This is a genomic window from Alkaliphilus sp. B6464 (assembly GCF_018141165.1).
GTDB lineage: Bacteria > Bacillota > Clostridia > Peptostreptococcales > Natronincolaceae > Alkaliphilus_B.
The window spans coordinates 115343-173013 of record NZ_CP058557.1; the positions used below are offsets into that span (position 1 = coordinate 115343).

A 57671-nucleotide genomic window follows, 5' to 3' on the forward strand; every position below is an offset into this window, starting at 1 on the left:
TCATGTTTTTTTGATACACTAATGGTGCTGATATTACCTTTTTCCAGATATTATTAAAGGATAGTTTTCCACAGGAAAACTATCCTTATTTTATTTATACATAATATTTGTATCTAACATAAATCTAATCCAAGGTTCTTTTTTCTCTGGCAAACTAGTAAATGTCATCTTTTCCTTTGAAGTAGGATGCTGGCAAGTAATTTGATGTGACCAAAGCGCAATTTGCTGCCCTACATTGTTTACTTTAGGTCCATATCGCTGATCTCCATATAAAGGATGTCCAATTGTAGAAAACTGAACACGAATTTGGTGCGGTCTTCCTGTATGTAAATTAATTTTCACTAAACTAAAGCCCTCTATAGTGTCTACTACCTCATAATCAAGTATCGCTTCCTTTGCGCCTTCAATACCATTTTTAACTGAGGATACTGTATTTGTTTTACTATCCTTTAATAGATAATGGATTAACGTATCCTTCTCTTTTGAAGGTTTTCCATGAATAACTGCCATATAGCTTTTTTCAAATTCTCTTTTTCTTATTTGATCCGAAAGCCTAGAGGCGGACTTTGAGGTTTTAGCAAAAACCATTACGCCACCTACAGGTCTATCTAAACGATGAACCAGCCCTAGATAAACATTGCCAGGTTTATTATATCTTTCCTTAATATCTTCCTTTAATAGGGTTAACATATCTGCATCTCTCGTTTGATCCCCTTGAGATAAAACATTCGGTGGCTTTTCTACCACCAATAAATGATTATCTTCAAAAAGAATAGGTATTTTTTTATTCAATTAAATACACTCTCCTATTCTTCCCATCGTCCATATATTCCACATGGAAGTACAATTTCCTTTCCAGATACAGGAATACCTACTTCACCACAGGAAATTTTACCATCATATTTTCTTCCTACTGTAGACTGTAATATATTACTTAGTACATATGGTGAAAATCCAGCAGTATATGAATTGATTAAGAAAAATAACGGGTTTGGAGAAAGTATATCAAGACACTCTTCTACAAAACCATATAGAGAATCCTCTATTTTCCAAACTTCTTTATTAGGTCCTCTACCGTAGGAAGGTGGGTCCATAATTATGGCATCGTAAGTTTTACCTCTTCTTTTTTCTCTTTGTACAAACTTCATTACATCATCTACAATAAATCTAACAGGCTTATCAGCGAGGCCTGATAGTGCGACATTTTCCTTTGCCCAAGTAACCATTCCTTTAGATGCATCTACATGGCATACTTCAGCACCAGCATAGGCAGAGGCAACTGTAGCTCCTCCAGTATAGGCGAACAAATTTAATACTTTAATTGGTCTGTTAGCAGCTTGTATTTTTTCCATCATCCATTTCCAATTTACTGCCTGCTCTGGAAAAAGTCCTGTATGTTTAAATCCTGTAGGTTCTATGTAAAATGAAAGTGGGCCAAAGGATACTGTCCATCTCTCTGGTAGCTTCTTTTTATATTCCCACTCTCCACCACCTTTACTACTTCTATGGTAATGAGCATCTACATTTTTCCATTCTTTACTAGATTTCTGAGCTGACCAAATAACCTGTGGGTCTGGTCTTCTTAAAGTATATTGTCCCCATCTCTCTAGTTTTTCACCATCTGCTGTATCTATAAGCTCATAATCTTTCCATTCATTAGCTAATAACATGTATGTCACTCCTTATTTTTTAAACCTTTAGTATAATCATATCATTATACCAAAAACTCCGAAATAATTTCCAGAGTTTTTGTAGTCTTTTAATTTTCTCCTATCGTTTAAGCTTAGATATAGTTGTGTCAGTTGTAAAATTGGATAGATTATATAAAACAAGTATTGTATCTATATTATTTTCAGTTATATATTCATTAATACTTAAATTATAATATCTTGGATCAATTACATGAATAGTTTTATAATGATTAGTTAAAAAAGGAAGCATAGCATGAGCGAAGGAATCTTTGATAACAAGTAGTTCCTTATCATTATCTACATCGGTAGTAATTGTTAATAAAGCATGATTTCCGTCTAAAAACACAGTATATTTGTCCTTTTCTTTCAACCGATTTAGTTCATATAGAGAATCTGTTTTTCTTCCTTCAGCTTTGTAATCTACTACAATATTAAAGTGATTCTTTGGCCTGAAGATTTCTATTCTATCCCCTATTTTTCTATTTTGTCTTGCTTTTGAATAATATGTTCCATAAAAACTATCACTTACAGTTTCTATATTAAAATCATCTATAGAAATAGGCTTTGTCCCTTTCATCTCTAAAAATTTCTTATACCCATAATAAGCCCCCCTGGCGGTCCAATGATGATCTGTTTGGAAAAATATATATTCTGATTTATTTTCCAATAAGCTGTTGTAAACATTAACAAAGTTCAAATTATCCTTAGTTTTATCTTCAATATAATCTAATACATTTTGCTGTGGATAGGTAATTGCATAGTCTGGTAGCTTATCATTATATATTGCTACAGAGTTTGGAACAAGCATCAAAAATACATTTTCAGGACCACTTTTAGCTAATTGAATAATACTATTAATATTATTATTTATAATTTCCTCAGATGGTTTTTCAAATTTTTCTAATAAAAAGCCATCCTTACCAAAGTATATTTGGTTATTCTCTTTTTTACCAATCCATATTTCAATATTCGACTTTAAACCTATCCAAAAATCCCTAGCTATAAACTGATCTGCCACATAATTTTCTGTTTCATTACGTAGTTGCCCGGACACAAGAGCCTTCCATGTTATACTAGGCATTTGCTGAAGCATCCTATTCTCAAAGGGAGAAAAGCTACGACTTGGTAAAACTAAATTAAAAATTAAACCTATATATACAATGCTACAAAATAGTATAATAGTTAGTTTGTTTCTATTAATATTCATTATAACATTCCTCCCTCTCAATTTTCTAAAATCTAAAATATAGGAAAGGGTTGTAGGTACTATCAACTAAATAGGCGATAGAAAAAATCATAATCAATAATAAACTTAATTGAAGTACGACACCCTCCAACCTTTTAGATTTTTTCTTTAATAAATCTAACACCATTTTTAAAATAGGTGTAGAGCAAAGGATCAATAAGATTAAAACTATGCTATAGCTTGTAAAGTAATATAGGAATCGTTGATCGTAAATAGGTAATCTTTCAAAGCCTAGCATAATTTTTAAATATTCTAGTCCTGTAAATATATTTTCAAAGCTAAAAAGCACCCAACCAATTAAAATGAGGAATAAAGCATATATATGTCTAATAATAGGATGAACCTTACTTAATACCTTTAATAAAAAACTTTTTTCAAACACTAAAATAACACCAAAATATATTCCCCATAGTATAAAATTCCAGCTGGCTCCATGCCAAAATCCAGTTAAAAACCAAACTATAGCAATATTTCTAAAAAGCTTTAACAATCCTACCCTATTACCTCCTAGTGGAATATATACGTAGTCTCTAAACCATGAGCCTAAGGATATATGCCATCTCCTCCAAAACTCTGTTATACTTTGGGAAATATACGGATAGTTAAAATTCTCAAGAAAATCAAAGCCAAATATCTTACCAAGCCCTATTGCCATATCTGAATAACCACTAAAATCAAAATAGATTTGGAAGCTAAACGCAATAATTCCCAGCCAGGCAGTAAACACTGTTATCTCATTAATTGGTAATCCCTGAATCTCATCCCACAGCATTCCAATATTATTAGCTAAAAGCACTTTTTTACCTAGACCGACAACAAATTTGTCTATGCCTTGGCTAAACTGTGAAATATTTTCCTTTCTGTTGTTCAACTGATGAGCAATTGTATTATATTGAACAATTGGTCCTGCTATTAGCTGAGGAAACAATGCCACATAGGTTCCAAAGGATATAATATTTTTTTGAACCGGTGACTTATCTAAATATATATCTATTGTATAGGACATAGTTTGAAAAGTATAAAATGAAATGCCTATTGGCAAAGGTAATCCTAGATAAGAAAAATTAGTATTTAATAGCATATTAATATTTTGAATAAAGAAGTCTGTATATTTAAAGAAACACAATAGACCTAAATTAATAACTATAGACGATAATAGTATAAGTTTTGCTCTTTGTCTATTGTATCTATATTTCTCAATGAGAATACCATGGCTATAATCTACAATAGTAGAAAAAATCATAATTGTAATATAAATTGGTTCTCCCCAACCATAAAAAATAAGGCTAGCGATAAATAACACGGTATTCTTAAGTTTTCTAGGTACTATATAATAAATTAAAAGTGTAATTGGTAGAAAATAAAATAAAAAAAATATACTACTGAACACCATGTCTATCATTCCTTTTTGTTTCTATATTTTACATTCATTTATTAAAAAAAGCAGCTATGCTGCTTTTTTTAATAATCCTATAATTCTTTATTTGTTACAAGTTCTAAACTAATTATTAAGTGTTTACTAAAAATATTTATTTAAAAAAGCTATTGAATGCTTCTTCTACTTTAGTAATATCTTCATGTACGGCAAATATAATATATTTCCCTTCTACTCTAAGTAAATAATTTTTAGCATTTTCATATTGATCTGGTAAATAGGTTTCAAAAGTCCCTTTTATACTTTCTGCTCTTTTCTCTATGTTTTCCTTAACTTCTTCAACTTTTTCAGCATCCTTAACCTTTATCACAGCAATTTCATTGGATTTAACAATCATCATAGGTATTTTAACATCATATTCTTCCAAGTCACTAGCATCAATACCATAAAAGTCCTTTAGTCCTTGTTCATCTAAATCCATCATAGAAGGCCATTCCACATCACTTTGAATTTTTTCAGCAATCTCACTCACAGAAACATTAACTTCTTTTTCTCCTCCATCATCAGATTTATTAGATGTACACCCTATAGCTGCTACCAATACTAAAACCAGCACTCCTAAAACTATTAATCTCTTTTTCACTCTAAATTTCCTCCTCAATTTAAGTCTATGTACATATTTTGACGTAGGTTTTTTTAAAAAAGTTCCATTTACATAAAAAAACAAAAGGCCTAATTAACTAAGCCTTTGTTCCTCATTAATTATTTATTCATTTTAAACATTTATTGCATGGTGGGAGTTTTTGCTTTTTCTTTATATATTTCATTTTCTAGCTTATCCATAAGACCTAGAGGATTATTAATAATAGATTTTGCTCTAAAGAATATGCTACCTTTAACCTCTGGAATTCCTCTGTTATATTCTATTTGGTTTGAAATTTCTAAAGGATTTCCCCAAGGCGTATCTCCTTCCTCCACCTTATAAGCAGCATGACCAATATATAGATTGGTTTTTTTATCCTTAACTAAATCTGCCCACCAATTAACAAGATGTCCATATTCAGCCCTGTCATAACCAAAATGCCAATATATTTGAGGAGCAATATAATCTAGCCATTCATTTTCTATCCAATATTTAGTATCCGCATATAAACTATCATAGCTTGTAACTCCTCCCCTAGTATCTGAGCCTTTAGGATCATCAACTTTATTACGCCATATACCAAAGGGACTTACTCCAAATTCTACATCTGTCTTTTCATTTTTAATAGATTGATATAGATTTTTTATAAAGTCATTAATATTATTCCTTCTCCACTCTTCCTTTGTCTCATTAGCTGATCTTTTGTAGGTTTTATATAGATAATCATCTGGAAAATCTATCCCCTTTTCTGGATACGGATAAAAATAATCATCTAAATGAACACCATCTATGTTATAGTTTTTTACAACCTCTAATATACTATCTATTACAAACTGTCTAGCCTCTGGAATTCCAGGATTATAATATAATTTTCCTCCATAGGATACTACCCAGTTCGGATTTTTTCTTGCCGGATGATCCTCAGTAAGGGCTTCTATATCCCCTTTTACACTAACACGATAAGGGTTAAACCAAGCATGAAATTCCATGTTTCGTTTATGAGTTTCTTCTATCATAAAAGCAAGTGGATTATAGCCTGGATCCTGTCCTTGAATCCCTGTTAAATACTCAGACCAAGGTCCATATGTAGAAGGATAAAAACTGTCGGCACTGGGCTTTATCTGTACTATTACAGAATTTAAACCTGCTTTTTGCAATCCGTCTAATAAGGATATAAATTCTTGTTTTTGATCTTCAATAGATAATCCTTTTTTTGATGGCCAGTCCAAATTATATACTGTAGATATCCAAGTAGATCTAAACTCTTGGTTTGCAATTTCTACATTACTATTAGTTTCTATCTGCTTTTCATCTTCTGTAGATGAAGTCACATTGGGTATACTCTCATTTCCAGCATTAACATTATGCTTATCCTTATTAATATTTAAAACATTGGACGCCGCCTGAACCTCTATAGGTTTATTTTTTAATAAACTGTAGTCAGAATAATTATTTTGTAAAAGAAGTGTAGTAGCAATACCTATAACACATACTCTACCCAAAACATTTTTATTTATCATCAATATGTCTCCCCCTTCTTAAAAACACTCAATAATTAAAATTTTTGTACTTCAATTAGACAATTTAAAACTATAGTTCTTATTATATCAGTAATTTTAGACATATTTCTATAATATTTTGCAATAAATTTTAAAAATATAAATGTTTTGGGTTTTCTAACTAAAATTGGGTATAGAGGGTAGAATATATCTACCCTTTTATTTTATAGCATTAAATAACCCAACCTTTAGCCTGCTCCTGTTCTTTATACATATTAAAGTAACGCTTTTTATTTTTAAGTAGCTTCTCATGATTTCCTATTTCTTCAATCTCCCCATCATTAAGAACTATTATCTGATCCGAATTTACTATTGTATTTAGTTTATGTGCTATAACTATTACGGTTTTTCCTTCTGTCAACTTTTGGAGGGATTTTTGTATTTCTATTTCATTGTCTGCATCGAGAGATGCTGTAGCTTCGTCTAAAAGTATAATAGATGCGTCCTTTAGGATTGCTCTCGCTATAGATATCCTTTGTTTTTCTCCTCCAGATAATGTAGATCCTCCTTCTCCCACCATGGTATAGTACTTATCTTTAAGATCGTCTATAAATTCATGACAATTAGCAAGTTTAGCTGCTCTTACTACTTCTTCATATTTGACATCGGGCTTACCTAGTTTTATATTGTTGAATATAGTGTCGTTTAAGAGGTATACATCTTGAAATACTACACTCATATGTTTAAGTAAATAGTCTGGATTTATTTCAGTTATATTATTGCCTCCTATTTTTATCTCTCCACTATTGTTATCCCAAAACCTAGCTATAAGACTGGTTATAGTAGTTTTGCCAGATCCAGAAGGTCCTACTAGTGCTGTAGTCGTTCCATCTTTAACCTCAAAATTTATATTTTTAAGTATTTCTTTATCCTTTTCATATGCAAATGAAACATTTTTAAATTCTATATCAAAGTTTTTAAATTGTACATTATCTTTAGTATATTCTAATGGTTCTCTAGCATAAGTATCTTTTATTTTTCCTGCCGCAAGTTTTAACGCCTTATATTCTGGATACTGTGCTGATATTGCTTTTAATATATTCGTTAGAGAAAGACTTATGATTAAAAATGTTATAAGAGTTTTTTCATCTATACTTCCACCTAAAAGTGCATATGTTCCTGTTAATAGTACTACAGGTAGTATAAAATCAGATAGTATTTGAAATGCTAGTACAAATGGCGCTACAGAAAGTTCAATCATTATACTTTCTTTTTTAAACCTTCTAAAAGAGTCTTCTAATCTTTTAAATTTATCTCCTGTTTGGTTATATGCTTTAAATACTTTCACCCCATTTATATATTCAATTATTCTAGATATTACATCGCTTAATACAGCTCTTTTTCTTAGTCCAAATTTTTGAGCCATCTTGCCACTTGCTATTAGAATCGGTATCCCTATGATTATAGTTATAAGTTGTGCTAAAGCAATTCTAGTATCTATAAAAAATGACATTATAGTGATATATGGTATTAATACAACTGCCTTTATAATGTCTCCTAAACTATGAGTTAGAATCCTCTCAAAGTCAGTTACATCGGCTGTTAGTATGTTCATCAAATCTCCTATACTATTTTTATTAAAATAGCCTAAATTTAAATTTCTTATATGATCTCCTAAATTCACTCTCATATCCTTTATAATATCTGAGCCACGAAGATGATTTAACTTATACCCTATGCTTATCATTATGCATCTAAATATGAAAGCTGTTATAAGAATAATAGTATATGTCTTAAGTTTATCTATGCTAAAAGACTCACTATTGATATCCATAAGTACATTGTAGAGAACACCTATAAAAACCATGAATCCTACACTATCTAAAAACATAAGAAAAACTGGTAATCGTAATTTTTTAGTGTCTTCTCCTATCACACTTTTTATCATACTTATCATTTTAAGCACCTCCCTCTATTGCTAGTTTTTCACTTTCTATATAAGTTTTCCACATATCCTTATACAATCCATTTTTACTTACTAATTCATTATGACTACCTTCTTCTTTTATTTCACCTTTATCAAATACAACTATCTTATCTACATTTTTTATAGTATGAAGTCTATGAGCTATCATTATAGTTGTTTTACCCTTTAGCATATTTTCGAGGGCTATTTGTATTTTTCTTTCATTTTCTATGTCTGCATAAGATGTAGCTTCGTCAAATATAATTATAGGCGCATCTTTTAGTATTGCCCTTGCTATAGATACTCTTTGTTTTTCTCCGCCACTAAGTTTTATCCCACTTTCACCCATTCTAGTTTCATATCCGCTGGGTAAAGTCATTATAAAATCGTGTATTTGAGCCTTTTTAGCTGCTTCTATTACTTCTTCATAAGTTACATTTTCATTTCCCATTCTAATATTTTCATATATAGTATCATTTAACATAAATATATCTTGGAATACAAAGGCTACAGAATCCATTAAATTTTCCATAGATATGTCTTTTATGTTTTTATTATTTATTAATATTTCTCCCTCATTTACATCCCAAAATCTTCCTATAAGCTGAGCTAATGTAGTTTTTCCTGCTCCTGATGCACCTACAAATGCATTTATAGTACCTTTTTTAAGACTAGTGTTTACATTATTTAATACATTTTTATCTTCATATTTAAATGAAACATTTTTTATCTCTATGTCATAACTCCCACTTTTAGATAGTGAGTATTTACCTGATTCTTGCCTAGGCATATCTAAAATATTTTTAATTCTATTTACACCTTCAAATATCATAGAAAAATTTGAGCCTAGCTCTAGTAATGTTTTAAATGAATTGAAAAATCCCATGCTTATAATTATAAATAAGAGATACGTTCCTAAACCTATACCACCATTAATATAGAAATATCCACCTAGAGGTATTGTAAATAATAATCCTGAATCCATAATGGCTAAAAAGATTGAATGGGATTGTGAATTTGTTCCAGTTATCTTTTTCCAATAATCCGCATATTCTTCTATAGATTTTCTATACTTTTCAAATGATAAAGATGATACATTAAATGCTTTCATTACAGATATCCCTTGAATAAACTGAACTATAGTTGAGTTCATGTTTTCAAGTAAAGTAAAATAATGTTCCATTCTCTTTTCAAAGTTTTTAAACATTATGCTTTGGATCACTCCACCTATAACTACTGGGCTTAGTAGAACTAATGCCATTTTATAATTTAAATATAAAAGATATATAAACATAATAAAGGGTGCAACTGCTGCTGAAGATATATCTGGTATGTGATGGGCTAAGAAATTCTCCATCTTCTCTATATCTTCATTTATAACTTTTTTTAGCTCACCTGAAGTTTTATTTGTAAAGAAACCTAGATTTAAATTACCCATGTGCTTTATTATTTTCATTCTTATATCATATAAAATATTAAAAGCTGCCACATGAGAAAATGCACCTGATGCTATAAAGAATATTATCCTTACTATGATAATAACCGCTGCTAATACTGCCAAATTTAAAACCTCTTTATAAACTACATTACCTTCAAATAAGATCATTATCATTTTATAGATAATGAGAAAAGGTGCAAAAGCCAATATAGAGCTTATTACACTTAGAATAACTGCTAAAAATAATTTCTTTTTTTCACCTCCAGCTAAATATAGTAAATAGCTTAAATTTGACTGTTTTTTCATCTTGTCAACTCCTTTCTATAGCTGATCTTATATTTATTGAAAATGATTATCAACTCCAAGGAGTATTATTTTTACTCCTAAAAGAAAGAAGCTATCTGATAATGATTTAAAAAGTCATTGAAAAAAACAGCTCCTCTTTTATGTGAATATAAAAAATATCCTGCATTTTTTAGAGATTCTCTTTAAAATACAAGATATTTTTATTTTTTCTATATTCGAAAGTGTGTATAGGTATCCTTTGATCTTAATATATTAAATTCTTTTTTTATCATAATAATAGTACACAACACAATAACTGAATCAATTGCAAATGTTCCATAATAAACACCAGAAACTCCAATCATTTTAGGCAAAACCAGCATTACTGGTATATATAAAATTAACTGTCTTACAATTCCAATTACAGCTGCTGGTCTACCTTTATCTATTGCAGGGAAAAATGTCATTGCCATAAAAGTTGTTGATAATAATGGTAATATAGCCATATAAATTCGGAAATATGTTAACTGTGTTCCTACAAATGTTTGATTTGGTAATATTAATTCTAAAATAAAATTAGGAGATATCATAGAAACAATCCAAAAAGGTAATGTCAATATAGTAGAGGTAACTATAAATATTTTAAAGGAACTAATAACACGTTCATATTGTTTTGCACCATAATTAATACCTGCTACTGGTTGCAATGCACGCATTAATCCAAAAATTGGTGTAAGTAAGAATGTAAATACACGATATACTGAACCATAAAAGGCTACATCTGCTACTGTACCATATTTAGAAAGTGCATTAAAAACAACAACTGCTTGCACTAAGTTCATAAAACTCATAATGAAGGAAGAAATACCTAAATTTATAATTGATTTTATAATATCTTTATCTCGATAAAGTGAAAAAACTTTTGGTTTAAATGAAGCATATCCTTTTCCAAAGTAAACCCAACCTATAAGTGTATATACAAGCATTCCAATATTTGTACCCCATGCAGCTCCTGCTACGCCTAAGTCAAATAATACAATTAAAATATAGTTAGCAAAAATATTAACAATTAAACCTATTCCCATCATTATTGCTGCTGACTTCATTTTTCCTTCAGCTCGTACAATCATATTTCCAGCTAATCCGTATATCCAGAAAAAAGAACCTAAAATTGTAATTCTAAAATAACTATCTCCTAAAGCTAAAGCTTCTCCTTCTCCGCCCATAACTTTTACTAATTGAGTTGAAAAGATTAATCCTAATACTATATAAACAACGGTTATAATGAGAGACAGATAGTTAACATTGCCAAGTAGCCGCTCTTGTGTTCTTTTATCTTTACTACCTAAAGCAATGCTTAATGCCGAACCAGCTCCAACTCCTATTAAAGAGCCTAAACCTACACTGATTTGAGAAAGGGGATAGGCTACCGAAACCCCTGCCAGAGCAGTTTCACCTATAAATCTACCAACAAATATAGCATCAATTACAGAATTTAAACCATATAAAACCATGGCAATAACCGCTGGCCACGATAGTTCAAACATAACCTTCCACATATTATTAGATAAAATAAATTGTTTTTGCCTTTCTTTTTGATTTGTCATAGCTTCGCTCAAATTAATTCCTCCTCATTTTTATCTTGTAGCTTACCCTTCAAATACTCTTACTTTTATAGGTAGAGAGTATTAATTGTATAGCTTATGGATAAGTTCAACTAAAACTCAGTTTTTTAAACTTTACCTGAATTAAGCTTAACTGTATGTAAATTTTATATCTAATGAGAATAATTATCAACTCCGCCAAGTATTATTTATACTCCCAAAAGAAAAAATCATAAATAATATTTGCTATTATTTATGACTTTAAATATTCTTATTAACTTTTCTGCATTCACTAGGAGTTATATTAAACTTAAGCTTAAAGGCTTCTGAAAATTTGCTAGGATTAGTATATCCTACGTAACTTGCAATTTCTGATATATTTTTATCTGTATTTTCAATTAAATACTTTCCTTTATACATCCTAACTTCTCTTAGATAACCATATGGAGTGTTGTTAAACAATTCTTTAAACCCCTTCTTTAATTTATACGAATTTGTATTACACATTTCTGATAGCTCTTCTATACTAGGCGGATACTCTATATTTTTAATCAATATATCTTTAGCTTTATATATATATTCTTTGTCTGATTGTGTTAAGTTTATCTCTTTTCTTTTACTAATTCCATAACTTACACTCTTAGATATAATTTCCATAAGCTTACTTTGGCACAAAAGTAAACTTGTAACATCTTTAAAGTTATAGTTATACTTAAGTAAATCTTTCATATCCCACTCTATACTAGGAGGAGCTTTTACTTTAAAATAAGTATTTCCCTTAAGTATAGATTCTATAGACTTATCCCACTCTTTTAACATATTTTCTTCACACTCTGTAAAGAAAGTTTTTTTAAGCTCATCACCATCTAGCCCTATTACAATCCCAGAGTAGTTATCCAATTCCATATTAAAGCATTCGGTTTGTGGTAAATTATGATTTCTATAAAACATCAGATCTCCTTTTTTTAGATTAATCCAATCTTTTTCAATTTCTAGCCCTATAGTTGCTTCCCCATCTATACAATAATTAATTTCTAAAAATCGTTTCTCGTTTAATTCTGAATTTAAAAGTTCTCTACTAAAAGTATTGTTTTTACATAAACAAAATTCTAATCCTTTATTTAATATAACCCTGTTTAGCATACCACTACCTAAATAATCATTTACTTTATACTCAATAAATGTAGGATTCGTTATAGTTCTAGTTAAAAATCTTTTTTCCATTATATTAAAATATATTTCATTTATATTTTTGTTTCCATCCATTTTTTTACCCCTATTCTCTTTATACATCTATGTAAATAATATTGATTATCATTATTATATACCATAAATTAACTATATTAAAGATAGAGTTTTTAATTCAAATAAAATCTATCTTTAATAGCACTATACTTTTATTTCTTAAAAACCTTCATAAGATAAAAAGTCATAATTAATATTTTAAAATATTAATTATGACTTTAAGCTATCTACTAAATATCTTTTTTATTCTACTCGAATCCAAAGTATTCTTCTAATGTAATTCCTTCATTATGTATCTTTTCTGCCCCATCTTTTCCTACATATCTTATATGCCAAGGCTCGTAGCTATATCCTGTAATATCAGTTTTGTCCTTTAAGTACCTTATTATAAATCCAAACTTATGTGCATTACCCTTTAACCATTTACCTTCTTCTGTATCTCCAAATCCCTCTATTAGGTCAAACTTAGCACTTTGACTAGTTACGTCCATGGCAAGACCTGTTTGATGCTCACTTTCACCAGGTCTAGCACTTAATTTATTAGCTTCTTCTTCTCCAACTCTGTCAGCCCTATTTTTAAAAAGGCGCTCTTGGGTACTATAGGATCTATATCCAGAAACCGCATATAAGTATATGCCTTCTTCCTTTGCTTGATTAAAAAGTTCTTCTAAGGCACTAGCCGCTTCCTGCCTCATATATTTTTTTTCATGCTCTCCATCAAATGAAAACTTTACATTTGGCACTACCAAATCATTAGGCTTATAATTTGAATCTAAGTATCTTTTCTTATTTACTACAATTAAAATATCATCAACATCCTCAATAAGTTGTTTTTCATTACTCTTAGTCACATCTCCACCATCTTTTCCACCTTGTGGATCTTTATTTGTATTCTCATTCCTAGGGTTTTCTATAGACCCTTTTTCTCCATCATTATCTACGTTTGAAAGTTCATTATCTTTATCAGTAGGAGTATTATCATTAATAACGCTGGTACCTTCTTCTTCTATACCTCCAGCAACTACCTTATTAAAAAAGAAAGGCAGCTTACCCCTAACTAAAGAAGTAGCAGATAAAATTATGAATAATAACATTATAATTGTTATAAATGGTCTTTTAGTCTTTTTTCTTCTTCTCTTTTTTCTATTGTTTCTATTATTTGTCTCCACAGTATATCCCTCTTATCATTTATTCTTTAGTAGTTCAATCGACATAATTCATCTAATGCTAATGAAATTATACCATATTTGTCGAAAAATAAATGAAAAGATAGAAAAATTTAATACTTTCTTAACTAATACGAAATTATTATAGTTAGTTCTAACGGTGTAAAAATTAAAATACATATAATCAATATTACATACGCCATATAATTATTTTACTTCTTTAAAAGCCATTTTAGGCTGATTACATGTAGGACATTTCCAAGCCTCAGGTAAGTCCTCAAATTTTGTATTAGCCTTTATATCATGGGTCCAATCTCCTCTTTCAGGCTTGTAGGTATACCCACATACAGTACACTTATAATGATTCATTCACTCACCTCACTTAAAATATTTTCAACCTTCTACTTATTTAAAGATCTCTCAATCATTAAGAAAATATACTTTCTTATACAATAAAAAACAATATTATATTGACTAACTTGAGACAAATTAACTCTTAACCTGAGTCTTACTTTTATTTATCGCCACATAATCTGAAAGCTTCCTCTGGCATGTTGCTTTGGGATCAAAACTTTTCCATCTAAAAATCTTATCTAGTACATATCCTCCACTTAATGTGGCTATAACAGTTCCTAATCCAACTGTCCCTCCAAGTAAAAATCCAACTAATAGCACAACTGATTCTAGACCAGTTCTCACATATTTAACACTTAGGCCTGTTATTTGTACGAGCCCAACCATAAGTCCATCCCTAGGACCTGCACCTAATTCAAATCTTAAGTAGCGATACAGCCCATAGTTTAATACGATAAGTGCATAAAATAGTACCAATATCTTTAAAAAATAGTTTTCTGGCGATAGCACAATATTAAACTTAGAAATTAAATCTACAAATAATCCAACAAATGTCATATTAAGTATAGTTCCAATTCCGGGATAAATTTTAATAGTTATAGAAAAAAGAATAATAATAAATCCCATAATCTGAGTAACTTTTCCAAACTCTAAACCTGTTTTACTAGCAATACCCAAAACAAGTGTATCCCATGGAGCCATCCCAAAATTTAATACTTTAATTTGAGCTATTCCATAGGCACAAATTAAAAAACCTAAAAACAAACCAGGTATTTTTTTTACGTCTTCAATGAGCATTTCTTTGTTTATAGTCATATAGCACCTCTTTAATGTTGTGTGATATGCAAAGGTTTATATTATGTATTTATATAAACTATTGTACTCTTTTGAACTAATAACCTTTTAATATTAATAATAATTATATATATATTCTAATTATAATTCTACATATATTCTAACTTTTCTTTACAATTATTTTAAATTTAATAAAGAACATCTACTTTATAAGCAAACGTTCTTTATTATCTACCTTTATCGAAGCTTCCGATTAGTTTAATTATATTAGAGTCTAAATTCTCTCTCTTTCTTCATAATGTGTATGGAGTAACTTATGTGCCAATTCTCCAAATGGTTTTCCAAGATACTCCTCATAAAGCTGTATTATCTCAGGATTTTCATGGGACTTTCTTAATTTTTTATTTCTATCTTCCTGATATATTGCTTCTTGGCGTTTTTTAACAATTTGATAGTTTCCATGATGATATGGTTGCCCTCCACCAGCAATACATCCCCCAGGACAAGCCATAATCTCAATTGCATCGTATTTATCCTTACCCTCTCTTATCTCCTCCAAAAGCTCTCTAGCATTTCCCAAACCACTTGCAATACCTATTTTTAATTCTTTATCTCCTATTTTCACAGTTGCTTTTCTAAGTCCATCCATGCCTCTTAATTGTTCAAATTCAACATTTTCCAATTCTTCTCCAGTTATCCACTCATAGGCCGTACGAATAGCAGCTTCAATTACACCACCAGTTGTGCCAAATATTACAGAAGCACCAGTACTTTCTCCCATAACCCTATCATATTCGCTCTCTGGAAGTGTTTCAAATTCTATTCCCGCCTCCTTAATCATTGCCCCTAGCTCCCGTGTGGTAACTACAATATCCACATTATTATGTGCATCCTTTGTAAGCTCAGGCCTTTTAGCTTCTGCCTTTTTTGCTATACAGGGCATAATTGATACTACAACAATATTATCAGGGTCCAAACCATTTTTTTCTGCATAATAAGTCTTGGCTATAGTACCAAACATAATATGGGGAGATTTACAAGTTGAAGGTATCTCCAAAAGCTCTGGAAATTGATGTTCAATGAATTTAACCCAGGCAGGACAACAACTAGTAAGAATTGGTAATGTTTTATTGTTTTCTATACGATAGATTAATTCGGAAGCTTCCTCCATAATAGTAAGATCTGCACCAAAGTCCGTATCAAATACGCCATCAAATCCCATACGTTTCAAAGCAGTTACCATTTTACCAGTCACAATAGTTCCTGGCTCCATGTCAAATAGTTCTCCTAATGCAACACGAATAGCAGGTGCTGTTTGAACTATAACGTATTTATCGGGATCATTTAGGGCCTCCCAAACCTTATCCCTATGGTTTACTTCGGTTAGAGCAGCTGTAGGGCAAACTTGAACACATTGCCCGCAATAAGTACAGGATGATTCAACCATGGGTATGTTAAATGCAGGACCTACAAAAGCATCAAATCCACGACCAATTCCAGATAATATACCGCAGGTTTGAACCTCATTACACATTGTTTCACATCGCCTACAGTAAATGCATTTATTAGAATCTTTAACGATGGCATCACTTGAAATATCCTTAGGATAGTCCATTCTCTCTCCTTCCCATCGTATCTCTCTAATTCCTAACTCTGCTGCCAAGGATTGTAGTTCACATTCTCTATTTTTAGGACATGTAAAGCATTCATTTGGATGATTTGATAGAAGTAGTTCTACAGCTGACCTCCTTGCCGTAATTGAACGAAGAGTATCAGTGCGTATTTCCATACCTTCATGGGCAATTGTAACGCAAGATGGTACAAGTTTATTGCGATTATATCGTGAATCTACTAATTCTACCATACAGACTCTACAAGATGCCGTTTGATTAACCATCTTTATATCATGTAGATCAAGATGACATAGTGTCGGTATTTTAACTCCAACCTCATGGGCTGCCTCCAATATAGATATCCCCTCTGGAACAGCTATATTTTGATCGTTTATTTTAATATTAATAATTTTTTTATCCATATGTTTTTTTTCATTTTCAGCCATAATATCACCTCGCTCTTTTTTTAAGATTCAATTCCTATTTTATTCTTAGTAGTATACTTTCCTTCACCTTGAGGATTGTCCTCATCCTTTACAAAATCTAAATATTCTTTCCAAAAATATTTCATAGTACTAAGTACAGGATTCGGAGCTGTTTGTCCAAGTCCACATAACGAACCATCCTTAATCGTATAGGATAATTGTTTTAGTGCATCAATATCAGCCATTGTTCCTTCTCCACTAGTAATCTTATTAAGTATTTCATATAAACGCTTATTACCAATACGACAAGGAGTGCATCTACCACAGGATTCATCCATTGTAAACTCAATATAGAATTTTGCTATATTCACCATATTATCTCTTTCGTCCATTACAATCATACCACCAGAACCCATCATGGAACCTATCTCCAAAAGGCTATCATAGTCTATGGGGGTATCTAATCCCTCTTCAGTTATGACACCTCCCGACGGCCCACCGGTTTGTACTGCCTTAAACTTATGTCCTCCTAGTATACCTCCACCTATATCATAAATTATTTCACGTAATGTAGTACCCATAGGAACTTCTACGAGTCCCACATTGTTAATCTTGCCTGCAAGAGCAAATACCTTTGTTCCTTTACTTGTTTCAGTTCCTATTGAAGAAAACCAGCCTGCACCCTTTGTAATAATAGATGGGATATTAGCAAATGTTTCAACATTATTTACACAAGTAGGATGACCCCAATATCCTTCCTCTGCAGGATAAGGCGGTTTATAGTTTGGTTCTCCTCGTTTTCCTTCACAGGAATTGATTAGAGCTGTTTCTTCGCCACATACAAATGCTCCTGCTCCATACTTTATATCTATATCGAAACTAAAATCTGTATCTAAGATATTTTTTCCAAGTAGTCCAAGTTCTCTAGCCTGTTTTATAGCTGTATTAAGTCTAGATATTGCTAAGGGATACTCAGCTCGAATATATATAATCCCCTTATTTGCGCCAATCGCATAACCTCCAATAGCCATTGCCTCTAATATACTATTAGGGTCTCCTTCTAAAATACTTCTGTCCATAAAAGCACCTGGGTCTCCTTCATCAGCATTACAAATAATGAATTTTACATCACTCTTTTGCTTTTTAGTAATTTCCCATTTAAGTCCAGTAAGGAAACCTCCACCACCGCGACCACGTAGTCCAGATTTTTTTATTACATCAATTACTTCATCTCTAGTCATTTCTGTTAATACTTTTCCTAGAGCCTTATATCCTCCTAAAGCTATATATTCATATATATCCTCAGGATTTATTAAACCACAATTTTTCAAAGCTATACGGATTTGCTTTTGATAAAATGGAATTTCTAATTGTCTTCCTATTCTTTTATTTGTTATTGGTTCCTCGTATAAAAGTCGTTCTACTTGTTTTCCTTGTACAATATGCTCATCAACAATATCCTTTACATCCTTAGGTCCAACCCTTACGTAAAATATATTGTCTGGCTCTACCTTTACAATTGGCCCCTGCTCACAAAATCCAAAGCAACCCGTTTCAATAACTTGAACCTTATCTTCGTATTTTCTAGCCTTTATTATTAGTTCAAAGTTCTTTTTTACTTTTTTACTTTCACTTGATAAACAGCCTGTACCACCGCAAATCATAACATTATATTTTATTTCTTTACTTTCTGCTTCCACTGATTCTGAAATTTCTTTATCCTGTTCTTTTTCAACATGCTCACGTAAACTTACCTTATTAAAATAACTATCACTTATTTTTTTCAGTTCATCCATTGATTTTATCTGCATTGACACACCACCTAACTTCTATATGTTTTTAGTATTTCATCTATATCTTCTTCTTTAACTCGTCCATATACCTTGTCATCTACCATTATAACGGGTGCAAGTCCACAGGCTCCTATACAACGAATATCTTTAAGTGTAAATACACCATCTTCTGTTATTTCATTTGATTCTACTCCAAGTTTTTCCTTTAGTCTTTCCGCAATTTTATCAGCACCTCGAACAAAGCAAGCGGTACCTAAACAAACACTTAATGTATGCTTCCCCCTAGGCTTCGTAGTAAAATATGAGTAAAAGCTGACAACGCCGAAAACTTCTGCACCTGGAATACCTAATTTCCTTGCTACAAAAAGCTGTACATCCCTAGGTAGATAGTCAAATATGTCTTGAGCTTTATGGAGTATTTCAATTAAAGCTCCCTTAGTGGTCTCCATATTATCAATAAATTTTTCTAATTCATCAAACTTTTCTTTTGATAAATCTTCTTCCATAGGTTCCATTACACTAATATCTTGTGGTTTTGTCATTTAACTCACCATCCCTTCAGAACATTTAACCATCAGCTTCATACAATAATATTTTCTTTTTATTAAATACTCAGTACATTTTTTACTTATTCTAATAGCTTCTATTAGTGTGTTCCTATTATAAAAATTGATACATAAAATAAAGTGTTAGGGTGCGTACTTTTTACGCAACCTAACACTTTATTTAAAATATATCTTGTCTAATTCATTTATTAAATCTTGCCTTAATTTTGGCACAAATGCCCTTACGCTTTCTATATTTTTATTCTAATAATTAGCACTAGATGTGTCGGACTTGTTAATTTTAAGTCTAGATTTTTGCATAAAATATATAGAAGCTAATACAACTATACCAAAAGTATCACTTAGTAGCCCTGGCTTTAATAGTGAAAGGGCAGCTGCAAATAATAACACCCTTTCATATAGTTTACATGTATCTGTTAAATATCCTTCAACTGCACTAGCTAAGCATACTATACCAATAATAGCTGACAATATCACTGGTATTGCACTAATAAATGGCATAAATGTTACAGTCCCGTCAACTACCTCTTTTACAAGAATTAACGAAGAATCATAGGCAAATATATATGGGACTATAAAGGCGGCCAGTGCTATTTTAACGGCCTGAAATCCTGTTTTCATAGCATTGGCCCCTGCTATACCAGCGCCAGCATATGATGCAAGAGCTACTGGTGGGGTAATATCTGCGACTACTCCAAAGTATAGAATAAATAAATGGGCAGACATTAAGTTAACATCTAGTTTTATTAATGCTGGTACAGCCATTGTTGCAAGTACGATATACTTAGCTGTTGTTGGCAGTCCCATTCCAAGTATTATAGACGCTATCATTGTGAAGAATAATGTTAACAATAGTTTTCCTTGAGCCAAAGTAACAATAAGTTCCGCTATTCTTAATCCAAGACCAGTTAACGTTACTATACCAACAATTATACCTGCACAAGCACATGCACATGCTACTCCTACAGATCCCTTTGCCCCTTGCTCAAGGGCTCCTAAAAATTCATTAACTCCGAAAGATTTATCACCTTTAATCAGAGTTGCTGCAATAGCTATAATAATACTAATACCTATTGCATAAAAAGCAGATAATAAAGGTGTGTATCCCATTACTAGGAAAACTACAATAATAAATAGTGGAATTAACAAATATCCTTGGGATAACATTAGTTTGGATATCTTAGGCAATTTATCTTTTGGAAGGCCTTTTAGTCCTAATTTAGAAGCTTCTAAATGAACCATAGTACCAACAGCAAAGTAGTACAACATTGCAGGTATAGCTGCCGCGACAATAATCTTAATGTATGGTATACCTGTAAACTCCGCCATAATAAAAGCAGCAGCTCCCATTACCGGAGGCATTATTTGTCCCCCTGTTGATGCTGCCGCTTCTACAGCACCTGCAAAATGAGCCTTATACCCAGTTTTTTTCATTAAAGGTATAGTAAATGCACCTGTAGTTACTGTATTTGCAACAGAACTACCTGATATAGATCCCATAAATCCACTGGCAACAACCGCCGTCATGGCAGGGCCACTTTTTAAATGTCCAGTTAGTGAATAAGCTAAATCAATAAAAAACTTACCTACTCCTGTTTTATCTAGAAAAGCACCAAATAAAATAAACATAAATACAAATGTGGCTGATACCCCTATTGGTATACCTAATATACCTTCCAAAGTTAAATACATATGGCTTATAATTCTTTCCCAGGAAAAACCTCTATGACCTAAAACACCAGGTAAATATGGTCCAAATCGTGCGTATAGAATAAACAGAATGGCTACAATTGGCAATTCTGGCCCTACAGCCCTTCTAGTAATTTCTAAGGTTAATAGGATAGCTAATCCTCCAAACAAAATATCAACACTACTCATGTTTACACCTTTTAGAGCTATTTCTTTTGCAAATATAAACAAATAACCAAAAATAATTATGTTCAAAATAATAAATACATAATCAAGTATTGAAGCCTTTGTTTTATTTCCTTTTTTAGTAGCTGGAAATAATAAAAATCCTAAAGTAAAAGCAAAAATAATATGAAGTGACCTTTGCTTTACGGAAAGCAAGGTTCCAAATCCTGCAGTATATAGTTGAAATACAGACATGGCAATAGCTATATAAGTAGTTATTTTCCCAATTAAACCTGTAAGCTTTCTAGATTTACTTGCATCCATGTCGTATTCTTCTAATAACTTATCGACATCCATAGCCACATCACTTTCTGTAATTAAGTGTTTATCACTCATTGTTTTACCTCCTTCGCAAGATATAATAATAATGAAAATTTTTCGACTGTAAATCTTACGCCTTCCCTGGGTGCTGAAAAATCTAAAAATGGGTATGTTTTATTTCCTATATTGATCTTATGGTTAGCTCTTTCTGCTCCTGTTCTATATACAAGATCCTGCATAAGCTGATTAATATCATATATTCTGAATCCCCTTGTTGTGGTTTCAAACTTATAAGGCGTAGTTGATGGAAGGCCTGCTCCATAAGAATGAAAATAAGACTCTTTTAAAATAATATTATAGCTTTCATCGATAAAATATACCTCTATAACAGGAGTTAATTGAACGGAATGGGTGTATTCTATATAAAACTCTTCTCCCTTTTTTATAGGCCAACTCATTAAATATTCTCCAGTCCTATAATCAGAAGCTAACAAAACCCTAAATGGTATTAAAAATATCCCTAATAATATAAATAGTAATATAATAACTAGTGGTACTTTGTAATAGATTAAGGTATTGGAGACATCTCCAATACCCATCCCCCTAGATTTTCTACTACTTAACACCTTTTTCATCATAGTATCTTTGTGATCCCGGATGAACTTCGATCGGCATTCCTTTTAAAGCTGTTTCTAATTGAATATCATTTCCCCTTGTATGAGTATCAATAATTACTTGTCTTTTCTCAAATAAAGATTTTGTAAGATTATAAGCTAAATTCTCATCTAAATTTTCTGGTACAACAAGCATTGCCATAACAGCTGCAGTAGTTATATCAGCTTCTTGTCCTTTATAAGTTCCTTTTGGAATTACAACTTCTGTATAGAATGGATAATCTTTCTCCAATTGCGCAATTTTTTCTGAAGCTATAGGTACAACAACGATATTCGAAGTTTGAGCTACTTCAGTAACTGCTGAAGTAGGAACACCAGCGGTAAGAAAAGCTGCATCAATTTGCTTATTTTTTAGCTGATCTGCCGCCTCGTTAAAAGATAGGAAGTCAGCTTTTCCTAAGTCATCATACGTCATCCCATGAGCGGCTAGAACCTGTCTTACGTTAGCCTCTACACCAGATCCTGGAGCACCAATAGCAACTTTTTTACCCTTTAAATCTTCTACAGATTTAATTCCAGAGTTACTTGTAGCTACGATTTGAACTAATTCAGGGTAAAGCATTGCCATACCTCTAATATTTTCCATTTTTCCCTTACCTTCAAAACTTTCCGTTCCTGAAAATGCATAATATGTTATATCATTTTGCACAAAAGCTATCTCAGTTTCTCCCTTTGATACTAGTCCTATATTCTCAATAGAAGCTCCCGTTGATTGGGCATTAGCAGTAACCCCATCTACATTCTCGTTAAAAATTTTAGCCATAGCACCACCTAAAGGGTAATAAGTACCCGCTGGTCCACCAGTAGCTATAGAAATATAAGTCTTCTTCCCACCTGATTCCGATCCACCTGTTGATTGTTTCGGACTACATCCTGCTACTAAAGACGTAACTAAAGCTGATACTAATAAGATCGATGATACTTTTTTTAACATTACTGATCCCTCCCACATTTTATTCTATAAGCCAATGCATTACTGGCTTGTTCGGAAAATTCTAAAAATAGATTTTTTTCATTATATAATATTCTAATTTTAGAATTTTCCTTATAAAGATATTTTACATTACTTTTTCGATTTGTACCACCTATATTTTAAATTTTTTGTAACAGATTATATTTTACATAAAAAAAGGCATCCACTCATTAGTGAATACCCTATAATTTAAACTAGTTTCTTAAAAATCCCAATTATATATCAATTAATAATTACATTCTAGTAATATGTCATGTGATTCATTAAACAAACACTATTCCATCTTAATGCTAGTAAGTTTATCTATTACCTTATCTAGGTCTTTGCTACCTTTTATTAATTTTTCCTTATTATAGTCATGGCAATTAGAGCTTAAATCCTTAATTTCATCTACTAAACGTTGTTTCTCTCTCATTATTTCCTTTATTCCTTCCATACCTGTTCCCCCATTTATATTTATAAGGTCAAATTTTGCATAGCATATATCCTAATTAACAAATCTGGGACTATACTCGATAATTATTGCAAAGCTTGCCAAACAAGTAAATTATATCATTAAGTTTACTCTATAATCAACTATAAAGTCAGAAAATTTAAAAACTAATTTTAAAAATTAAAAGAACTCTTTATTTTTTCATCCATAGACATAAGCTGCTCTCTATTACCGCCAGCTAACATCATAATGTCTCCAGCTTTAATTTCGGTTGCACCTCTAGGAGTAATTATTTTCCCATTACGTCTGACCATTACTATTAAAATATCCATAGGAATATCTAGATCCATTATAGTTTTGTTTGCAATATTACTACCTTCAGGAATTTTAACCTCTAATAGTTCGGCATGGATTTCTCCAGAATAGTCAGTAAATGTTTTTAATACAGTTTCCTCTGACCCAATTAAATTTAGTTTTTTAGCTATAGGAATAAAAAGCGTCCCCTGCACTAAAACCGATACTACTGCAACAAAAAATACAATATTAAATATATAATCAGCAACAGCCAAGCCAGCAGTTAAAGGGTATGTGGCAAATACAATAGCTGCCGCTCCACGGAAGCCTACCCAAGATACAAGTAATTGATCCTTAATAGGTCTTTTAAAAATACTTAGTATAAGAAAAACTGCGATAGGTCGTGCAACAAATATAATAAATATAGCCGTTGCAATACCAGGTAAAATTACATTAAGTAATCTCGATGGGAAAACTAATAAGCCAAGGGTAAAAAAGAGTAGTATTTGCATAAGCCAAGATAGTCCATCAAAATATCTAACTAAACTAACCTTGTGCACCAACCTGCTGTTACCCATAATAATCCCCGTAATATAAACAGCTAAAAATCCATTCCCAGCAAATAGCTCTGCTAAAGCAAAAGATAAAAGTGCAACACCTATAACAATAATAGAATACAGCCCATCTATATCTAGCTTTATATTGTTAATAAGCCATACTGCGAGCTTACCTACAATAGCACCAACTATTAATCCTAGGGCTATTTGTGTAGCTAAAAGCAAAAATACATTTTCACCTTTACCTAAAATTAACCCTAAAAATATAGTAGTTAGCATATAGGCCATTGGATCGTTAGATCCACTTTCCATTTCGAGCATTGGAGCAAGCCCATTTTTTAAATCTAATTTCTTTGATCTTAAAATTGAGAAAACAGATGCAGCATCTGTAGATGATATGATGGAACCTAATAGCATTCCTTCGAGAAAAGTTAATCCAAGTACAAAATGGCTAAATATACCTATTAGAAGTGCTGTTAATGCAACACCAAAAGTAGCAAGTACGGCTGATGAAAAAGCTACTGGCTTCGCTGTTTTCCAGTTAGTACCAAATCCTCCTGAAAACATAATAAATACTAGTCCTAAGTTACTTATACTTGTAGCTAGCTGGGCGTTGTCAAAATAAACACCACCTATACCTTCCGACCCCATTATCATTCCCATTGCAAGAAACATAGCAAGAGTGGGTATACCATATCTATATAGTACTTTACTAGAAATGGCACATGTTAGTAAAATTATTCCTGAAATTAATAAAATGTTCACAAAATACCCCCTTATTAAATATTTTAGTATATAAATTAGTGCATACTTCTTTATTATACTATAATTTTGGAAAGAATAAATTATTTTATCAAAGTAGACTCAATTTACATTGTAAGCTTGTATATGTATTTATGTTTTATTATAGAAAAAAAGATCTGTAACCTAATGTAATATTAAGTAATAAAGAAGTATAATTTTATATCTATAGCCAAAATAATACTGGAATTCCAATGAAATTTACTATTTTTTATATAGTTTCAATCTCAACCTTTATTGCTGTAGCATCTTTTAACTGAAACCATTTTAGATTTACTTTAAAATCAGAAGGAACTTTATCTAAGTTACATATATTTTCTACAACATAACACTTTCTATTCTCAACATACTTATCTATTGCTACATGATTTTTGCCATGCTGTATTCCAGTTAAATCTATTCCTATTAGTTTTGTATTTAAATCTAATAATTTATCTATAATTTCATTTGTTAAATAAGGACTTTCTTTAGAATTAAAATATTCTTCGCTTCCATACCCATATTGCTCTAAATATCCTGTTCTAAATATTACAAATGAGTTTTCTTCTATTTTAATATTTTCCAATATAGTAACATCTATAACATCTAATTTCCTGACATCTATTACTTTAACATTTATTTCTGATGGTAACTCTATATTTGATAGATTGTAACAATCTATATGAGTTCCTATATGTTGTCTTTGATGTGCTGGTTGTGAATCTCCCCATTTTAATATTTCCTGCGGAATACTAAATTCCTTTAAATGCAAATTCATACTATATCTCTCCTTGTGATTCTATTAGTTCATCCAAATAGCTATTAAATTTTTTTAAGAAATTAGCTACAATTTCTTGATCTTTTTTATCTATATTTTTAAAAAACTTATTATTTCTTTCTTCCCACTGCTTATGTTTTATTTCATGATGTTTATATAACATTTCACCTAATTTTGTTAACTTAAAATATTTTTCCTTATCATTATCAGGCTTCTTATACTTATCGATAAGATTACTATTCAAAAGTTTTTTGCTAATCTTACTTATAGCACCTCTCGTCATATTCATACTTTGAGATATTTTAGTAACGTTAGCATCTCTTACTTTTCCTATGAAATCTAAACAATGTATTTCTGAAACTCCATACTTTTCATATTCACCCTTAAATGCTAGCTTTCCTAAAGTTTCTTCTTTTTCATATATTTCTTTAAAACTCCTCATGATAATATTAATATTATCCACTTTAAAATGCCTCCTTATTGTTTCCAATGAAACAATAATATCATTTCTTTGTTTCCTCGTCAACGTTTTTAACGGAAATTAATTTTTTGTTATAATTATACTGTTGCCATAATTTATTTTATATAATGAAAAAAGCCATAAGAATAATTCTTCTCATAGCTTCTTAATAAGTTATTTTAAATCTATATCGTTACTTAAATATATCCTGTAAAATACTCTGCATTATATGTAATCTTCTACATTATATTAATTTTTTAGCTTCTTCTATGGCCTTATCGTAATCTGGATGTTCTCCTACTTCCTTTACATATTCTACATACTTAACAACATTGTTTTTATCTAGAATTACAATTCCTCTGCTAAGCAATCTCAATTCTTCTATAACAAATCCATAATTCATTCCAAAAGATAGGTCTTTGTGGTCAGATAAAGTAATTACTTTGTCTATCCCCTTAGCTCCACAGAATCTTTTCTGCGCAAATGGTAGATCTACACTGATAGTAAGTATGCGAACATCTCCTAGTTCTGATGCTTCTTGATTAAAGTGTGTAGTTTGAAATTCACATACACCTGTATCTAGAGAAGGAACAACACTAATAATCTTTATGTTATCTCCTGCATCTTTTAGAGAAAATGGCTTCAAATCATTTGTAAGTACTGTAAAATCTGGTGCCTTATCTCCTACCTTTACTTCTTTTCCTATAATTGTAACAGGATTTCCTCCCATTGTTACAAAATCTTTCCTTTTATCTGTCATAATATGATCTCCCTTCACATGTATATTAATTTAAATTTTTATCATATATCTAGATATTTATAGCACTCAATAATTAAGTCTTAATTTATTTCATTTACTTTAAGAATACCCATCTAAACCTATATTAATCATATATTTTCTATTTGCCAGTCTATAGAGTCTTTTCCTATCAATTTTAGAAATTCATTTGTTTTCGAAAAAGGTCTAGAGCCAAAAAATCCTCTACTAGCTGATAATGGACTAGGATGTGTAGATTTAACTATATGATGATTAGAGTTAGTTATTAGTTTCTCTTTACTAATGGCGTTATTTCCCCACAATATAAATACTATAGGATCTTTTCTTATATTTAATAAATTTATTATATTATCTGTGAACATTTCCCATCCAATTCCTTTATGGGAATTAGCTTCTCCACCTCTTACTGTCAATGCCGTATTTAACAAAAGAACACCTTGGTCAGCCCACTTTTTAAGATAACCGTTGTTTGGAATATAGCATCCCAAGTCTTCCTTTAGCTCTTTATATATGTTTACTAAAGATGGTGGAGCTGGAACTCCAGGCTTTACTGAAAAACTAAGACCATGAGCTTGATTTGGTCCATGATAAGGATCCTGGCCTAATATAACTACCTTTACATCTTTATAGGAAGTATAATGAAGAGCATTAAAAATATTGTACATATCTGGGTATATAACCTTTGTTTTATACTCTTGAATTAAAAACATTCTTAATTTTTTATAGTATTCTTTTTCAAACTCTTCTTTTAATAACTCTTCCCAGTCATTTTCAAATGTTGCTGCCATTTATACCACCTCTTAATATTATAGTATTAATAAATTAAAACTAAAATCCAATACAATAACTATTTTTCTATAAGATACTTCCAATATTTCATAGGCATATTCCTTTTTTGTAGTCTTGGATTTACTTTGTTTTTAATAGATATATTATTAAAGTATTCTTTCCAAAGCCTTTGGTAGGTTTCTTCATCTTTATGTAATTCAATTGTTGGATTCATTTCTAACTCTATTACTATCCATTCCTGTTTATTATAAATGGCCGCAATATTTCTGTTTACGTCATGTATAATCCAGTTTTCATTAGATATTCTATTAGAAAAGTGCTGGCCAATCAATCCAATTACATTGTATTCGGGCTCTATAGGTGCGTACAATATATTATTTTTGAGTTCTCTAAAACGAACTAATCCTAACATGAAGTGTCTTTCTTTAGACACACTTTGACATATGTTCTGTAATAATAATACATTATTATTAGTAAGATTTAAATCTATATCTATCCCAATTTTCCAGCCAAGCTTTAAATAATGATATATAATAGTTCCTCTATCTGTCCTTTCAGATAAGTATACATAAAATACATTTTTCAAAGCTTGGTTAGAAATCTTTGTTTCTATTGCATTATATACTTTGTCTGCTTTTTCTCTATCGGTTTTAATATATATCTTATTAATTAAAAAACTTTCTTGGAAATCATCTTCAGAAACTATTTTTTCTGGAGTTTCCCTTCTATAGTAAGCATCATATATAGCTGTTAAAATACCATCAAAACTTCCATCATATATGTAGTAAATCATTGAAATGCTCCTGTCACTATTGTTTTATTATTGTTGATAATAAGATTAGGATACAGAGAAAAAATAGACAACTGTTCAATTCCATTTGTACTTTCCTTCCCTTTTATTTCTGAGACTAAATGTTTTCTTATATTTTCACCATCCATGGTTTTTAGTCCATAATATTTACCTTTACATGTAATAAAATATTTAGCTCTCTTTAATACAACTCCTAGCTTTCTTAGATGATCAAAATCTAAGGAAGCAAATTTCCTTGCTGAAACTATTCTCATAGCTGATTTTACTCCTATCCCAGGAATTCTGAGTAACATATTATAATCTGCTTTATTTATTTCTACTGGAAATAAATTAATATTTCTTAAAGCCCAGTCGCATTTTGGATCTATTTCTAAATCAAAATTTGGTTTACTTTCATCTAGAAGCTCATCTGCATTATAACCATAAAACCTTAACAGCCAATCAGCTTGATATAGTCTATTTTCTCTCAAAAAAGGCGGCGATGAAATAGCTGGCAAATTAGGACTGTTTGTCACAGGAACATAAGCTGAGTAATACACTCTTTTTAGTTTATATCCTTTATATAATCCTTCTGAAAGCTTTAATATTTTTAAATCATCATCTCTAGTAGCACCAACAATAAGTTGAGTAGTCTGTCCTGCTGGAACAAACTTTTCAGCATATTTAAACGTCTTTATTTCTTCAATAGATTGGTGCATCCTGCTATTTATAAAGTTCATAGGTCTTAATATACTTTCTTTATTTTTTTGAGGTGCTAATGACCTTAATCCTTCACTAGAAGGTAATTCGATATTTACACTCATTCTATCTGCATACATCCCTGCTTTTTCAATTATTTCTTTATCTGCCCCCGGAATAGCTTTTAGATGAATATATCCATTAAAATTTTGTTCTTCTCGAAGTTTCTTAACAGTCTTACCTAAAAGTTCCATAGTATAATTAGGATTTCTATAGACTGCTGAACTTAAAAAAAGACCTTCAATATAGTTCCTTTTATAAAAGTTTATAGTTAAATCTGCTACTTCTTCAGGAGTAAACATTGCTCTAGGTAGGTCATTTGTGCATCTATTTATACAGTAGACACAATTATATATACAATCATTAGTAAATAGTATCTTTAAAAGAGAAATACATCTACCATCATCGGACCAACTATGGCATATTCCACTTACACTGGCATTCCCTAAACCTTCTTTTTTACTTTTTCTATTGCTTCCACTTGAAGAACAAGAAACATCATATTTTGCAGCATCTGATAATATCTTTAATTTTTCGAATACATCCATAAAACCACCCCAGATATTTTTTTGTTACTAACATTTTACTCTCATTTTTATTTCATTTTAATCTCGTTTTACTCTATTTTACCATTTTACTATATTCTATAAAGGTTTGCAAACGTATGTTCTGTATTTTTAAAAATAAGATCTTTATGGGCCTTTATAAGTCTTTACATATCCTATATTTATTTATAAAATAAAATCTATTGATACCATATATAGTATGTGATAGAATATAAATTACAATATATTGGGAATAAGTTATTAGAATAACTTTTATACTTATCCTAAAAATGTTGTATTAGTAATGAGTATTGATTATTATATTTTATCCCCTTGATTCATTTTGAGGGGTTTTATTATTATTTTATGGAGGTCAGCTATGATTACAAAAGTAAGGAAAAGAGATGGAAGAGAAGTATTGTTTAACATGGAGAAAATTACCAACGCTATTTATAAAGCTAGCATGTCTGTTGGAACTAATTCTTATGATGAAACAGTAACTTTAGCAGAACAGGTTGTAAAAAACCTATTGGATAGATTTAGTGATAGTACTCCAAATGTTGAAGAGATACAAGATATTGTAGAGCAAATATTAATAGAAAATAATATGCCTCAGATAGCAAAAAATTATATACTATATCGTTCTGAACGTACAAAATTACGTGAGATGAATACTAGACTTATGAAAGTAATGGAAGATATAACTTTTAAAGAATCAAAAGATAGCGATTTAAAAAGAGAAAATGCTAATATTGATGGTGACACAGCTATGGGAACCATGCTTAAATATGGTACAGAAAGCGCTAAGCAGTTCTATGAAATGTTTATATTAAATCCGGAACATTCTAAACTACATAATAATGGAGATATTCATATCCATGATTTAGACTTTTTAACACTGACAACCACATGTTGTCAAATAGATATAAATAGATTATTTAATAAAGGTTTTTGTACTGGACATGGAAATCTAAGAGTACCTAATGATGTTATTAGTTATGCTGCTCTTGCATGTATAGCTATACAATCTAATCAGAATGATCAACATGGAGGTCAGAGTATTCCTAACTTCGACTATGGTATGGCTCCTGGTGTTACTAAGACCTATATTAAGCTATATAAGCAAAACCTTACAAAAGCCTTAGAACTACTTATAAATGCAAATAATATGGATCAAATAATTGATAATATTGTACATACAATAAAACTAGAGCATAGTATTTCTCCTTGTTTAGCAAATGATAATGGCTACCAACATCATGAATATTTATTACTGAAAAATCATATTGAAGATGATGCTATTATCAAAAAAGCACAAAATTTTGCTACAGAAAATGCAATAAAGGAAACAGAAAAAAGAACATATCAAGCAATGGAAGCACTTATACATAACTTAAATACTATGCATAGCAGAGCAGGAGCTCAAATTCCATTTAGCTCTATTAACTATGGCTTAGATGAGTCTCCTGAAGGAAGACTGGTTATAAAAAACCTTCTTCTAGCAACTGAAGCAGGCTTAGGAAACGGTGAAACCGCAATATTTCCAATACAGATTTTTAAAGTTAAAGAAGGTATTAATTATAATTTAGAAGATACAAATTACGATCTTTTTAAGTTAGCTTGCAGAGTAAGTGCCAAAAGATTATTTCCTAATTTTTCTTTTATTGATGCACCATTCAATCTACAATATTATAAAAAAGGACATCCAGAAACAGAAGTAGCTTATATGGGGTGCAGAACAAGAGTTATTGGAAATACTTTCGATCCGTTGCAAGAAATTACCTTTGGAAGAGGAAATCTAAGTTTTACGACTATTAATTTACCAAGACTAGCCTTAAATAGCAAAGGTAATCTGGATATTTTCTTTAAGGAATTAGACAATAGAATCGATAAAGTTGTAGAACAGCTATTAGAAAGATTTGAAATTCAGGCAAGAAAGAAAGTAAAAAACTTTCCATTCCTTATGGGAGAAGGAGTATGGATAGGTGCTGACAAATTAAATAAAGAAGATGAAATAAGAGAAGTTTTAAAACATGGAACGTTAACAACTGGATTTATTGGATTAGCCGAATGCTTAGTAGTACTAACTGGTAACCACCATGGGGAGTCAGAAACTTCTCAAGAACTTGGACTACAAATAATTACACATATGCGAAAAAGAATGGATCAGGCGAGTCAAGACCACAAACTTAACTTTACTTTGATTGCTACTCCAGCTGAAGGAACAGCAGGTAGATTTGTAAAAATAGACAAAGAAATATTTGGAGAAATAAAAGGGGTAACAGATAGAAAATATTATACTAATAGTTTTCATGTTCCTGTTCATTATAAATTAAACGCCTACGATAAAATAAGAATTGAGGCTCCTTACCATGAGTTGACAAATGCTGGACATATAACATATGTAGAGTTGGATGGAGATCCATCTAACAATTTAGAAGCATTTGAAAAAATAGTTAGAGCAATGAAAGAACTAGGTATTGGCTATGGTTCAATAAATCATCCGATAGACAGAGATACAATTTGTGGTTATACAGGTATAATTGGAGACACATGTCCTAAATGTGGAAGAGAAGAAGGAGCTATAAAATTCGAAAGGATACGACGTATTACTGGATATCTAGTAGGAACATTAGATAGATTTAATGACGCTAAAAAAGAAGAAGAAAAAGACAGAGTCAAACATATATAATCTATTCTAATAACTGAAGGTGATGATAATGAATAATTTTTTAAGAATCTCTGGAATTATTAATGAATCAATAGTAGATGGACCGGGTATTAGATTAGTAGTTTTTGCACAAGGTTGTAAGCATAATTGCTTAGGATGTCATAATCCTGAAACCCATTCTTTCGAAGGTGGATATCTTATTTCAATAGATGAGATAATTGAAACCATTAGAAAAAACCCACTATTAGACGGAGTTACCTTTAGTGGTGGTGACCCCTTTGAGCAGGCACATACATTTGGAATGCTTGCAAAATTAGTAAAAGAAATGGGATTAAATGTTGCTACTTATACTGGATATCGATATGAAAAAATATTAGAGAAAATAGACCACAAAAAAGATTGGGATATGTTACTCAAACATTCAGATGTTATAGTAGATGGAAAGTATGACAAAACTAAAAAGAAAGCAGATTTAAAATTTATAGGATCTGCTAACCAAAGGATTATAGATGTAAAAAAAACTTTAGAGTTTAATAAAATAGTTGAAATAAAATCCTAGACTATATGAGGTTATGTTCCACAAAGTTTTTAAAGAAATTAGATTAAATAAAAAACCCAGCTTACGGTGAGGCTAGGTAAAACAGTATATGTTTGAAGCGGTGTTGCTATATAGCTACACCGTTTCTTCTTTTTGTTCATGCGAATTGGACGTTTATGGTTTAAAAGTCATAAAATTTGTTGACATGTCGATGTAATTGATTTAAAATATAAATGACCAAAAATAATAAAAATAGTCAATAAAAATGCGAAAGGAGAGCTCTATGCCCAAAATAGTAAGCGAAAATGAAAAACAGAGAATCAAAGGGTTAATGTTTGAGAAAGGTGTAGACTTAATCAGACAAAAGGGTATAAAAAAGGTCACTGTCGAGGACATTACGAAAGCAGCAGGTATCGGTAAAGGCTCATTCTATTTGTACTATGATTCCAAAGAAGAACTGCTTTATGATATTGTAAAACGTTGTGAAACCAATATGTTTAACCGCATTGAGGCATTGAAAGGCGAGAATATTGACAAGAGGGAAAAAGCAATAAAAGCGGCGAAAGAAATATATCTGGCACCCGATAGTATCATTTTGTATGTTTCGCCAACTGATCTCGAAAACCTTTTACATAGACTGCCGAGTGAAATATATGAAAAGGAAAATGAAAAGGCAAAAGACTACTTCAAACGAACATCTGAAATTTTTGAAATAGATGAAACAGTTTGCGATGTCAATGTACTATCACAGCTTATGGATGCCCTTAGTTTCGTCGCTTCCAACAGTAATAGTTTCTATTCTGAAGGTAGGCAGAAGGCTTTAGATATTCTTGTGACTGCTATAGCCGAATATATCGCAGGAGAAGACAGCTAATGAAAGTTGTCTTTATCATAACGGGCGCTTTTATTTTCCTATTTGTTTTTGGGCTGATCTGCTTGCTGATCACAAAAAGAAAGAGAAAGAAAAAATCCAGAGTATCTATAAAACAGCCTTCAGGTATAGACTTTGGGGAGTATGTAACAATTGGAAATATCCAGCAATATTTGTATCATCGCAGTGAGAACATACATAATCCAGTAATGTTATTTTTACATGGTGGCCCTGGCTCTCCCATGCTGCCATTTGCGCAAGACTTTCAATTACCGTGGGAAAAATACGTTACAGTAGTGCATTGGGAACAAAGGAACAGTGGTAAAACTTTTTATCAAAATATTTCAAAAGAAGTTACACCAACCACGACAATAAAACAACTCATATCAGACACACATGAAATTGTTTTATATTTAAAAGAGAAATATGGAAAAGAAAAAATTTGGATTATGGGTCATTCCTGGGGAAGTGTTTTAGGCAGTCTATTTGTTCACCAATATCCCCAATTGGTATCAGGTTATATCGGAGTTGGGCAAGTTGTCAATATGCTTGAAAATGAACGGATAGGGTTTGAGAAAGCACTGGAAAATGCCATATCTGCCGAATGTAAAAAAGATATTCAAGCATTGGAATCACTGGAGCCATACCCTACCAAAGTGTTCAATCAGGATATGAAAAACAAACTATCCACGCTCCGAAAAATCCAAGGGAAATACGGCCTTGCAGCTAGTCCGACTGCTAAGCTCATTATTTCTGCTGCAACATCACCGTTTTACAGCCTGAAAGATTTACGGTATCTGATTTTTGCAGATATAGATGGTATCTCGCATGGACAGTCACTTATTTTCCAAGAGCTTTTTGGAACACTCAACCTAAATACAGTAACGACATATCAGGTGCCGATATTTTATATACACGGCACTGAGGATTGGCAGACACCTTATCCCATTGTGGCAGAATATTACCACACAATTACTGCACCCAAAAAGGGGTTTTACTCCATATCTGGTGCAGGTCACGCGACAATGCTCGATAAGCCCATTGAATTTTGTAATGCTCTTCTGTCAATTTTGGGAAGAAGTGACGATGATGTACATTGAATGGTAATAAATGAAAAGCTCAACGCAAGTTAAATCATGCGTTGAGCTTTTCATTTGACAATCCATGTTGACAACTGCCAATTCGCTTAATTTTAGATTTATAATGCTCTATCCAGGGCCAACATAAGCTGGATTCTTTATTATCATTCTTATTATTCAAATTTAAGTTTTTTTATTTCCTCAGTAAGAAGTGGTATTACTTTTGAAACATCTCCTACTATTCCAATATCTGCAACTTCAAATATTGCAGCATCAGGATTTTTGTTTATAGCTATTATAAGCTCTGATTCCTCCATACCAGCAACGTGCTGTATAGCTCCAGATATACCACAAGCAAAGTATAGGTCTGGTCTTACAGTTCTTCCAGTCTGACCTACTTGTCTTTCTTTGTCAAGCCATCCATTGTCTATTACTGCACGAGATCCCGATACTTCTCCTTTGAGTTCTTCTGCCAGTTCATATAAATAAGCCATATTTTCTTTTGAACCTATACCTCTACCGGCAGATATAAGTAATTTAGCATCTTCTATATTAACCTTCTTTTTGTCTTCTTTTACAATCTCAAGAATTTCTATATTTAAATCAGTAGGAAGTAATCCAGCATCAAAGTTTATAATCTCCCCTGTTCTACTTGTATCCTTATGAGGTTTTAGCATAACCCCAGGTCTTACTGTAGACATCTGTGGTCTATGGTCAGGACATATTATTGTCGCCATTATATTTCCACCAAATGCTGGTCTTGTCATAAGTAGCTGTTTTGTTTCCTTATCTATATCTAACGAAGTACAATCAGCCGTAAGTCCTGTATGGATTCTTGCAGAAACTCTAGGAGCTAAATCTCTCCCTATAGAAGTAGCACCTACCAATACAACTTCTGGCTTTTCTTCATTAATAACTGCTGTAAAAGCCTTTGTATATGGCTCTGTAATAAAATTTTCAAGAATTTTATCGTCAACAACTATTACTCTTTCAGCTCCATAATATATTAACTCCTGTGCCAGATTTTTAACATCATAACCGATAATTACTGCACTTAACTTTTCCCCAAGCTTATCTGCGATTTCTTTTCCTTTCCCTAATAGCTCAATAGAAACCTTTTGAATTTCTCTATTTCTTTGCTCAATATATACTAAAACACCTTTGTAATCTGCTAAACTCATTAATCTCCCTCCAATCATCTAAATTATAATTAGGAAATAATATATTTTTCTTTTAATTTATCCACTATTATTTGAGCCGCTTCTTTAGCTTCTACATCAAATACCTTCCCTGCTGTCTTAACTCCCTTAGTAAAGGATTTTTTTACTTTAGTAGGAGAACCTTTAAGTCCAAGATTACTATGATCTACTTCTATATCATTAACTGTCCACACTTCCACCTTATCTTCTTTATAAGCGTCATATATACCTGAAATCCTCATGTATCTTGCTTCATTCATTTCCTTAAGTGTAGTTATAAGACATGGTGTATTAACCTTTATTTTGTGATAGCCATCTTCAAAAGCTCTTTTTACTATTATCCCCTTGTCTACAAGTTCCATATCTAAGGCATATGTAACAGATGGAATATTTAAATGTTCTGCTATTTGAGGTCCAACCTGAGCGGTATCTCCATCTATTGCTTGTCTGCCAGCTATAATCAAATCATATTCCATGTTTCTAATAGCACCTGCTAAGGCTGATGAAGTGGCCCATGTATCAGCTCCTGCAAAAGCTTTATCAGTAAGGAGTATAGCTCTGTCTGCTCCCATAGCAATAGCTTCTCTAAGTGCTAAATCTGCTTGGGGAGGTCCCATTGTAATAACAGTAACTTCCGCTCCATGCTCATCTTTTAATCTTAAAGCTGCTTCAAGACCACTTTTATCATCTGGATTTATTATGGATGGAACTCCTTCACGAATAAGGGTTCCAGTTTTTTGATCTAATTTAACTTCCGTTGTATCTGGAACTTGCTTTATACAAACAACTATTTTCATAATCTAGACCTCCTCCTATTTTAATAAACTTGCTGATATTACCATTCTTTGTACTTCAGAAGTACCTTCATATATTTCTGTTATTTTTGCATCTCTCATCATTCTCTCAACTGGATATTCTCTTGTATATCCGTATCCACCATGAAGCTGAACTGCTTTGGTAGTAACTTCCATAGCTGTCTCTGCTGCAACTAATTTAGCCATAGCTGCTTCATAGGAATATGGCAGTCCCTTATCCTTATTGTAAGCAGCCTTATATACTAAAAGTCTTGAAGCCTCAATCTTTGATGCCATATCTGCCAATTGAAATTGTGTATTTTGGAAGGCTGATATAGGCTTTCCAAATTGAATTCTTTCTTTAACATAACTTATAGTTTCATCTAAGGCACCTTGTGCTATTCCTAGAGCTTGGGCTGCTATGCCAATTCTTCCTCCATCAAGGGTTTTCATAGCAACTTTAAATCCCATACCCTCTTTACCTATCAGATTTTCCTTAGGTACTCTACAATTTTCAAATATAAGCTCGCAAGTAGAAGATCCTTTAATTCCTAACTTTTTCTCCTTAGGCCCTACTGTAAATCCTTCTGTATCTGCATCTACTATAAAAGCTGATATTCCTCTAGTTCCTGCCGATTTATCTGTCATAGCCATAATTATATAGGTTTGAGCATATCCTGCATTAGTTATAAATATTTTTGATCCATTAAGAATATAACTGTCACCATCTAGTACGGCTGTAGTTTGCTGTGCAGAAGCATCAGTTCCAGCATTAGGCTCCGTAAGAGCAAAAGCTCCTAGTTTTTCTCCTTTTGCTAGAGGAATTAGATACTTTTGTTTCTGCTCTTCTGTTCCAAACTCGTATATAGGATGAGCACCTAATGAAACATGGGCAGATAATATAACTCCTGTTGTAGCGCAAACCCTTGAAAGTTCTTCGACAGCTATAGCATATCCAATATTGTCTCCACTTTCTCCACCATATTTTTTAGGGAATGGTATACCCATAAATCCTGATTTAACCATTTTGTTAATAGTTTCTACAGGAAACCTCTCTTCTTCATCTATTTCTGCTGCCAAAGGTTTTACTTCATTTTCAGCAAATTCTCTATACATTTGCTTAAGTAGAACATGCTCTTTCGAGAAACCAAATTCCATGATATATCCTCCTTTATTGGTTAATTTTTTAACAAACTATAGCAAAAATTTTATATGTTTTACTTTTACATCTTTATATATAAGCAAAGTTTATGCCACTTTTTTAACAAATCACTAAAGCTTTAGCCCTACATTATTCAATGTGATAAAAAATATATACTTTTTTAAATACAAAAAATGTACAATATCTGTACAGACGGGTACAAATATTGTACATTTTTTATGCAACTACAATATCTTCTACGGTTTTATTTTTAACTACTAATACTTTATCATATTTTTTTCTAGTTTCCTAAAATATAACATGACTTATATTGTTTTTTATAATTAATAATTCCATTAAACTTCCCTAGTCCAGTCTTTTGGCACTACTAAAGCAATTATAGTAAATATTTCTAGCCTACCTAATAACATTAAAAGAGAAAATAATGCTTTACTTGCAAAAGTAAATTCACCAAAGTTTCTAGTAGGTCCAACAAAGCCAAGTCCAGGGCCAATATTGCCTAAGGTAGCTGCCACAGAACTAGATGCACTTACAAGATCTAGTCCTTCTAATGATACCAAAATAGTTGACAGTACAAATATCATAAGATATAAAGCAAAAAATGTATTTATACTAACTATTGTTTCGTTTGGAATTGTTTTGCCACCATTCTTTATTGAGATAAAAGCTCTAGGGTGAAATATCTTTGCAACATCTCTCTTAATAAGTTTAATTAAAATTAATATTCTAATAACCTTCATTCCACCTGCTGTAGAACCAGCACAACCACCTATAAACATAAGAGTAAATAATATAGCCTTACTAAATGTAGGCCACATATCAAAATCTGCAGTAGTATATCCTGTAGTAGTTATAATTGAGCCTACTTGGAAGAAAGAATCCCTAAGGGCTATAAAAATACTTTCATAGGATGTCATAAAAAGATTAATAGCAATAAGTAGAACTGCTACAGAAACTATAGTTAAGTAAAGCTTAAGCTCCTCGTCTTGTATTACCTCCTTCCATTTACCCTTAAACAAGGAGTAGTACAAAGAGAAGTTTACTCCTGATAATACCATAAAAATCCCTATTACAATATGAATATATGAGCTTTCATAGAAGGCAACACTATTATTTTTTATACCAAATCCTCCGGTTCCTACAGAACCAAAAGCATGGAGAATAGAATCAAATAAATTCATTCCACCTAATCTTAGAAATATAATGTGTAATATGGTGATTGAAAAATATGTTACATATAAAATTTTTGCCGTATCCTTTATTCTCGGCGCTATTTTTCCTGCAATAGGACCTGGACTTTCTGCTTTAAATATTTGAAATCCACCTATCCCCAAGGCAGGAAGCAGAGCGATAGTAAAAACTAATATTCCCATTCCGCCTATCCAATGAGTAAAGGATCTCCAAAATAAAGCACCGTGTGGAAGACCTTCTACATTACTTAGTATTGATGAACCCGTAGTTGTTAAACCTGAAACTGTTTCAAAAAATGCATCTATAAATTTAGGTATGCTTCCAGATATATAAAAAGGAAGCGCTCCAAATAAAGAAGCCAGTAGCCATCCAAAGGCTACTATAGCTAACCCTTCCCTCGCGTTAATATTATTCTTATTGGAAGCTTTTTTAGACATTATAAATCCTATTGTACCTGTTACTATTATAGTAATGAGAAATGCCATTTTATCCTGCCCATTCATATAAAAAGCTATAGTTAGGGCTGGCAACATCAGTAAAGACTCAACTATAAGGATGTTACCTAGTACCCTTAGCACGATCCCATAATTCACTAAAAATACCTCCCTTGTGCGACTTAATAAACATTTTCAAAGTAGGTAGATCTTCAGTTAAGCTGAATATAATAATTCTATCCCCAGGATGTATAACAGATTCTCCATTAGGAATAATGACTTCTCCATTATGAACTATAGCACCTATTATAATACCCTTAGGTAGATTAAGTTCTGCCAATGGCTTCCCTGTAAAAGGAAGATCCTCTCCTACAATAATCTCTGTTACCTCCCCGTCTCCTCCTAGCAATAATGAGACGGACACTACTTTACCACCTCTAATATATTTTAATATATTAGAAGCAGTAATATAAACAGGGTTTAAAGCCACCTCTATGCCTAGTTTATCAATAATCTTAGTATAATTTTGTCTACTAAACTTTGCTATAGTTTTTGATACCCCTGCATGTTTAGCCATTAGAGCCATTAGTAGATTTTGTTCATCATAGCCTGTTGCTCCAACGAAAGCATCCATGGATTCTAGGTTTTCTTCCTCCAATAGATGTATATCTGTCCCATCTCCATGTATTACTAAAACATTATCTAGTTTTTCAGCTAACTCTTGACACCGAATTTTATCTTGTTCTATAACCGTTACCGAAATATTAGCTTCCGTAAGTCTTTTAGCTAAATAGTACCCTACTTTTCCTCCACCAAATATCATCACATTTTCTATTTCTTTTCTATTTATACCCTTTTCAAATTTAACACTTAACCTTGCTATATCAGCACTTTTTCCTATTACATGTATAATATCGTCCTCCATTAACTCTGTAAATCCATTTGGAATTATAATTTTACCATTTCTAGATATGGCAGTTATTAAAAAGCCACTAAAGTTTTTAAGATCCTTAATGTATTTTCCAACAAAGTCTTCATTATGTCCAATGTTAAAATCTAACATAGTAACTTTGCCTTTGGCAAAATCTCCAGTATAAAAACTAAAGTTCTTTAATAGATATTTTTCCATAGCCTTGGCCGTTTCAAATTCTGGATTAACAATATGATCAATACCCATCTCTTTTTTTACAAAATCCAATTGCTTAGTATATTCTGGATTTCTTATTCTGGCTATTGTTTTTTTACAGCCTAATCTTTTGGCCAAGGAGCATATAACTGTATTTGTCTCATCTCCCTTAGTACATGCCACTAGTAAATCATAGCTTTTAATATTTAGTTCCTTTAAAATCCCTATATCTACTCCACTAGCGGTAACTGTCAAAACATCTATATGTTCATTTATTCTCTCTAGTATCTTCGCATTGTAGTCAACTAATGTTACATCTATATCTTCCAATACCAATGACTCTGCCAATTTTTGGCCTAGCTTTCCGGCACCTACTATCATAACCTTCATGTGCTTTCACTCCTTTGGTTTATCCAACAGCTACGAGTTCTAAGATTTCATCTAAATATACCTTATTCTATATTACCAAATTATTATTTTCAATAGTATACAAAAATAATGTTATTGTTAGTCTAATCTTTAATAGGCTTATTATCCTGTAGAATCATTAAAAGCGAGTGAACTTATCCATTATTTATGGTATAATATTAAAATTGACAAATATTATGTAAGGGATGGTAATGAATTGATAAATGTAAATAATTTAAGTATAGGATTTCAAGGACAAAAGCTATTTGATGATGTTAATTTAAAGTTTACACCTGGAAACTGCTATGGTGTAATTGGTGCTAATGGAGCTGGAAAGAGTACCTTTTTAAGAATATTATCAGGTGAAATAGAGCCAAATACTGGTGATGTATCTATTGCTCCTAATACACGTATGTCTGTTTTAAAACAGGACCACTATGAATATGACCAAAATGAAGTTATACAAACAGTTATTATGGGTAACAAAAGACTTTATGAAATTATGGTAGAAAAGGACGCTATCTATGCTAAAGAAGATTTCACAGATGAAGATGGAATAAGAGCATCAGAGCTTGAAGGTGAATTTGCAGAGATGGATGGCTGGAGTGCAGAATCTGAAGCATCATCTTTACTACAAGGTTTAGGTATAGGTACAGAGCTTCATTATAAGAAGATGGCAGATTTAACTGGTACTGAAAAGGTTAAGGTCCTACTTGCCCAAGCCCTATTTGGCAAACCTGGTATTCTTATTTTGGACGAGCCTACCAACCATTTAGATATTGCTGCTGTAAATTGGTTGCAAAACTTTTTAGGCGATTTTGAAGGAACTGTTTTAGTAGTATCCCACGATAGACATTTTCTTAATGAAGTATGTACCCATATGGTAGATATAGATTTTGGTAAAATTAAAATGTTTGTAGGAAACTATGATTTCTGGTATGAATCAAGCCAGTTAGCTCTTCAAATGATGAAAGATCAAAATAAGAAAAAAGAAGATAAAATAAAAGAACTACAAGCCTTTATCGCTAGATTTAGTGCAAATGCATCTAAATCTAAACAAGCTACCTCTCGTAAAAAATTACTAGAAAAGATATCTTTAGATGATATTCAGCCTTCTACCAGAAGATATCCTTTTGTAGGCTTTACTATGGAAAGAGAAGTAGGGAATGACATTTTGTTAGTAGACAATTTATCCAAAACTATAGATGGTGTAAAGGTGCTTGATAACGTTAGCTTTATAGTAAATAAGGGCGATAAAATTGCCTTTATAGGAGATAATGAAATAGCGATTACAACTTTATTTAAAATATTAATGGGTGAAATAGAACCTGATAGTGGTACAGTAAAGTGGGGAGTAACAATTACAAATTCTTATTTCCCTAAAGATAACTCTGAGTTTTTCAATGACGTAGATTTAAATCTTATAGATTGGTTGCGTCAATTCTCTGTAGAACAGTCTGAAATATATTTACGTGGATTTTTAGGTAGAATGCTATTCTCTGGGGATGAGGCATTAAAGAAAGTTAAAGTTCTATCTGGTGGAGAAAAGGTTAGATGTATGTTATCTAAAATGATGCTAGCTAATGCTAACGTTTTATTATTAGATCAACCTACAAATCATTTAGACCTAGAATCTATAACCTCTGTAAATAACGGACTAAGAGATTATAAGAGTAATGTTTTATTTACATCCCACGACCATCAATTTATACAAACCATAGCTAATAGAATAATTGAAATAACATCTACTGGTTACAATGATAGAGTTATGACATATGAAGAGTACATTGAGGCTTTTCTTAATAAATAGATGTGAATAAAAAACTCCCGGAGGTAGACTACCTTCTGGGAGTTTTTAAAATTACAATATATGCCTAAAAGTTACTTCATTACAACTACTCTGCAGCTTTAAAGTTATATATAGGTGTTATCTTCTCAACTATATCTACAGTATCTCCTATGTTGTTTACTATTTCATCTATAGGCTTATATGCAAAAGGGCATTCATCAAGTGTTTGTTTATTTACCGATGTTGTATAAATACCTTCCATTGTCTTTTTAAATTGATTAAGTGTAAATGAATTTTTAGCTTCTGTCCTACTCATAAGTCTTCCTGCACCATGGGGGGCTGAGAAATTCCAATTTTCATTACCTTTTCCAATACAAATAAGGCTACCATCACGCATGTTTATTGGTATTAAAAGTTTTTCGCCGTACTTAGCTGAAACTGCACCTTTTCTTAGAATCATATTCTCCGTATCTATATAATTATGAATAGTTGTAAATTGTTCTACCACATCAAGCTTCATACCTTTAATTATTTCCTGAATCATAGCCTTACGATTTAATTCTGCAAAAAGTTGAACAATTTTCATATCATGAATATAATCTTCAAATAGCTGTCCTGATACATAAGCTAAAGCTTTCGGTATATCTTCCTTTGTATTATTAGTTGATTTATAAGCCTCTTCTTGATAAAGACTTGCAACCTCATGTCCTAAATGACGACTACCTGAGTGAATAGATATGTATATATTTCCTTTACTATCTTTATTTGCTTCAATAAAGTGGTTTCCACCACCTAAAGTTCCAATACTACGTCTAGCCCTATTAATGTTAACTTTGCTTTTACATTTAAGCTCATTCAAGTCAATTTCATCATTAAATTTATGCTCTTTATCTCTTATATTAAATCCGCAAGGTATTTTGCTATAAATTAACTTATCTAATTTTTGCAGCTCTATATTTCGATTTTTAATCTTTATAGCCTCTATACCACAACCGATGTCAACACCAACAAGGTTTGGAACAATTTTATCATCAATTGTCATTGTGGTCCCTATAGTACATCCTGCTCCACTATGAACATCCGGCATTATCCTTATCTTACTTCCTTTTATAAACTCCTGATTAAGCAAGTTTTCAATCTGCTTTACTGCACCTTCTTCAATATTTTTAGTATAAACTATTGCATTGTTATATTTACCATTTATCTCAATCATAGCGAGTATTCCTTTCAAACTTTTATTAATATATTATAAATATCCTAATATGTAGAAAAATACCTACTAGAATATTTATTTATATTATATGATTTAATTGACTGAATGACAAGCTGAGTATGTCATCCTTTTAATAGTCTAATATAGTTATTCCTAATAAGAAAATAATATCGACTAACATCTTAGACTCATTATATTTCCATAGTCAATAGTTAATTTAAGCTGATTATTCTGAAAATCAGCCCTAAAAAAGTATCATTTTACTAGAGAATTTATGATATAATTATTTTGATAATATTTTAAGCATTAGAATAATATGAGGAGTGTGGTAAATTTTGGACCCTGATAGTATGTGGCAAATTATAGTTTTATTGGGACTTTTGTTTTGTTCTGCTTTTTTCTCTACATCGGAAACAGCGCTTATGTCATTAAGTAAAATTCGTGTAAGGTATATGGTAGAAGAGAAAGTAAAAGGGGGAGATTTAGTAGAACGACTAGTAAAAGATCCTAATAAACTTTTAGGTACAATTCTTGTAGGCAATAATATTGTAAATATTGGTGCGTCTGCATTAGCTACCTCATTAGCCTTAGATTTTTTTGGTAGTAAAGGTGTATTTATATCAACAGGGATTATGACATTATTAGTATTAATATTTGGTGAAATAACACCTAAATCCCTTGCTGCACAATTTCCAGAAAAAGTTTCATTAAAGGTTAGTAAGCCTCTTTCTTTCATCGTTACTTTGTTAAATCCAATTGTTATTGTTCTGATGTATTTAACAAATGGAATCCTGAATATACTAGGTATTAAAACTGATAATGCACAACCTATTATAACCGAGGAAGAACTGCGTACAATTGTTGCAGTTAGTGAGGAAGAAGGAGTTTTAGAAACGGAAGAAACACAAATGATACATAATGTTTTTGAATTTGGAGATCTTCAAATTAAAGATGTAATGATTCAAAGAACAGATATTGTTGCGATAGATATTGATCTTCCATTCCAACAGGTTATAGATAAGGTTAAGGATGAGCAGTTTTCTAGATACCCTATCTATAAAGAAGGTATAGACAATATTATTGGAGTTTTAAATGTTAGAGATTTAATTTTCCTTGATAATAAAAAGGATAATTTTAATATAGAGGAGTATGTAAGAAAGCCTTATTATACATTTGAATTTAAAAAAATTAGCGATACTTTTACAGAAATGAAGAAAAACAGAACCCATATGGCCATCGTGCTAGATGAATATGGAGGTACCGCTGGAATTATTACTATAGAAGATTTAATCGAAGAAATTGTCGGAGATATCGAAGATGAATACGATGAATTTGAAAGTGAAGTCCAATTTGTTAAAGATGGTGAATATATTATAATTGGCAGTACCAAGATTAATACAGTCAACGAAATTTTAGATACAAACTTCGAATCTGAAGATTTTGATTCCATTGGTGGCCTAGTCATAGAATCTCTAGGAAGATTACCTAAATTAGGTGAAAAAGTAGAATATGATAATATTACACTTATAGTAGAGAGTATCGAAAGAAATCGAATAAAAACAGTAAAGGTTTATATATAAAATAAAAATCGATTGGGTTATGTAAAGTAGTCTGTGCCCTTGTGAAAAAATAAATGAGAAAAACACTCTATTTTTATTTGAAAATAGGTGTGGAAAATTGAATATGGTTTATCGCTTGCGGGGGGACTACTTGTAGTTGAGAAGGTTAAAACCTGACCCTTTGAACCTGTTGGTTAAGACCAACGTAGGGAAGCAAATCAATTACATACTATGTTATTTATTGGGTGCTTTCCGTGATACGGATTGCACCCATTTTTTTGTCTAACTATGAGGATAATCTGATTTCTGTTAGCACAGGATGATGGTAATTATATATCCAATATTAAAGGAGGATTTCTAATGAAAAAAGTATTGAGTATCGCAGGATCGGATTGCAGTGGAGGTGCCGGAATTCAGGCTGATTTAAAAACATTTTCTGCCCATGGCGTTTTTGGCATGAGCGTCATCGTGTCCATAGTGGCCGAAAACACAAGTCGTGTCATCGACATACAGGATGTTACACCAGATATGATTCAGAAGCAGATTGACGCTGTTTTTGAGGATATTGAGGTTGATGCTGTAAAGATAGGTATGCTATCCACACCGCACTGTATGAAGGCAGTTGCAGAAAAGCTCCGTCAGTATAAGGCGAGAAACATTGTAATTGACCCTGTAATGTATGCAAAAAACGGATGTCCGCTGATGAACCCAAATGCCGTTGATACGCTGATAAAGGTTGTTATTCCATGTGCAGACGTACTTACACCAAACATTCCAGAAGCAGAAAAGATTTCAGGTATGACTATCAGCTCTATGGAAGACATGGAAGCTGCCGCAAAGCGGATCTACGAAATGGGTTGCCGAAATGTTATTGTCAAGGGCGGTCACGCTATTGGTAATGCCATTGATGTTCTGTATGACGGCAAACAATTTTATCACTATGAAACATACCGTATCAACACTAAAAACACACATGGAACCGGCTGTACATTTTCGTCTGCTATCACATCTAACCTAGCCCTTGGACTACCTATACCACAAGCGGTGGAACAAGCAAAGCAATATGTAACCACCGCCATTAAACATGCTCTTTCTATTGGAAAAGGAAATGGGCCAACTCATCATTTTTATGACCTGTATCGAAATGGTTTACAAAAAAGCGATGTGCTTTAATGCATGATGTATCAACGTCATCCGCTGCTGTTTTATTATATGACAAAAAGGAAGCAACTAAATTCTTGTTGCCTCCTTTTTCCATACCCTCTACTTTAATGATTACTAAAAACGGAACTACTATATATTTTGCTCTCCTAATATTTCATAGTAAGATTTATTCCTTTGCCAGATTAGCCACTAGCTCTCTAAATTTTTCTTCAAATAGAATATCATTTTCCCTTGTTCGCTTTGGTATTTTTGTATATTTTTTATGTTTTCTTCTCATCTCTTGGCCAAGATGTCTTTGCATTAATAATTCATCTATATTATCATCAGTATAGCACCATCCATTTTGATTAATTGCTATAGCTCTTTTGGCAATAGCCATTGCAGCTACACCATAATCTTGAGTAACCACAATATCTCCCTCTTTTGTGTGATTGATCAAAGTAATATCTACTACATCTTTGCCTTGATCCACTGTTATAATTTCTGCATAATCATCATATAGATCATGACAAATATTTTTTATCATAATTAACTTTATATTGTATTCCTTTGCCACATTTAGAATTATGTCCTTAACAGGACATCCATCAGCATCAACTAATATTTTCATATGTCCTCCTTCTTTTTTGTATAATATTTTCTATAATGCTAATAACTTTCTATATACATTTTATGTTTCCCTGCTTATTTTTTTTAAAATCTATATAATCATTGCATAATGTAGTAGCTTATACTTCTGGAGATATCAATATAATGTTATATTAAACTTACTCTTATAAATAAATACTATTGTCGCTCAAAAAAGGCGACTGGTTACCCAATCGCCTTTTAATTCTTTAAAATACTATTTTTCTATTCCTGTGTAAATCAGGATGGCATCTCTTAAAAATTCTGCTGTACCTGGCTCATCTTTATCATAGTATGCTGTAAATCTTTCATCATCAACATACATTTGAGCAAGTCCAGCATGAGCCTCTTTGCTATACTCTATCCAATAAAATGTCAGCCACTTTTTATGAAGCTCCGCTGCTTTTTGTGCTAATTCACTGGCTGGATCTCCAGTTTTAAAAGCCTCTGCTAAAGTCTTATTTAATTCCTCTGCTAGACTTGTTACTTCATCATATTCTGTTTGAGTCATATTTTTTAATTTTGCATTTGACTTGTCAATAGTTTCATTGCCATATTTTTCTCGAATTTGTTTACCATATTTCTTCTCATTATCATCAATCATTTTTTGCTTAAAACCTTCAAATTTTTCTCTATCACTCATTTTAATTCTCCCTTCTACTGATGCTATGCTCTTTTCCACATTAGCTATCAATAAATCTAATTGTTTTCTTTTTTCAAGGAGATTTTCACGATGTTCTTTAAGTGCATTTGCTCCATCAAAGGAAGGTGAAGCTACTATATCCTTTATTCTATCTAGGCTCAACCCTAATTCTCTATAGAACAAAATTTGTTGTAACCTATTAACTTCTGCTTCACCGTAAATACGATATCCTGATGAATTGATTCTTGCCGGCTTTAGAATTCCAATTTCATCATAATATCTAAGGGTTCTCGTACTAATACCTGCTAAATTTCCTAGTTTTCGCACTGTATATTCCATAATCTTACCTCCTTAAGACCAATATACACATTTACGTAGCGTCAATGTCAATAGGTTTTCATAAGTATTTTTGTAATATTAATTTCATCAATTAAAATCAAGATGTTACGTTACATAATATGTGGCTTGAGTATTATACATATTAGCATAAAGTGAATCCTCATTTTTTATAAGATCATAATGGTTTCCATATTCAATAATCTCTCCATCCTTAAAAACAGCAATCCTATCCGAGAATCTAGTACTTGAAAGCCTATGGGAAATATATATTGCTGTTTTACCCTTAACTAAATTATTAAAGCTGTTGTATACTTCATATTCTGAAATTGGATCTAGAGCAGATGTAGGCTCATCTAATATGACAATAGGTGAATCCTTATAAAGTGCTCTAGCTATAGCTATTTTTTGAGCTTGCCCACCTGAAAATTCGATCCCTTTTTCATCAAAATTCTTATAAATATTTGTATCAATTCCATTATTGAGTTTAGCTAAATCATCTCCAAATCCTACTTTATCAAGACATGAAATAATTATTTCTTCATCATCTCGCCCTTCACAAATTTTATTAGACAAATTATCTCTTATGGAAAAAGAAAGTAGTTTAAAATCTTGGAACACGATTGCTAATAGCTTCATATATTCCTCATATGTATATTCCTTTATATCTACACCTCCAAGTAATATACTTCCCTCTGTAGGTTCATATAGTCTTGATATCAGCTTAATAAATGTTGTTTTGCCTGCTCCATTTAACCCAACAACAGATAGCTTTTCTCCCGTTTTAATGACAATGGATATATTCTTTAAAGTGTATTCCTTTTTATTAGGATATTTAAAACTAATATTTTTAAATTCTATTTCAAAATCTTTTATATTTGATGTTGAAATACTCCCTCTTGAATTCTTTGACTCAATACTATCAAATTTAATAAAAAGCTCAAGATACATGCACATCTGATTTATTTCAATAATTGAATTTACTAAAGACATTATAGAAGTGCTAAAATTTTTTACTGCATTTGCATACATTGTAAAGCTCCCTATGCCAATTGTTTCTTTAATTACTCCCATAGCAAGATATGCATAAATAAAGATCATTTGTATTTGCATATTTATATTACTTATTCCAGAATACTTTCCTATAGCTGTAAATTGCCTAGAGTATATGTGCAAAAGATTATCCGTAAAATACTTTGATTTTTTTAGTATTAATGGTGCAACCTTATATAATCTAATATCCTTTCCCATTGAAAAATCTGATGTCATCCTTAGAAAATAACCAAATGCTCTATTGTCAAATATAGCTTTCTGATTATCCTCAAATCGAATTTTTTCGATTTTCTTAAATATAAATGAATTTACAAATACTATAAATAATACTACTGCAATAATTATTGGATTTAAAATGGCTAGAATATATCCAAGACCAAGTAAAGTAATAGTTTCATAAATAATTATAGAAGCATTCTCTAAAGTTCTTCCTATGGCATCTAGATTGTATATAGAGAAAAACGCTCTCTCCTTAAGGTCTAACACCTCTGGATTCTCAATATTTTCAAAATCCATATCAACACATTTTTCTCCTAAATATGAATCCATCTTGTTAAATAAATCTATTCTTGCTAATTCCATAATTCTTATAAAATGATTATTAATTATTTTAAGTAGCAAATTTCCAATAGTCAGTACCACAACATAAATAATTAATCTCTTTATACTTTTACCACCTAGGAGCTCATCAATTATTAATTTTGGTATTATAATATTTAAAAATGGAGTCCATGCTTTAAAAACGGAAGCCAGAATAGACTTTAAAATGTAGGTTTTAGATATTCTATTAGTTAGCTTAAAAAAATACTTAAGTGTTTTTATGTTAGTACTAAGCATAAGACTCTTCCTCCTTATAATATCTTGCTTGAATATTGAACATATTAGCATATAAATTTCCTAGCTTCATTAGCTCATCATGGGTACCATATTCCTTCAATTCTCCATTTTCAATAAAAGCTATATTATCACAAAATCTTGTACTAGAAAGTCTATGTGAAATATAAATTGCGGTTTTATTATCAATAAGATTATTAAAGGTTTTATATAGCTTATACTCAGCCAAGGCATCAAGGGCTGCTGTTGGTTCATCCATTATTATAATTTTTCCGTTCTTATACAAAGCTCTTGCAATTGCAAGTTTTTGATTTTCTCCCCCAGATAACTCTATACCTTCTTCATCTAAGATCTTGAGTATGTTAGTTAAAATTCCTTTTTCTAAGGAATCAATTTTTTCTTTTAGTCCTGCTTTTTCTATTGAATCATTTAATTGATTATCCTCTTGGTCATTATCTTTAAAAGCTATGTTCTCCTTAATGTTAAAGGCAAAAAGCTTAATATCTTGAAATACTACTGAAAATAAATCTAAATATTCATTTTCATCAAAATCATTTATATTAATTCCATTAACTAATATTTCTCCACTAGTAGGTTTGTATAATCTTGTTAGAAGTTTTACTAAAGTAGTTTTACCCGCTCCGTTTATACCTACTATAGCTAATCTTTCACCAGCCTTTATATGAAGAGAAAAGTCTTTTAAAATATGTCTATCACTATGGGGATATTTAAAGGAAATATTTCTAAATTCAATTTCATAGTTTTCTTTACCTGGTATGTTCTTTGGATTAGGGTTTAGTTTGGGTTTCTTTTTATTCAAAAAATTGCAAAAATCACTGATATACAAGCTTTGAATCTTAATTGTAGCTATATCCTTCATAGTTGAATCCATCCAGACTGCAAAGCTATTCATGGCTAGAGAATACATAACAAAATCCCCTATAGACAATCCTCCATATATAACCCTATATATAAGATAAGAGTATATAATTACTTCTCTTAAAAATATTAAAATAGTATCTAACACTGAAGCTTTAAATATATAATCTTGTATCGCTTTAACAATTTTTAGCATTCTTTTATTAGATTCATGTTTTTTAGAAAGTAGTAGATTTTTTAAACCATAAGCTCTTATATCCTTACCAAATTGAAAATCAGACAATGTGGAAGAAGCATAATAAACTTCCCTTTCTTCTTTTGCTAGATCATCCTTTCTACTTCTTTCATAATTCTTGGCCTTAATCATAATGAAATAGGACATTAATATAGTTAATACAAGAATAGATAAAATAATTGGACTAAGCTTAAATATTATAGTCGCAAAAGCAAAAAAACCTATAAGACTTCCAAATATACTAAATAATTTTAATATTACTATACCAATACCATTATTGGGGTTTTGAATAGTTCTTAGGGCTATATTTATTTCATTTAATGTATTTGGATCTTCAGTATATGAAAAATCCATAGTCATAGTTTTTTCACTTAACATATGAATAAAATTATATCTTACAGCATTCATTTTCATTCTAAAATTTCCCTGTAAATACTCGGTTAAAAATCCTATTGTAGATGCAGTTATTAGTGCTAAACCTAAGATCTTTATTAATACTATTATTCTTTTTCCTCCTAAAAGCTCATCTATTAAGAGCTTAGGTACAAAAATCCATATAAAAGGTGAAATTGCATAAAAAATTGAGTATAAAGCAATTGATATAAATATGGATTTCTTCCATAAATAAATATATTTAGTAACGAAAAATATATTTTTTATACTTTTAAACCTTTCCTTTTTCATAATAATCCCCTCCCAATAATTATTTATATCTTCATTATAATAGTTTGCTTAAAATATTATAATGAAATGATATTGGGAAAATTCAATATAAAAACAGGGCTTAAGCCCTGTTAAAGTTGTACATTTATGAAAATTACTATATTAGTTTAAATGAATATGGTTTTTAAACCTAGATACAGATTAATTTAAACTTTCTTACTTATGAATATTAGAATACAAATACTCTGTTACTAAAAGAGCATCCTTATATCTTCTATTAGCCTTATAGGCATCTATAAGAAAGTCACCATAAAATTTAGTATTAGAAAATTTATTGTATTTCTTTGATGTATTATAGATATTAATAAGCTTTTCCAAATACTCTTCTGAATGAGTATAATCCTTAGTGCTAACCATGATCCCAATAAGATCGTTTACTGCTTTTAGTTTATTTGTTTCCATTAATTTTTTATAAGAAATATTAGCATCTTCCCTCTTATTATATCTTAAGTATAGAAAACAAAGCTTTTGATATGTTTTTTCTATGGAATCAATATCCTCCATTGGACATAGTCTCAATGCTACAAGTAAAAATTCTTCTGACTTGCTAAAATCAGTAGATAAATATGCTATTCCCATATGATAATAAATTAAATAATTCAATCTATCATTTTTAACAAATTCTAAGAGGGTAAGGGCTTTGTCATAATATTTTTGCATTGTAGGTATATGAAAATCCATATAAATATTACCAAGTATCATACAAATATCTATCTGCAATCTAATACACCCTTCATTATAGGCTAAATTAAGTGCCTCTAAAAATAACTCAATAGCTTCATAATATTTGCCATCAAGCCACTTTATGTAGCCTATTTGATTAATAACATATGCAGTATAATTTATCTTCTTTGCTTCTTCAAGTAAGTTAATATCTTCATTCACATAACCTGTAATAAGGTAAGCCTTATATAATTGATCATTATCCATGTATTCTTTATATTCTAGTATATCAGTACTTTTTACTTCAAATAAGGTATCATATAGTTCAAAAAGCTGATAGTCAATATTTAAAGGAGAATTCAAATAAAGAGATTTATTTTTTCTTATTTCCTCTAGCTTGTCTTTGTCTACTGGTATACCGAAATAATTAGCTTTTGAAATCTCCTCAAATAATCGCTTTCCATTCCTAACAAATTCTATATCATTATTAAAGTTAACTCCCAATCTCTTAAAAAGCATTCTTGTAATATCTTCACTTGGTACAATATTGCCCTTTTCAATCTTACTTAAATATGAAATTGAGCAAATTCCTTTACACAAATATTCCTGTTTCAGTCCTAATTTTTCCCTATTACTTTTTATTAATAACCCTGTTATATTTTTTCTGGTTTCATGTAACACCTTAACAATTCACCCCATTATTTGTTCCTAGAATTTTTCCCCTCTGAATAATACTCTTTTCTTATACTTTCAGGCACCAAGCTACCACCAGTAGACCAGCACAGGTGGGTTGCATTTTCACTTTTATAAAAATCAGAAACAAATATAGGTCCTAAAAATCCAGCAAGAGCTGATGGTTCTATATAAATATCCTCTTCATCAACTAAGTCCGCCAAAAAACTATATAGTCTTTCATCATCTATAGTAAATGCTCCACTTAAGGTCTCTTCCATTATCTTGCCTACAAAGGAAGATGGTCTTCCTACCGCCAAGCCATCTGCAACAGTCTTATTATCTAAACCTATATCCTCCGCAGAAATTTTATCGTGAAGTCCAGTTGCTAAACCTAAGAGCATTGCAGGAGAATGGGTAGGTTCTGCAAAAAAGCATCGTACATCGTCACCATACATAAGTTTTAGACCATAGGCAACTCCTCCTGGTCCCCCACCTACACCACAGGGAAGATATACAAATAGTGGGTGATCCTTGTCTACAGCAATACCCATATCATCTAGTTGTTTTTTAGTTCTCATCCCCCCTACTGCATAGCCTAGAAATAAATTCTTTGAGTTTTCATCATCTATAAAATAACTGTTAGGGTCAATATCTGATAGTTTTCGTCCTTCTTCTACAGCCTTTGAATAGTCAGAAGCATATTCAACAACCTTAACACCTTTAGACCTTAAAAGTTCTTTTTTCCACTGCCTTGCATCTGATGACATATGTACAACTACTTTAAAACCAAGTTTTGCACTCATTATGCCTATACTAAGTCCTAGATTGCCTGTACTCCCCACTTGAATAGTATAGTTGGAGAAAAACTCCTTAAATCTATCTTCTGCAAGTATAGAATAATCATCTTCATATTTAAGTAATTCATTTGCAATAGCTAACTCTTCCGCATGCTTTAAAACCTCATATATTCCTCCCCTAGCTTTTATTGATCCCGCGATAGGAAGTAGATCATCTCTTTTTAGTATTAAATTGCCATAGATTTTTTTATTATAGTTCTTTTCCATTCTTTTTTTCATATTAGATATTTTAGATATTGGTGACTCAATAATTCCATCCATACTTGCTGGAAAAACTATCTTTATATATGGAGCAAACCTATTTAATCTCTCTTCAGTATCTAATACATCTTCATATGAAATTGGTAATGTATCTTTAACTTGGTCAAATTTTTTATATTTGGGATTAAACCAAATTGTTTCTTTTAATCTTTTTAATTCATCTAATAATAGTGAGTTTTTATTCTCCATAATGCCCTCCTTAAAATTTTATACTTTATCAGTCATAAATACTAGTATAGAATATTCTAATAATATCTAATACTATTATATTTCATTAAAAATATAAAGCAAAGTGGTAAATTTCTTCAAATTTACTCTATATAATAAAGCTAAAAATTTGAAATTATGCTAAAATATAATTATTGCATAGATAAAATCATTTATAAAAGATTAAAGGGGGGATATTATGGTAAATTTAGAGCAAAATCTTGAAAAGTATGCTGAGCTTGCTGTAAGAGTTGGTATCAATTTGAAAGAAAAAGAAGGTCTACTTATTGCAGGAAATGCTGATACTCTACCTTTAGCAAGACTTGTAATGAAAAAGGCTTATGAAGCAGGTGCAAAACATGTAGAGTTTCAGTTAGCTGATGACGAAATGAGCTTGATTAGATTTAAGCATGGAAAAGATTATGTATTTGAAAACTTTCCACAGTGGAAGGTTGACTCCTTAGAGGCTATGTATAAAGACAATTATCATCATCTTTTCATTGCTGCGCCAGACCCAGAGTTATTAAAGGATATTGATGGAGACTTAGTTGCAAAAAGCCAAAAAACAGCATCTCTAGCAGTATCATCTGTTATGAAATATAGAATGACTGGATTTACAAAATGGTGTATAGTTGCTATGCCTTCATTAGCATGGGCAAAAAGTGTATTTCCAGATTTAGATAATGAAACTACAATCGAAAAACTATGGGAAAAGGTCTTCGAAGCAACCCGTGTTGATCGAGATAATCCAGTAGAAGCATGGCAAATACACGATAACAATATAAAAAAATATAGAAACTTTTTAAATGAAAAGCAGTTTGAAAAATTAGTATTAAAAGCTCCTGGAACAGACTTGGAAGTATATCTTGCAGAGGATCGCTTTTGGATGGGGGGATCTAAGGACAGTCAAGCTGGAGATCCATTTGTTGCAAATATCCCTACTGAGGAAGTATTTACTACTCCCCATGCTTTAAAGGTTAATGGAACTTTAAAAGCTACAAAACCACTTAGCTTAAATGGAAAAATTGTAGACAATTTTGGATTTACATTTAAAGATGGAAAAGTAGTTGATTTCTATGCTGAAAAAGGCTACGATGTTTTAGAAAAATTAATGGAAAACGATGAGGGTGCTAAATACTTAGGTGAAGTTGCATTAGTTCAAAATGACTCTCCTATTTCAAATACAGGTATACTTTTTAATAATACATTATTTGATGAAAATGCTTCGGTTCATTTTGCACTTGGTAGGGCATATGCATATGCTATGATAGGTGGTTCTGATATGACAGACGAAGAACTAAAAGCAAAGGGTGCAAATTTTAGTTTAATCCACGTTGACTTTATGGTAGGTGGGCCAGAGCTACATATTACTGCCTATGAAAAAGATGGTACCGAGGTTGAATTATTTAAAGCTGGAAATTGGGTGTTTTAGTTAACTTATATAAGCCTGAGAATCTATTGTAGATTTTCAGGCTATTATATTCTATTTAATAAAAACACATCTCACATAAAAAAATTATTACAAAATAATCATTTAGCGAATAAAAATAGGACTCACTCTATTACATTTTTATATAAGCTCTTCATAAAGTTCAATCGTTCTATGGGCCACCAAATCCTCATCAAACATTTCTTTGCACCATTTTTTACTCCAAAGTCCGATTTTTTTACGGTCTTTTGGTTTGTCTAATAACGATTTAATTGCTTTTGTTAATGTAATGATATCTGGCTTTTCAATTGCATCGTGATCGCCAAAGTATGTTTTCCATTGTAATTCCTTCATCTCCTCAGATACAATGCCTACATATCCTTCATTTCCTATAGATATGACAGGCTTACAGCAACTCATAGCCTCAAGTGCTACCCTGCCAGTTCCAACAACAATATCGCTTTCTAAATAATACTGGATCACGTCAAAGCTTGCACCCTCAAGATGAATCAAATCTCTTCCTATACTATTATTTATCAAATCTACTTCTCTTTTTATTATG

At 31.4% G+C, this 57671-nt stretch carries 48 protein-coding genes and 1 riboswitch (1 of these 49 cut by a window edge); of the genes, 8 read left to right on the top strand and 40 right to left on the bottom strand.

The features are described 5' to 3' along the window. Window positions 1-90: 90 nt before the first annotated feature. The 27 genes from HYG84_RS00580 to HYG84_RS00710 form a co-directional block, all read right to left on the bottom strand. The gene (locus tag HYG84_RS00580) at window positions 91-792 is read right to left on the bottom strand and encodes an RluA family pseudouridine synthase (RefSeq protein ID WP_212379751.1); all 702 of its coding nucleotides are present in this window, start codon (window positions 790-792) and stop codon (window positions 91-93) included. Between the two features lie 14 nt (window positions 793-806). Next, window positions 807-1670: a class I SAM-dependent methyltransferase gene (locus HYG84_RS00585; RefSeq protein ID WP_212379753.1), complete on the bottom strand. Its 864-nt coding sequence runs from the start codon at window positions 1668-1670 to the stop codon at window positions 807-809. A 100-nt stretch (window positions 1671-1770) separates the two neighbouring features. After that, window positions 1771-2898: a DHHW family protein gene (locus HYG84_RS00590; protein WP_212379755.1), complete on the bottom strand. Its 1128-nt coding sequence runs from the start codon at window positions 2896-2898 to the stop codon at window positions 1771-1773. Window positions 2899-2923: 25 nt separating this feature from the next. Beyond that, entirely contained in the window at window positions 2924-4180 is a 1257-nt protein-coding gene (locus HYG84_RS00595; RefSeq protein ID WP_330655528.1) for an MBOAT family O-acyltransferase, read from the bottom strand. A 286-nt stretch (window positions 4181-4466) separates the two neighbouring features. After that, complete coding sequence (locus HYG84_RS00600; RefSeq protein WP_212379757.1) at window positions 4467-4955, bottom strand: DUF4358 domain-containing protein; 489 nt, start codon at window positions 4953-4955, stop codon at window positions 4467-4469. A 140-nt stretch (window positions 4956-5095) separates the two neighbouring features. Then, window positions 5096-6475, bottom strand: a complete 1380-nt coding sequence (locus tag HYG84_RS00605) for a glycoside hydrolase family 10 protein (protein WP_212381998.1) — start codon at window positions 6473-6475, stop codon at window positions 5096-5098. A 211-nt stretch (window positions 6476-6686) separates the two neighbouring features. Beyond that, entirely contained in the window at window positions 6687-8411 is a 1725-nt protein-coding gene (locus tag HYG84_RS00610) for an ABC transporter ATP-binding protein (RefSeq protein WP_212379759.1), read from the bottom strand. Window position 8412: 1 nt separating this feature from the next. After that, window positions 8413-10164 (bottom strand): ABC transporter ATP-binding protein, encoded by a 1752-nt coding sequence (locus HYG84_RS00615; RefSeq protein ID WP_212379761.1) that lies wholly within the window; start codon window positions 10162-10164, stop codon window positions 8413-8415. A gap of 209 nt (window positions 10165-10373) precedes the next feature. Continuing rightward, complete coding sequence (locus tag HYG84_RS00620) at window positions 10374-11762, bottom strand: MATE family efflux transporter (RefSeq protein ID WP_249168682.1); 1389 nt, start codon at window positions 11760-11762, stop codon at window positions 10374-10376. A gap of 246 nt (window positions 11763-12008) precedes the next feature. Next, window positions 12009-13013 carry a helix-turn-helix domain-containing protein gene (locus HYG84_RS00625; RefSeq protein WP_212379763.1) on the bottom strand — a complete coding sequence of 335 codons (1005 nt, stop codon included), beginning with the start codon at window positions 13011-13013 and terminating at the stop codon, window positions 12009-12011. A 227-nt stretch (window positions 13014-13240) separates the two neighbouring features. Beyond that, entirely contained in the window at window positions 13241-14161 is a 921-nt protein-coding gene (locus HYG84_RS00630; protein WP_212379765.1) for a M15 family metallopeptidase, read from the bottom strand. 204 nt (window positions 14162-14365) lie between these two features. Next, on the bottom strand, window positions 14366-14527 hold the full coding sequence (locus tag HYG84_RS00635) for a rubredoxin (protein ID WP_212379767.1): 162 nt from the start codon (window positions 14525-14527) through the stop codon (window positions 14366-14368). A 120-nt stretch (window positions 14528-14647) separates the two neighbouring features. Further along, window positions 14648-15328: a YczE/YyaS/YitT family protein gene (locus tag HYG84_RS00640; RefSeq protein WP_212379769.1), complete on the bottom strand. Its 681-nt coding sequence runs from the start codon at window positions 15326-15328 to the stop codon at window positions 14648-14650. 253 nt (window positions 15329-15581) lie between these two features. Continuing rightward, entirely contained in the window at window positions 15582-17366 is a 1785-nt protein-coding gene (locus HYG84_RS00645; protein ID WP_212379771.1) for an NADH-dependent [FeFe] hydrogenase, group A6, read from the bottom strand. A gap of 20 nt (window positions 17367-17386) precedes the next feature. Further along, a complete protein-coding gene (locus HYG84_RS00650; RefSeq protein ID WP_212379773.1) occupies window positions 17387-19156 on the bottom strand; it encodes a NuoF family protein in 1770 nt (589 codons plus the stop codon). 11 nt (window positions 19157-19167) lie between these two features. Beyond that, complete coding sequence (locus HYG84_RS00655) at window positions 19168-19680, bottom strand: NADH-quinone oxidoreductase subunit NuoE family protein (protein ID WP_212379775.1); 513 nt, start codon at window positions 19678-19680, stop codon at window positions 19168-19170. 267 nt (window positions 19681-19947) lie between these two features. Next, window positions 19948-21954, bottom strand: a complete 2007-nt coding sequence (locus HYG84_RS00660) for a TRAP transporter permease (protein ID WP_212379777.1) — start codon at window positions 21952-21954, stop codon at window positions 19948-19950. Continuing rightward, on the bottom strand, window positions 21951-22478 hold the full coding sequence (locus tag HYG84_RS00665; RefSeq protein ID WP_212379779.1) for a DUF1850 domain-containing protein: 528 nt from the start codon (window positions 22476-22478) through the stop codon (window positions 21951-21953). The genes HYG84_RS00660 and HYG84_RS00665 overlap by 4 nt, the downstream gene beginning before the upstream one ends. 16 nt (window positions 22479-22494) lie before the next feature. Beyond that, window positions 22495-23487, bottom strand: a complete 993-nt coding sequence (locus HYG84_RS00670; RefSeq protein WP_212379781.1) for a TAXI family TRAP transporter solute-binding subunit — start codon at window positions 23485-23487, stop codon at window positions 22495-22497. A 313-nt stretch (window positions 23488-23800) separates the two neighbouring features. Further along, window positions 23801-23962, bottom strand: a complete 162-nt coding sequence (locus HYG84_RS00675; protein ID WP_212379783.1) for a hypothetical protein — start codon at window positions 23960-23962, stop codon at window positions 23801-23803. Between the two features lie 170 nt (window positions 23963-24132). Further along, window positions 24133-25575 (bottom strand): potassium/proton antiporter, encoded by a 1443-nt coding sequence (locus HYG84_RS00680; RefSeq protein ID WP_212379785.1) that lies wholly within the window; start codon window positions 25573-25575, stop codon window positions 24133-24135. A 247-nt stretch (window positions 25576-25822) separates the two neighbouring features. Then, a complete protein-coding gene (locus HYG84_RS00685) occupies window positions 25823-26368 on the bottom strand; it encodes a cyclase family protein (RefSeq protein ID WP_212379787.1) in 546 nt (181 codons plus the stop codon). A 1-nt stretch (window position 26369) separates the two neighbouring features. Beyond that, window positions 26370-26831, bottom strand: a complete 462-nt coding sequence (locus HYG84_RS00690) for a MarR family transcriptional regulator (RefSeq protein WP_249168683.1) — start codon at window positions 26829-26831, stop codon at window positions 26370-26372. A 241-nt stretch (window positions 26832-27072) separates the two neighbouring features. Continuing rightward, window positions 27073-27588, bottom strand: coding sequence for a thiol peroxidase (gene tpx, locus HYG84_RS00695; protein ID WP_212379789.1), 516 nt, complete (start codon window positions 27586-27588; stop codon window positions 27073-27075). 128 nt (window positions 27589-27716) lie between these two features. Beyond that, entirely contained in the window at window positions 27717-28394 is a 678-nt protein-coding gene (locus HYG84_RS00700; RefSeq protein WP_212379791.1) for a uracil-DNA glycosylase, read from the bottom strand. A 59-nt stretch (window positions 28395-28453) separates the two neighbouring features. Next, on the bottom strand, window positions 28454-29188 hold the full coding sequence (locus tag HYG84_RS00705) for a TIGR03915 family putative DNA repair protein (protein ID WP_212379793.1): 735 nt from the start codon (window positions 29186-29188) through the stop codon (window positions 28454-28456). Beyond that, entirely contained in the window at window positions 29185-30492 is a 1308-nt protein-coding gene (locus tag HYG84_RS00710; protein ID WP_212379795.1) for a putative DNA modification/repair radical SAM protein, read from the bottom strand. The genes HYG84_RS00705 and HYG84_RS00710 overlap by 4 nt, the downstream gene beginning before the upstream one ends. A gap of 376 nt (window positions 30493-30868) precedes the next feature. Between HYG84_RS00710 and HYG84_RS00715 the strand changes: the two genes are divergently transcribed. The 4 genes from HYG84_RS00715 to HYG84_RS00730 all read left to right on the top strand — a co-directional run bounded on the left by HYG84_RS00715 (window position 30869) and on the right by HYG84_RS00730 (window position 35669). Next, window positions 30869-33181, top strand: coding sequence for an anaerobic ribonucleoside triphosphate reductase (locus tag HYG84_RS00715; RefSeq protein ID WP_212379798.1), 2313 nt, complete (start codon window positions 30869-30871; stop codon window positions 33179-33181). A 28-nt stretch (window positions 33182-33209) separates the two neighbouring features. Then, on the top strand, window positions 33210-33719 hold the full coding sequence (gene nrdG / locus HYG84_RS00720; RefSeq protein ID WP_212379800.1) for an anaerobic ribonucleoside-triphosphate reductase activating protein: 510 nt from the start codon (window positions 33210-33212) through the stop codon (window positions 33717-33719). 262 nt (window positions 33720-33981) lie between these two features. Then, complete coding sequence (locus tag HYG84_RS00725) at window positions 33982-34572, top strand: TetR/AcrR family transcriptional regulator (protein WP_212379802.1); 591 nt, start codon at window positions 33982-33984, stop codon at window positions 34570-34572. Continuing rightward, on the top strand, window positions 34572-35669 hold the full coding sequence (locus HYG84_RS00730; RefSeq protein WP_212379804.1) for an alpha/beta fold hydrolase: 1098 nt from the start codon (window positions 34572-34574) through the stop codon (window positions 35667-35669). The genes HYG84_RS00725 and HYG84_RS00730 overlap by 1 nt, the downstream gene beginning before the upstream one ends. A 152-nt stretch (window positions 35670-35821) precedes the next feature. Here the strand turns inward: HYG84_RS00730 and HYG84_RS00735 are convergent, their stop codons facing one another. From HYG84_RS00735 to trkA, 5 genes are all read right to left on the bottom strand, one after another. Continuing rightward, entirely contained in the window at window positions 35822-36829 is a 1008-nt protein-coding gene (locus HYG84_RS00735) for an electron transfer flavoprotein subunit alpha/FixB family protein (protein ID WP_212379806.1), read from the bottom strand. Window positions 36830-36858: 29 nt separating this feature from the next. Continuing rightward, window positions 36859-37644, bottom strand: a complete 786-nt coding sequence (locus HYG84_RS00740; RefSeq protein ID WP_212379808.1) for an electron transfer flavoprotein subunit beta/FixA family protein — start codon at window positions 37642-37644, stop codon at window positions 36859-36861. 15 nt (window positions 37645-37659) lie between these two features. Continuing rightward, complete coding sequence (locus tag HYG84_RS00745) at window positions 37660-38799, bottom strand: acyl-CoA dehydrogenase (RefSeq protein ID WP_212379810.1); 1140 nt, start codon at window positions 38797-38799, stop codon at window positions 37660-37662. A 339-nt stretch (window positions 38800-39138) separates the two neighbouring features. Beyond that, window positions 39139-40587: a TrkH family potassium uptake protein gene (locus tag HYG84_RS00750; RefSeq protein WP_212379812.1), complete on the bottom strand. Its 1449-nt coding sequence runs from the start codon at window positions 40585-40587 to the stop codon at window positions 39139-39141. Continuing rightward, a complete protein-coding gene (gene trkA / locus HYG84_RS00755) occupies window positions 40553-41944 on the bottom strand; it encodes a Trk system potassium transporter TrkA (protein WP_212379814.1) in 1392 nt (463 codons plus the stop codon). Before trkA ends, HYG84_RS00750 begins: the two co-directional genes overlap by 35 nt. Window positions 41945-42179: 235 nt before the next feature. Here trkA and HYG84_RS00760 point away from each other — a divergent pair, with 235 nt between their 5' ends. Next, a complete protein-coding gene (locus HYG84_RS00760) occupies window positions 42180-43772 on the top strand; it encodes an ABC-F family ATP-binding cassette domain-containing protein (RefSeq protein ID WP_212379816.1) in 1593 nt (530 codons plus the stop codon). 85 nt (window positions 43773-43857) lie between these two features. On the opposite strand, the gene HYG84_RS00765 is transcribed toward HYG84_RS00760, so the two are convergent. After that, entirely contained in the window at window positions 43858-44964 is a 1107-nt protein-coding gene (locus HYG84_RS00765) for an RtcB family protein (protein WP_212379818.1), read from the bottom strand. Between the two features lie 335 nt (window positions 44965-45299). Here HYG84_RS00765 and HYG84_RS00770 point away from each other — a divergent pair, with 335 nt between their 5' ends. Both HYG84_RS00770 and thiD read left to right on the top strand, forming a co-directional pair. Then, window positions 45300-46544 (top strand): HlyC/CorC family transporter, encoded by a 1245-nt coding sequence (locus tag HYG84_RS00770; protein ID WP_212379820.1) that lies wholly within the window; start codon window positions 45300-45302, stop codon window positions 46542-46544. A gap of 109 nt (window positions 46545-46653) precedes the next feature. Continuing rightward, window positions 46654-46753, top strand: a riboswitch (TPP riboswitch). Window positions 46754-46883: 130 nt separating this feature from the next. Beyond that, complete coding sequence (gene thiD / locus HYG84_RS00775) at window positions 46884-47696, top strand: bifunctional hydroxymethylpyrimidine kinase/phosphomethylpyrimidine kinase (RefSeq protein WP_212379822.1); 813 nt, start codon at window positions 46884-46886, stop codon at window positions 47694-47696. Window positions 47697-47853: 157 nt separating this feature from the next. Here thiD and HYG84_RS00780 read toward each other — a convergent pair whose 3' ends face one another. The 6 genes from HYG84_RS00780 to HYG84_RS00805 form a co-directional block, all read right to left on the bottom strand. Next, window positions 47854-48297 carry a YaiI/YqxD family protein gene (locus tag HYG84_RS00780; protein ID WP_212379824.1) on the bottom strand — a complete coding sequence of 148 codons (444 nt, stop codon included), beginning with the start codon at window positions 48295-48297 and terminating at the stop codon, window positions 47854-47856. Between the two features lie 234 nt (window positions 48298-48531). After that, entirely contained in the window at window positions 48532-49296 is a 765-nt protein-coding gene (locus HYG84_RS00785; protein ID WP_212379826.1) for a MerR family transcriptional regulator, read from the bottom strand. Window positions 49297-49401: 105 nt separating this feature from the next. Continuing rightward, window positions 49402-51183, bottom strand: a complete 1782-nt coding sequence (locus tag HYG84_RS00790) for an ABC transporter ATP-binding protein (protein WP_212379828.1) — start codon at window positions 51181-51183, stop codon at window positions 49402-49404. Continuing rightward, window positions 51176-52978 carry an ABC transporter ATP-binding protein gene (locus HYG84_RS00795; protein ID WP_249168684.1) on the bottom strand — a complete coding sequence of 601 codons (1803 nt, stop codon included), beginning with the start codon at window positions 52976-52978 and terminating at the stop codon, window positions 51176-51178. The genes HYG84_RS00790 and HYG84_RS00795 overlap by 8 nt, the downstream gene beginning before the upstream one ends. Before the next feature lie 195 nt (window positions 52979-53173). Next, entirely contained in the window at window positions 53174-54361 is a 1188-nt protein-coding gene (locus HYG84_RS00800; RefSeq protein WP_212379830.1) for a helix-turn-helix domain-containing protein, read from the bottom strand. A gap of 17 nt (window positions 54362-54378) precedes the next feature. Further along, complete coding sequence (locus tag HYG84_RS00805; RefSeq protein ID WP_212379832.1) at window positions 54379-55662, bottom strand: D-serine ammonia-lyase; 1284 nt, start codon at window positions 55660-55662, stop codon at window positions 54379-54381. Window positions 55663-55879: 217 nt separating this feature from the next. Here HYG84_RS00805 and HYG84_RS00810 point away from each other — a divergent pair, with 217 nt between their 5' ends. Beyond that, the gene (locus HYG84_RS00810) at window positions 55880-57112 is read left to right on the top strand and encodes an aminopeptidase (RefSeq protein ID WP_212379834.1); all 1233 of its coding nucleotides are present in this window, start codon (window positions 55880-55882) and stop codon (window positions 57110-57112) included. A 138-nt stretch (window positions 57113-57250) separates the two neighbouring features. Here HYG84_RS00810 and HYG84_RS00815 read toward each other — a convergent pair whose 3' ends face one another. Next, window positions 57251-57671, bottom strand: the 3' portion of a protein-coding gene (locus HYG84_RS00815; RefSeq protein WP_212379836.1) for a glycosyltransferase. The gene runs 1490 nt beyond the window's last position; only the last 421 of its 1911 coding nucleotides appear in the window; its start codon lies beyond the right edge, outside the window — the gene reads right to left on this strand; the stop codon is at window positions 57251-57253.

What these genes read in the sequence shown, in the direction of transcription:
- HYG84_RS00585 (WP_212379753.1), bottom strand. Translation starts at nt 1,670, where the DNA reads ATGTTATTAGCTAATGAATGGAAAGATTATGAGCTTATAGATACAGCA.
- HYG84_RS00590 (WP_212379755.1), bottom strand. Translation starts at nt 2,898, where the DNA reads ATGAATATTAATAGAAACAAACTAACTATTATACTATTTTGTAGCATT.
- HYG84_RS00595 (WP_330655528.1), bottom strand. Translation starts at nt 4,180, where the DNA reads ATGATTTTTTCTACTATTGTAGATTATAGCCATGGTATTCTCATTGAG.
- HYG84_RS00605 (WP_212381998.1), bottom strand. Translation starts at nt 6,475, where the DNA reads ATGATAAATAAAAATGTTTTGGGTAGAGTATGTGTTATAGGTATTGCT.
- HYG84_RS00610 (WP_212379759.1), bottom strand. Translation starts at nt 8,411, where the DNA reads ATGATAAGTATGATAAAAAGTGTGATAGGAGAAGACACTAAAAAATTA.
- HYG84_RS00615 (WP_212379761.1), bottom strand. Translation starts at nt 10,164, where the DNA reads ATGAAAAAACAGTCAAATTTAAGCTATTTACTATATTTAGCTGGAGGT.
- HYG84_RS00625 (WP_212379763.1), bottom strand. Translation starts at nt 13,013, where the DNA reads ATGGATGGAAACAAAAATATAAATGAAATATATTTTAATATAATGGAA.
- HYG84_RS00635 (WP_212379767.1), bottom strand. Translation starts at nt 14,527, where the DNA reads ATGAATCATTATAAGTGTACTGTATGTGGGTATACCTACAAGCCTGAA.
- HYG84_RS00640 (WP_212379769.1), bottom strand. Translation starts at nt 15,328, where the DNA reads ATGACTATAAACAAAGAAATGCTCATTGAAGACGTAAAAAAAATACCT.
- HYG84_RS00645 (WP_212379771.1), bottom strand. Translation starts at nt 17,366, where the DNA reads ATGGCTGAAAATGAAAAAAAACATATGGATAAAAAAATTATTAATATT.
- HYG84_RS00650 (WP_212379773.1), bottom strand. Translation starts at nt 19,156, where the DNA reads ATGCAGATAAAATCAATGGATGAACTGAAAAAAATAAGTGATAGTTAT.
- HYG84_RS00655 (WP_212379775.1), bottom strand. Translation starts at nt 19,680, where the DNA reads ATGACAAAACCACAAGATATTAGTGTAATGGAACCTATGGAAGAAGAT.
- HYG84_RS00660 (WP_212379777.1), bottom strand. Translation starts at nt 21,954, where the DNA reads ATGAGTGATAAACACTTAATTACAGAAAGTGATGTGGCTATGGATGTC.
- HYG84_RS00665 (WP_212379779.1), bottom strand. Translation starts at nt 22,478, where the DNA reads ATGGGTATTGGAGATGTCTCCAATACCTTAATCTATTACAAAGTACCA.
- HYG84_RS00670 (WP_212379781.1), bottom strand. Translation starts at nt 23,487, where the DNA reads ATGTTAAAAAAAGTATCATCGATCTTATTAGTATCAGCTTTAGTTACG.
- HYG84_RS00675 (WP_212379783.1), bottom strand. Translation starts at nt 23,962, where the DNA reads ATGGAAGGAATAAAGGAAATAATGAGAGAGAAACAACGTTTAGTAGAT.
- HYG84_RS00685 (WP_212379787.1), bottom strand. Translation starts at nt 26,368, where the DNA reads ATGAATTTGCATTTAAAGGAATTTAGTATTCCGCAGGAAATATTAAAA.
- tpx (WP_212379789.1), bottom strand. Translation starts at nt 27,588, where the DNA reads ATGACAGATAAAAGGAAAGATTTTGTAACAATGGGAGGAAATCCTGTT.
- HYG84_RS00700 (WP_212379791.1), bottom strand. Translation starts at nt 28,394, where the DNA reads ATGGCAGCAACATTTGAAAATGACTGGGAAGAGTTATTAAAAGAAGAG.
- HYG84_RS00705 (WP_212379793.1), bottom strand. Translation starts at nt 29,188, where the DNA reads ATGATTTACTACATATATGATGGAAGTTTTGATGGTATTTTAACAGCT.
- HYG84_RS00710 (WP_212379795.1), bottom strand. Translation starts at nt 30,492, where the DNA reads ATGGATGTATTCGAAAAATTAAAGATATTATCAGATGCTGCAAAATAT.
- HYG84_RS00715 (WP_212379798.1), top strand. Translation starts at nt 30,869, where the DNA reads ATGATTACAAAAGTAAGGAAAAGAGATGGAAGAGAAGTATTGTTTAAC.
- nrdG (WP_212379800.1), top strand. Translation starts at nt 33,210, where the DNA reads ATGAATAATTTTTTAAGAATCTCTGGAATTATTAATGAATCAATAGTA.
- HYG84_RS00725 (WP_212379802.1), top strand. Translation starts at nt 33,982, where the DNA reads ATGCCCAAAATAGTAAGCGAAAATGAAAAACAGAGAATCAAAGGGTTA.
- HYG84_RS00730 (WP_212379804.1), top strand. Translation starts at nt 34,572, where the DNA reads ATGAAAGTTGTCTTTATCATAACGGGCGCTTTTATTTTCCTATTTGTT.
- HYG84_RS00735 (WP_212379806.1), bottom strand. Translation starts at nt 36,829, where the DNA reads ATGAGTTTAGCAGATTACAAAGGTGTTTTAGTATATATTGAGCAAAGA.
- HYG84_RS00740 (WP_212379808.1), bottom strand. Translation starts at nt 37,644, where the DNA reads ATGAAAATAGTTGTTTGTATAAAGCAAGTTCCAGATACAACGGAAGTT.
- HYG84_RS00745 (WP_212379810.1), bottom strand. Translation starts at nt 38,799, where the DNA reads ATGGAATTTGGTTTCTCGAAAGAGCATGTTCTACTTAAGCAAATGTAT.
- trkA (WP_212379814.1), bottom strand. Translation starts at nt 41,944, where the DNA reads ATGAAGGTTATGATAGTAGGTGCCGGAAAGCTAGGCCAAAAATTGGCA.
- HYG84_RS00765 (WP_212379818.1), bottom strand. Translation starts at nt 44,964, where the DNA reads ATGATTGAGATAAATGGTAAATATAACAATGCAATAGTTTATACTAAA.
- thiD (WP_212379822.1), top strand. Translation starts at nt 46,884, where the DNA reads ATGAAAAAAGTATTGAGTATCGCAGGATCGGATTGCAGTGGAGGTGCC.
- HYG84_RS00780 (WP_212379824.1), bottom strand. Translation starts at nt 48,297, where the DNA reads ATGAAAATATTAGTTGATGCTGATGGATGTCCTGTTAAGGACATAATT.
- HYG84_RS00785 (WP_212379826.1), bottom strand. Translation starts at nt 49,296, where the DNA reads ATGGAATATACAGTGCGAAAACTAGGAAATTTAGCAGGTATTAGTACG.
- HYG84_RS00790 (WP_212379828.1), bottom strand. Translation starts at nt 51,183, where the DNA reads ATGCTTAGTACTAACATAAAAACACTTAAGTATTTTTTTAAGCTAACT.
- HYG84_RS00795 (WP_249168684.1), bottom strand. Translation starts at nt 52,978, where the DNA reads ATGAAAAAGGAAAGGTTTAAAAGTATAAAAAATATATTTTTCGTTACT.
- HYG84_RS00805 (WP_212379832.1), bottom strand. Translation starts at nt 55,662, where the DNA reads ATGGAGAATAAAAACTCACTATTATTAGATGAATTAAAAAGATTAAAA.
- HYG84_RS00810 (WP_212379834.1), top strand. Translation starts at nt 55,880, where the DNA reads ATGGTAAATTTAGAGCAAAATCTTGAAAAGTATGCTGAGCTTGCTGTA.